Source organism: Pseudomonas sp. 1176_21 (genome assembly GCF_052850635.1).
In genome coordinates this window covers 1-57,671 of the sequence record NZ_VXCV01000011.1, presented here as the reverse complement: position 1 = coordinate 57,671, position 57,671 = coordinate 1, and the positions used below count along the sequence as shown (strand labels likewise).

Genomic DNA, 57,671 nt, shown 5'->3' with positions numbered 1-57,671 from the left:
CCCAGCAGGTCGCCCAGCCAGGTGCCCGCCGGCACCCCCAGCGACAGCGCCAGGGGCGCGCCGATCATGGCCACCGCCATCGCCCGGCCCTGCTGGCTCACGCTGACCATGCGCCGTGCGTACCCGGCGATCACGCCCCACGCCAGGCCGGCCGCCACCCCGCACATGAAGCGCGCCACCAGGGTCAGGGTGTAGTGCTCGGACACCGCCGTCACCGTGTTGAACACCCCGAAGCCGAGCACCGCCAGCATCAGCACCCTGCGTCGGCGCCAGCCCTGGGTCAGGGTCACCAGCGGGATCGCCGCCAGCAGCGAGCCCAGCGCATAGGCCGTGACCAGTTGCCCGGCCATCGCCTCGCTGACCTGCAGGCCGCTGGCGATGTGCCCCAGCAGGCCGGCCGGCAGGGTCTCGGTGAGAATCGCGATGAAGCCGGCCATCGACAACGCCAGCAGGCCGGACAACGGGAACGCCGGTTCGGCCTCCACCCCTGCTGCGGCCTGGGCCGGGCAACTGCTCTGGGACATGGTGCAAACTCCTGAAATAAAAAAGTGACTGCACGGTAATCCTTCCCGCCACTGCGGAAAAAGATGGGTAGAATTCCGCACAATCCGGACACACCTGTCCGCAATCGGAGAACGACCATGGACAGCCTCAGCGGCTTCGTGGTGTTTGTGAAAGTGGCCGAAACCCGCAGTTTCGTGGCCGCCGGCAAGGCCCTGGGGGTCAGCGCCTCGGCGGTGGGCAAGCGCGTGGCGCGGCTGGAGAGCCGGCTGGCGGTACGCCTGTTCCACCGCAGCACCCGCAGCATCACCCTCACTGCCGAGGGCGCGCTGTTTCTGGAGCGCAGCCGGCGCATCCTGGCCGAAATCGAAGCCACCGAAGCCGAGCTGTCCCAGGCCAGCCAGGCCCCGCGCGGCAAGCTGCGGGTGAGCCTGCCCCAGGTCAGCAGCATGATCGTGCCGCTGCTCAGCGACTTCATCGGGCAGTACCCGCAGATCGAACTGGACCTGGACTTCAGCGACCGCATGGTGGATATCGTCGGCGAAGGTTTCGACGTGGTACTGCGGGCCGGCGAACCCTCCGATTCGCGTCTCAATGCCCGCCGCCTGGGCGACTTCCGGCATGTGCTGGTGGGCTCGCCGGCCTACTTCGCCGAGCACGGCACACCGCGCCATCCCCGCGATCTGGCCCGTCACGCCGGGCTGCACTACCGCTTCCTGACCACCGGCAAACTCCAGCGCTGGCCACTGCGCCGCGCCGACAACGGCGCCGACCACGAGGTGCCGGTGTCGATGGTGTGTAACCACCTGGAAACACGCATCTGCTTTGCCATGCGCGGCCACGGTATCGCCTGCCTGCCGGACTTCACCATCACCCAGCAACTGGAACGCGGCGAACTGGTGACGGTACTGGATGAACACCTGGACCACGGCGGTTGTCTGTACCTGTTGTGGCCATCGGGGCGACAGATGTCGCCCAAGCTGCGGGTGTTCATCGACTTCATGGAGCAACGGCTGTTTGCCCCGGTGCCGCCAACCGCTAGAATGCCGACCCAGGAGCCCCACCCAACCATGGATAGCCGGATACCGACATGACCAGCGCTGCCCTTTTTTCGCGGATGGAACGTTAACGTGTTTTCTGCCTGTCGCTACATCAGCCTGCTCTGTCTGCTGCCCGCCCTGGCCCTGGCCGATGAGGTGCGCATCGACCCCCACGCCGACCTGCTGTACCGCCAGGCCCTGCCGTTTCTGGAGCAGGCCGATGCACGCAGCCGTGCCCTGCCACTGACCCCCGAGCCCGGCGACCAGGAGCTGATCGGCGAGGTCGAGGCGCTGGGGCGCATCCTGGAACCGGCGGTGGCGCTGCTGCGCAAGGCGGCCGAACTCGACCACCCGGTGGCGCAGTACCGCCTGGCGCTGTTCTACATCACCTACCTGCCGCAGAACGACATCGCCAGGTCCGCCTGCCCGCTGCTCGAAGCCAGCATTCGCCAGGGCTTCGCCCCGGCCGCCCTGGGCATCACCACCTGGTGCCCGGCCTTCAGCGACAGCGCCGACTACCGCCAGGCGCTGGAACGCATACCGCTGAACAACACCCTGTACGCCCCCTATTACCCGCAGCCGGCGGTGCGCCTGGAATGCAATCGCCAGCAGCCCCAGGGGCTGAACATGCAGTGGGGGCGCCAGCGTGACTTCCAGGCCGAGGTCTACCGCCTGCTAGGCACCATCGACCCGGGCCAGCGCCTGACCTACTACCAGAAGGCCGTCGACATCAATGGCTGCCTGCCGGCGCAGCGACGCCTCACCAGCCAGCGCTGAAGTACGCGGGCACCGCAAGATCGTACAAGGCAAGCGCCCACGGCTCTGGCATCCTGTGCAACCGACCCCAAGCGTGTGTTGTCATGTCCCGTTCTGCCGTTGCCCGCACTGCCTACATCCAAGGCTCGATCGCCTGCCTGCCGCTGTCGCTGGCGGTGGCCCCCTGGGGGCTGCTGGCCGGTTCCATGGCCATCGAGGCCAACCTCACCCCGCTCGAAGGCCAGGGCCTGTCGGCCATCGTGTTCGCCGGCGCCGCGCAACTGGTGGCCATCGGCATGCTCAAGGGCGGCGCCAACCTGTTCTCGATCCTGCTCACCACCCTGCTGCTGACCTCCCAGCACCTGCTGTACGGCCTGTCGATGCGCCCGGTGATCGCCGACCTGCCGCTGCGCTGGCGGCTGGGCCTGGGCTTTCTGCTGACCGACGAATTCTTCGCCCTCACCAGCCAGTACGACCGCCAGCAGTTCAACCGCTGGTACGCGCTGGGTGTGGGCCTGACCTTCTACATTGCCTGGAACCTGTTCACCCTGGCCGGCATCGTGCTGGGGCGCAACATCCCGCACCTGGACCAGCTGGGCCTGGACTTCTCCATCGTCGCCACCTTCGTGGCGCTGATCGCGCCGCTGGTACGCAACCTGGCCACCGTGGTGTGCGTGGCGGTGGCCCTGTTCAGCTCGGTGCTGTTCAGCTACTGGCACTGGGAAACCGCGCTGGTGCTGGCCGGGCTGCTGGGCATGAGCGCAGGCTTCATCTGCCAGAAACTGACCGGAGCACGCACATGATCATGCTGCTGATCGTTGCCATGGGCCTGCTGGTGTTTCTCAACCGCTACGCCTTTCTCGAACCCCGCCTGCCGTTGCGCCTGAGTTCCAATGCGCGGCAGTTCCTGGGGTTTGCCGTGCCGGGCATGCTCACCGCCATCTGCGGGCCGATCGTGTTCATGCCTGACCACCAGCTCGACCTGAGCCTGGCCAACCCCTACCTGCTGGGCGCGATCGTGGCCGTCGTGCTGGTGCTGTGGACCCGCAGCGTGCTGCTCAGCATGTTGCTGAGCATGGGGTTGTTCTTCGTGCTGCGCTGGTGGTTGAACGGCGCCCCATGAAAACCGTGCTGCGTGAACAGACCCGCCTGTGGCAGGCCCAGGCGCTGGGCGACATCGAGATGCTGCATGCGCGCTACGTGCAGCAGCGCTTCGCCCCGCATGTGCACGAAGGCTACGTGATCACCATCATCGAGTCCGGTGCACAGCGCTTCTGGCACCGTGGCAGCGAGCACCTGGCGCCCGAGGGCAGCATGGTGCTGATCAACCCGGACGAGCTGCACACCGGTGCCAAGGCGCATGCCCACGGCTGGCGCTACCGTGGCTACTACCCCGAGCAGGAGCGCATCACCTCGGTGCTGGACGAGCTGGAGCTCAAGCGCGGCGGCCTGCCCATCTTCAAGGCCAGCGTGCTGCACGACCCGCAGCTGGCGCGTGCCTTCAGTGGCTTGCACAGCCTGGCCGAGCATGGCGCCAGTGCGCTGGAGCAGCAGACCGCCTGGCGCGAGGCGGTGTTGCTGCTGGTGCAGCGTCATGCCGGGGCGCGCGAGGCGCGGGCACCGGGGCAGGAGCCGCAGTCGGTGGCCAGGGCCAAGGAGCTGATGGAAAGCCGGCTGGCCTACCCGCCGTCGCTGGAGGAGTTGGCGGTTGCGGTGGGCTTGTCGCCGTTTCATTTTGCCCGGGTGTTTCGCCAGGCTACCGGCCTGCCGCCGCATGCCTGGCTCAAGCAGCGCCGGCTGAGCCGTGCGCGGGAACTGCTCAAGGCTGATTGCCTGCCGTTCAACGTTGCGTTTGCGCTGGGGTATTCGGACCAGAGTCATCTGAACCGGCAATTCAAGCAGGCGTACGGCGTGACGCCGGGGGAGTATCGGCGGGCGTGTTCGGTGTGAGGTGCCGGGCTGCCCCCACGACCTGGAGCCAATGCAGGAGCCGGCCTTGCCGGCGAAGGGATCAGCCCCTCACCCATGCACCCAGCGCCGATGCAGCCCTCGCGCCAGTGCATCCAGCATGAAGCCCAGCACCCCGATCACCAGCACCATCGCCATCAGCTCCGAGTACGCCAGCCGGTCGCGGGTATCCAGAATGAAATACCCCAGCCCCGCACTCACCCCGAGCATCTCGCACGGCACCAGCACGATCCACACTATGCCGATGGCCAGCCGCACGCCGGTCAGCACATGCCCCACCACCCCCGGCAGGATCACCTTGCGCAAGGTCTCCCAGCGCGTGGCGCTCAGGCTGCGGCTCAACTGCAACCAGCGCGGGTCGAGCTGACGCACACCCGCCGCCGTGTTGAGCAAGATCGGCCACAACGCGGCAAACGCCAGCAGGAAGTAGATCGGCGCATCACCCACCCCCATCAGCATCACCACCACCGGCATCCACGACAGCGGCGAGATCATGCGCAGGAACTGGAACGCCGGGGTGGTCGCCGCGTCCAGGCGCCGGTAGCTGCCCACCAGCAAACCCAGCGGCACGCCCACCAGCAACGCCAGCACCAACCCCACCAGAATGCGCTTGAGGCTCACCGCCACATGCTCGTACAGCTCGGCATGCCCCAAAAGCTCCAGCAGGCTGGCAAAGGTGGCCTGCGGCGCAAACCGCAAGGCCAGCCCGTCACCGCCGAACAGCACGATCCCACCCCACCACAGCAACAACAGCACCAGCAGCCCGGCGATACCCAGGGCCGCGTGTTTGACTGGCTTGACCATCAGACCGCGAACTCCTCGCTGCGCTCGAAGCTGTCGGGCAAGCCGAAGGCCTTGAGCCCGCCGACGGCACCGATGGCGTTGCGCACGAAGCGGTCATCCACCAGGTCGCGGGCGGTCTGTTGCGGGTCCAGTGCGGCCAGGAAGCCCTTGTCGCCTTCGATCAGGGTGTCCTTGAGGCGGCGCACCAGTTCCTCGGTGTAGCTGGGGAACGGGTACGGCTGGAAGTCGATGCGCTGCTCGTCCCACTGCGCATGCCGGATCGCCCCGCTCTGCACATACTGTTCGCGGCTGTCGGCAGCCGGCGTGAGCACCCGGCCCAGCACCTCGGGGGCATGCGGGGTGTAGCGGTTGGCACCGCTCTTGGACAGAATCTGCGCCGCCTCGGCGCGGTGGTCGCGGGTCCACAGCTGGGCCTTGACGATGGCGTTGACCACCTTCTGCGACCACTCGGGGCGGTTGTTCAGGTCGTGCTCGTGCATGAACACCACGCAGCATGCATGGTTGCGCCACACGTCCCCGGTAAAGCGCTGCACGCGCCCGACCTTGAGTTCCTCGGCCAGGGCATTGAACGGCTCGGCGACGATGTAGCCGGCAATGCGCTTGCTGGCCAACGCCGGCGGCATGTCCGAAGGCGGCAGCACCACCAGGTTGACCTCGTTGGCCGCCACCGCAGCCGCCGCCGCCCGCGACACCGGCTCCAAGCCGTTATCACGGAACAGTTGCTGCACCACCACGTTGTGAATGGAGTACCAGAACGGGATCGCCACCGTCTTGCCGCCCAGCTGCTTCACCTCGGTGATGTCCGGGGCCACGGTCAGCCCCGAGCCGCCCACGTGGTTCCAGGCCACCACCTTTGCCGGCACCTTGCTGCCGTAACGCGCCCATACGGTCATCGGCGACAGCAGGTGGATCACGTTGACCTGCCCGGAAATGAACGCCTCGATCACCTGCGCCCAACTGCGCAGCAGCACCGGGCGCTCGGCCTTGATGCCCTCGGCCTCGAACAGGCCATTGTTGTGCGCCACCAGCAGCGGCGTGGCGTCGGTGATCGGCAGGTAGCCGATGCGCACCGGCGCATCCGGCTCGGCGGCGGCACGCGCCTGCAGGCTGCTCAGCAGCGGCATCGCACCGGCGGCACTGAGCACCGCGCTGAGTTTGAGAAAATCACGACGAGTGTGGGTGAAGTCGTCCAGGCACATGGGCAGTCTCCGACGGCGTAGGCAAAGAATCGGTTGGGTAAGTGTGGGTGCGGCTCGCCCGCCGAAGGGTCTTGAGAATCTCGATGCGCAACGCGCCCAGTGCCTCGACCTGCTGCTCACGCGGGTGCGCCAGGTCGATGGGCCATTGGCCGAGGGTCCGCGCCGGGTGGTCGCCCAGTAGCAGGATGCGGTCGGACAACAGCAGGGCCTCGTCGATATCGTGGGTGATCAGCACCGCAGCGGTGCCGTGTTCGGCGATCACGCTCAGCAGCAGTTGCTGCATGTCGGCGCGGGTCACTTCGTCCAGCGCGCCAAAGGGCTCGTCCAGCAGCAGTACATGGGGCTGGCGCGCCAGGCAGCGCGCCAGCGCGGTGCGCTGGGCCATGCCGCCGGACAACTGCGCCGGGTAATGCTGGCGTGCATGCTGCAGGCCCACGGCGGCAATCGCATGGTCGATGCGCGCCTCGCGCTCAGCCTTGGCCAAACGCGGCTGGCGAGCGAAATCCAGGCCGAAGGCGACGTTGCTTTCCAGGCTCAGCCAGGGCAGCAGGCTGGGGTCCTGGAACGCCACCGCCACCCGTGGATGCGGGCCGTCCAGCGGCTCGCCGAGCAGGCTCACGCGACCATCGCGCGCCGCCTGCAAGCCGGCCAGTACCCGCAGCAGGCTGGACTTGCCCACCCCGCTGGGGCCCAGGATCGACACCACTTCGCCCGGCGCCAGGTCCAGGTCGAAGCCTTCGAGCAGGGTTTGCCAGCCCTGTTCGCGGGCGTAGCCCAGGCTGATACCGCGGGCCTGCAGTACCACCTTGCTCATGCTGCGCGTGCCTGGCGTTGCAGCTCGGCGCGCAGTTGCACCAGGCTCGGGGTCACGATCGGCACGAACGCCGACTCGCGCCAGCGCCGCGCAAAGCCTGCGCCGTACTCGCTCAGGTAGGCCTTGCCACCGCTGGCCTGCAGCTCCAGTTGCAGCGCCTCGCCAACGATCTCGGCCAGGCTGATGCGTACCTTGAACAGCGACGCCGGGTTGCCCAGGAAGCGCCCGTCGAGCAGGCCGGCCTTGAGCTCGCTCACCACATCGGCCAGCAGCTCGCGCTGCGCCTCGAGGGTTTCAGCCAGCACCGAACGCACCCCCTGCAGGTGCCCCTGCGCTTCCTGCAAGGCGCGCCGCGCCAGGCCGATGGCCATGCCGCACTGCAGGCCCAGGAACGCCGGGCGCACCGCCGGCAGGAACTGCCGGGCATCCTCATGCAGCAGCCAGTCGCGGCCCAGGGCCACCTGATCGAAATCCAGCGCGGCGGTATTGCTCGACTGCAGGCCCATCAGTTGCAGGTCGGGGGAGCGCTGCACCCCCGCGATGCCGTCGGGGATCGCCACCACGAACGGTGCACCGCCTTCGGCGCGGTCGATGGCGGCGGCCACCACGAAGCCGCCCTTGCGCAGGTTGGTGACCCAGTGCAGGCGCCCGTTGAGCGCCCAGCCCTGCTCGCCGCGCGCCGTGGCGCTGACCTGCAGCGACTCGATGCCGGACAGAAACTTCATTGCGTTGGAGAGCCCGGTGGCACCGGCCAGCTCACCGCTGAGCAACGACGGCAGCAGGCGCTCGCGCAGGGCGCTGTTGGGGCTGTGCAGCAGGTATTCGATAAAGGCCCGCTGGCCCCAGAACACGAAGGCGGCGGCCAGCGAACAGCTGGCAACGCTGGCCACGGTTTCCACGGCGTCGGCCACACTGGCGCCGCTGCCGCCCTGACGCGGGTCCACACCCACACCCAGCACCTTGGCTGCGGCCAGTTGCCCCAGCACCTGCTGCGGGTCGCACCGGCCCTGGTCGAGCGCCTCGGCATTGGCCTCCAGCCAGTGCTGCAATACGGGATCAAGCATGTTCTTTCCTCCTTAGAACAGGGCGCCAGCCACACACTGGCGCCACGGGGCTCACTGAGCGACGGCCTGCCAGCGGTACTTGGCCAGCTCGTCATTGAGCGGCGTGCGCGCAAACACGTTGGCGAAATTGCACAGCGTGGCCAGGCTCACCCCCAGGATAACTTCCAGGGCATGGCCTTCGGTGTAACCGGCCTCGCGAAACTCAGCGTAGGTGGCATCGCTCACATTGCCACGGGTGGCAATCACTTCGCGGGCAAACTTCGCCAGGGTTTCGAGCCTGGGCGATGGTAACTCGCCGCGCGCACGCAGGGCCTGCACCACTTCTTCGGGCAGCTTGGCCTTGTTCAGCGCCACCGCCGTATGGCCGGCCACGCAGAAGTCGCAGCCGTGCTGGGTGGCGGCAATCAGCTGCACCACTTCGCGCTCGGCCAGGCTCAGCTCGGCCTTGCCATTGAGCGCCGAAACCGTCACATAGGTTTCCAGCGCGGCCGGCGCGTTGGCCAGCACGCCCAGCAGGTTGGGAATGAAGCCGGAATTCTTCTGCGCGTTCTCCAGGAACGGGCGCGCGGCTTCCGGGGCGCTTTGCACGGTGTGTAGAGTGATGCGTGACATGGCGTGGTCTCCTGCATACTGAAGGTGTTCGCCAAGTCTGTTGGTTATAAGAAAACCGATCCATATTCTACAGTCGCGATTACTTGCTCCAGAGTGTTTCCATTAGATGATTTCTTCCAGCGTTTTGGTCGATTGGTTATTAGAGCGTCTGGAACTGGACGCCAGCCTGTTCCATGTGGGGCGCTACTGCGGTGGCTGGCACGCCAGCACCCAGGGCCTGGCCCGGGCCAGCTTTCACGTGGTGGTGCAGGGCCACTGCTGGCTGCACATCGACGGCCAGCCCGAGCCGCAGCGGCTGGAGGCCGGCGAGGCGGTGTTCCTGCTGCGCGACCTGCCCTATCGCCTGTCCGACAGCGCCGACAGCGACACCGCGCGCTGCCAGCCGCGCATCCCGATGCAGGCGCTCGACAGCCAGGCGGCGGATGGCGTGGGGCTGGTGTGCGGGTTCTTTCACTTCCAGCCGGGGCTGTCGTCGCTGATGGCCGAGTCGCTGGCCGACTGGATCATCCTGCGCACCGGCGACCCGTCGCTGCAGGCGGCGCGGGCGCTGTTCGAGCTGATTCTGGAGGAATGCCAACGCACCCCCGCACCCTCCTCCACCCTGCTGGAGCGCCTGAGCCAGTTGCTGTTCTTGTACGTGCTGCGCCAGCAGGTGAGCGACAACCAGGACCTTGGCGGCCTGGTCGCCCTGGCCCGTCACCCGGCGTTCGCCCCGCTGCTGGAGCAGTTGATCGAACACCCCGAACAGCCCTGGTCGCTGGAGAGCATGGCCGCCTGCACAGGGCTGTCGCGCTCGGCCTTCTTCAAGCGTTTCAACGAGCTGGCCGGCCAGTCGCCGGGCCAGGTGCTGCTGGCGCTGCGCATGCGTCATGCCTGCCAGTTGCTCAAGGCCAACAACACCGTCGAGCAGGTCTGCGCAGCGGTGGGCTACCAGTCCATCGCCGCCTTCACCCGGGCGTTCGGCAAGGCCATCGGCGTGCAGCCCGGCGCCTACCGCCGCCAGCACGAGGGCCGCTGAAACAAAGGCTGTGCGGTAATCGAACAGAACCCGTCGTCGCCCCCTAAAGTCATGCGCCGCGCCTCCGATAGCAGCCTACCCACCGCACAGAGTGGGGGTATTTTTTACTGCCAGGAGTAATGCCCGCATGCTTGCCGACCTCAAGATCCGCACCGGAATGTTCTGGGTGCTGCTGCTGTTCAGCGCCACCCTGCTGTTTTCCACCGTCAGCGCCTGGCGGGCGGCGGTGGGCAGCGACGCGCAGATCAACGAGCTGGACCAGACCGCCCAGCAGTCCGACCGCCTCAACAACGCGCTGCTGATGGCGATTCGCGCCAGTGCCAACGTGTCGTCGGGCTTTATCGAGCAGCAAGGCGGCCACCTCGACAGTGCCAAGGCGCGCCTGGCCATGTCGCAAAAGCTGCTGGGCGACAGCCAGGCGCTGGTCGACGCCTTCGTCACCAACACCCATGAGCCGGCGCAAAAGGCCCTGGCCCAGGACCTGCAGCGCACCTTCGCCGACTACGCCAACGCCGTGGCCGGGCAGCGCGCCGCCACGCTCAAGGGCTCGCTGGACGACTACTTCACCGTCAACGTGGATGCCGGCAACGCCATGCGTGCCCTGCAGGCGCTGCGCCAGCAACTGGTGGCAGCCCTGGCCGAGCGCAGCCGGCAGATCATGGCCGAGTCCGACCAGCGCCTGGCCACGGCCCAGTGGCTGAGCGTGCTGCTGGGGCTGTTGACCCTGGTGCTGGCCGCCGTGTGCTGGGCCTTTATCGTCGCCCGTGTGCTGCGCCCGCTGCGCGAGGCCGGCGTGCATTTTCAGCGCATTGCCGGGGGCGACCTGAGCGTGCCGGTGACGGTGCGCAGCCACAACGAGATCGGCCAGCTGTTCGCCGAACTGGAGCGCATGCAGCACAGCCAGCGCGATACCCTGGGGCAGATCACCGCCTGCGCCACGCAGCTGTCCAGCGCCGCCCAGGCCCTGGACAGCGTGACCGAGCAGAGCACCCAGAGCCTGCGCCAGCAGGACCAGGAGCTGGAACAGGCCGCCACGGCGGTTACCGAGATGACCACGGCGGTCGAGGAAGTGGCGCGCAATGCGGTGTCCACCTCCCAGGCGGCCAGTGCCTCCAATGCCTTGGCCGAACAGAGCCGCCAGCAGGTCGCCGACAACATCGACGGCACCCAGGCCATGGCTCGCGAAGTGGCGATCAGTGGCGAGCGCCTGCAACAGCTGGCGGTGCAGATTCGCGAGATAGGCACGGTGCTGGAGGTGATCCGTTCGGTGTCGGAGCAGACCAACCTGCTGGCGCTCAATGCCGCCATCGAGGCGGCGCGTGCCGGCGAGGCCGGGCGCGGGTTTGCGGTGGTGGCCGATGAGGTCAGGACCCTGGCCTACCGCACGCAGCAATCGACCCAGGAAATCGAGCAGATGATCAACAGCGTGCAACAGGGCACCCAGGCGGCGGTGGACTCGATGCAGGCCAGTACCGGCCGCGCGCAGTCCACGCTGGGCATCACCCAGGCGTCAGGCCAGGTGCTGGAGGGCATCTACACGGCCATCGGCCAGATCAACGAGCGCAACCTGGTGATTGCCAGCGCGGCAGAGGAGCAGGCCCAGGTGGCCCGCGAGGTGGATCGCAACCTGCTGAACATTCGTGAATTGTCGGGCCGCTCGGCGGCGGGCGCCGAGCAGACCCGCGTCGCCAGCCATGCGCTGTCGCAGTTGGCCACGCAACTGACCACGCTGGTCACGCGCTTTATCGTCTGAGGTGCGGCGCCGGTTCGCCGGCAAAGCCGGCGCCTACAGGGCACCGCGCCCCTTCAGAACCACTCCCGACGCTCCTCGAACGCGGCCCGGATCATGGTCACCAGCACCTGCACCAACGCCGCCTGCGCCGCACGCTCATGCACCGCCAGCCACACCGTGCGGCGCATCGGCGCCTCCAGCAACCCCGGCAATGCCAGCAGGCCACGGTCCAGCTGCGCCGCATAATGCGGCAGCAAGCCGATGCACGCGCTGCACTTGATCAACTGGCTGAACAGGTCATAACCCGGCACCCGCGTCACCCCCGCCTCGCGCTCGCTCAACAGGCGGTTCCACGGCGCCAGCGCCGCCACCTGGGCCTCGCCCTGCCACTGCACCAGCATGTAGTCGCGCAGGTCGTCCCGGCACACCGGCCGGTTGCTCTCGCGCGAATAGCGCTTGGCAATGTGCGGGTGATACTCCAGCTGCGCCAGGCGCGTCGGCGCCTCGCCGGCAAACCCCGGCAGCGGCACGCTGCCCGCCTCGTCATCGAGCCACAGCACTACATCGGCCTGCGCCAATCCCTGTGCATCCAGGCCGCTGACGTCCAGGCGGATCCCGGCGTTCTGGCGCACGAAGGCCACCAGGTTGCGCGCCAGAATGTCCTGCATGATCGGTTCGGCCACCGCCAGGCGCACCAGCACCGGCGCATCCAGCGCGGTCATGGCCTGTGGCTTGCTGCTCAGGCTCGACTGCAGCAACGCCTGCAACTGGCGCCCCTCGCGGCTGAGCACCAGGGCATGGCCGCGGTTGACGAACAATGGATACCCCACCCGCGCTTCCAGCTGCGCCAGCTTCTTGCGCAACAGGGTGGACTTGAGGTTGAGGCTGCGCGCAGCCTGCATGAAGCAGCCGCACCGCGCACTGGCCAGAAAACAGCTGAGCATCTGCTCGTCCTGCACCCAGCCCAGCCCGGCCCGCACCTTGGCCAGCGGCTCGGCCGGCGGATAATCGGGCACGTAGTGCGGCATATCGAACATCGGCATCCTCGCCTCCTGCCGGGCCCCGGCCAGGGCCCGCTCTTCCTTGATCGACGCCGCCTAGCGGCTGGCGTCCATGACCTGATTGAGCGCAGCGCCATCGATACTCAGCGTCGCGCTGTTGAACATGCCGTCCACGTAGGCCCGGGCCACCTGTTCCTGGCGCTGGGCCCGCAACAGGTCACGCAGGCTGTCGCGCACCTCGTCCAGGCTGGCCACACGCGGCGGCTGCACCTCGATGAGCTTGACGATGTGAAAGCCCGCCGCACTCTGCAACGGCTCGCTCACCGCCCCTTCCTTGAGCTGCGGCACCGCATCGCGCACCTGCGGCAGCAACTGGCTCAGCGGCTGCAAACCACTGTCGCCGCCACGCTGCGCACTCTCGCGGTCCTGCGAGTTGGCCCTGGCCAGCGCGGCAAAGTCGGCATTGGCAGCCTGGGCCTGCTTGCTCAGGGCCAGCGCCTGCTTGCGCACGCGTGCCACCGACTGCTCGTCCGGCACCGCCAGGAAGATCTGGCTCAGGTGATAGCGCGTGGGCAGTTGCAGGCTGGCCTTGCCGTTCTCGTAGGCCGCCTGCAGTTCAGCCTCGCTGGGGTAGTCGGCCGGTACCTGGCTGACCGAGTTCAGGTAGTCGCGCAGCACGATCTGCTCCACCACCGCATGGGTCTGCGCCTGCACATCGGGACGCTCCGACCAGCCCTGGGCCTGGGCCTGCTGGTACAGCGCCTTTTCCGCCAGGCGCGAGCGAATCCAGCCCTCCAGGGCCTGGCGATTGCCGCTCAGTTCCTCGCGCGCCGGCGCCGGCAGCTTGGCGAACAGCGCCTTGAGCTCCTCGACGCTGACCTGCTGGTCGCCCAGGCGCGCCAGCGCCGGCCCCGCATCGCTCGCCACAGCGGCAACCGCCGGCGCTTTCGCGCTGGCTGCCACCGGGTCATCCCCCGTGCGCAGTGCCAACACCACTGCCACGCCCAGAACGGCCAGCGCGCCCGCGCCGGCCCACAGCGTACGTCGAGTCACGAAGCGCTCACCGCTTCAGCCCCGGCCACCGCCTCGTCCTGCACCTGGGCCACGTTGCGGCTGTAGTCGCGCAGGTACACGATGAACTCCTGCAGCAGGCGGTCCCACAGCACCAGGCTGCCCAGCAGGTGCTTGTGGCTGACGCCGTCGGCCACCATCACGTCCATCTCCATCACCAGGAACTCGCCCTGCACCGACAGCCGCGCGAAGCGGCGCGACACGTTCCAGCGTTCGGCCAGCCCGGCCGGCAGTTCACCCTGGATGCGCAGGGCGCAGCTGTAGGTGAAGTCGAGAAACTCGCCCTCGCGCTCGGCACGGTTGCCAAAGCGCACCGCATAGCCCACGCCCTGGCTGGCACTGAGCAGTTGCACCACGGCATTCTGCTCGCTGCGATTGACTCGGCAACCTGCATCCTGCAACAGGGTGGTCAGAGAGTCGGCGCTGACGGTTTCGATCAGTTGGTTGTCGCTCATGGCTTCGCTTCCTTGTGTCAATTGACTTGCGGTTTGCTGCCGCCCTGCGCGGCATCGAACTGGGTCTGGTACAGCTGATCGCCGTAGGCCTGGGCAAGTTCCTCGAACTTCACCCGGGCGCCCCCGGCAAAGGGTTGGCGCATCTTCATCACATCCGCCACATCGATCTTTTCGTAGGCCGCAAGGATCCCCTTGGCGACCCCGTACATCTGCTGATTCTTTGCCGAACACGCCAGCACCTGCTGCTCGCGCTCGGCCAGGCTGGCGGCCAGGCGCGCACGCTCGGCTTCCTTGGCCTTGGCCATGCCCAGCAGCTCGTCGTAGGCCTGCTTGTACTTGCCCAGTTGCGCGTTGCTGCTGGCCACCAGCGCCTGCGCCTGGCCGTGCAGGGCCTGCTGCTGGCCCAGCAGCTGCTCGGCCTGGCCACGGGCCTGGGCCAGTTGCGCGGTCAGTTGCTGCACCTGGGCCTGGGCCGCATCGCGTTGCTGCTCGGCGCTCTGGCGCGCCGCCGAAGCCTGCGCCTGTTCGCTCTGCAGCGCCTGCAACTGCTGGGTGGTACTGCGCAGCTGGGTGCGCAGGCGCTCTTCCATGCCTTCGGCCGCAGCCACCCCCGCCCAGCTCACGCCCAACGCCACCAGCAGGTACGAACAACAGGCCCGATAGGCTCGCTTGTTCATGCTCTTTCTCCCTGTGCGCGCCTGCTAGAAGCGCGTGTTGACTTCAAGTTGTAGCACATCGATATCGAACGGCGCGCCGTAGACCGCCTCGGTACTCATCCAGCGCGCCGTGGCGTACACGTTCTGGTCCAGGCCGTAGTTGGCACCGAGGATGTAGCCCTTGGCGTTGGTGCCGCCCAGGTGGAACGAGGAATCGTTGAAGCCGTCGGGCAAGGCATCGGGCTGGATGTGCTTGTAGCCGGCGAACAGGTTCCAGTCGCCCTGCTTTTTCAGCTCCAGCGCGTTGCCCAGGGTGAACTGCACCATCCACGCATTGGCACCGCTCTTGATATTGCCGTCGCTGTCGAGGTTGTTGGCCAACTGGCCGGCCGAACGCTTGCGCATCTCGCCTTCGTCGTAGGCCAGGTTGTGGATGTAGTTGGCCTGGCTGCGCAGCTTGAAGTCGTGCGGCAGCTCGGTGTCCCATACCGCGTTCAGGTCCAGCAGGTTGAACTCCGATGCCAGCCCCACGAACTGCGGCTGCGGGGTGGCGGCCGGGTTGGCCGGGTTGGGCGTGATGTCGCGCAGCAGGAACAGCGTGTTGCCCTTCTGCATGAAGGTCGGGCGGCTGCCGTCACTGTCGCAGCCGGGGTCGCCGTTCCACGGCTCGCATGCCCCGGAGCGCTCGCCGGCAATGTCGTCGAAGCGGTAGTAGGCCAGCGCGCCCTTGAGCCGGTTGCTGTCGTTGATCTGCCAGTTGGCGCCCAGCTGCGCGCCGTACAGCCACTTGTTGTCGCTGCTTTCCTTGTCCAGCCCGTTGCTGCTGGCGGTGTCGGCGCTGTACTCCACCGGGAACGCGCCGAGGGTCCCGAACAGGCTCAGGCTGTCGCTCAGCGGCTGGTTGAACAAGGCCGCCACGCCGTCGAAGTTGAGGTCGTTGGAATACAGCATGTCGGTGGACATGAACGGGTTGGCGATACGCCCGCCGGTCAGGGTCACGCGCTCGCTGGCCACCCAGCTCAGGTAGCCCTGGTCGAGCCACAGGTCCTTCTTGCCGAAGCCGCCGCCCAGGGTCTGGGTGGTGGACACCGGGCCGTTGTCGCTGCCGGTGCCGATGCGGATACCCGCCGTCCAGCTCGGCGACAGCACCGCCTTCAGGCCCAGGCGCGCGCGCAGGCGCAGCAGGTTCTCGCGGTCTTCGCGGGTATTGAGCAGCGGCGGCAGGTTGCGCCCGTTGTTGGGGTTGACGTCGTAGGGCCCGTCGGCGTTGAGCTTGGCGAAATCGATGATCTCGTTGCTGTTGTTGCCCGAAAAGTAGCGCGACTCGTCGCGCAGGCGCACGTCGCCATCGAAGCTGATGCGCGAGGCCCAGTCGGGGAAGGTGTTGGGCGCGGCCCAGTTCTCCTGCCTGGCCTGGGCCATCACCTCGGCCTTGACCTCGTCGCGGATCTGGTCGCGCACGATGGCCGGCACATACTGCACGCGCACCTCGCCATTGGCCGCCGGCACCGCCGCCACGCTGGCGCGGGCCTGCACCGCCTCGCTTTCGGCCTGGTCGATCAGGGCCTGGGCCTGGTCCTGCTTGAGCACACCCTGCTGCACCAGCAGGCGGATCAGGTTGATCGTCGCGTTCTGCGACGGCGCCGGGATCTGCGCCACGGCCGGACCGACCGCCGCGGCGACCACCAGGCCGACTGCCAGGGTCAATCGGTTCACTGAGCACATCATGGATTTACCGCTCCTGTTGGTAAGTCGTGCGTCGTAGGGATCGGGCGCCGGGTTCATCCGCGGCGCCCCTGCAAGGCGATGCGCACCGGCAGGGTCAGGCTCGCCGGCGGGCGCTGGGTCATGGCCGGGGCGGCGCGCAATGCGGCCAGCACCTGGGCGTCCACCGCGGCATCGCCGCTGGAGCGCACCAGCTCGACGCGGGTCACCTCGCCGGTTTCGCTGAGCCAAACATCGCCCTGCAGGTTGAAGGTCAGGTTGCGCAGCTCGGGGTTGTCGCGCAGCAGGCGCTGGAAGGCATACGCCAGGAACTGGCCGTAGCTGCCGCTGCCCAGCCCGCCACCGCCGCCGGCCATGCCGCCGCCCTTGCCGGCACCGATGTTGAAAGCGTCCCCGCCCGCCTGTGCATCGCCGTCGATCTGCATCGGGTTGGCCATGTCATCGGCCGGGCTCGGCGGCGCCTCCTCGGCCGGCTTGACCTCCTCGGCCTCGGGCACCGGCTGCGGCTCGACAATCTTCTCTTCCACGGGCGGCTCCGGTTCCTTGGGGGGCTCGGGGGGCGGCGGCGGTGGGGGGGGCGGCAGCGGAATGATCGCGGGGATCTTCGGTGCCTCGCGGCGCACCCCGCTCATGTCGTTGGCCCACTGCCACAGCAACCAGGCCAGGCCCGCGCCCACCAGTGCCACGACGCCCCACTTGAGCAGGCGCCGGCTATCGAACTTCTGGTTCATGGGCATCCTCAACCCTGGTTCGGCTTGCCGGTCACCAGCCCGACCTGGGCCAGCTCCAGCCGACGCAACAGGTCGAGCACCTCGACCACCTTCTGGTACTGCACCGCCGCGTCGCCGCGCACGATGATCGGGAAGTCCGGGCTGCGCGCCTTCTCGCTGCGCAGGCGCTCTTCCAGTTCGGCCAGGGTCACCGGGTAGGCGTCGAGAAACACCTGCCCGGCATCGTTGACCGAGATCGCCTTGGTCTTGGGCTGGGACAGCGACACCGAGGCACTGGCCTTGGGCAGCTGGATCTGGATGCCCGACACCTGCGCGGTGGCGGTGAGGATGAACATCACCAGCACCACCATCAGCACATCCACCAGCGGGGTGACGTTGATGCTGTCGACAGCCGCGTCGTCGTCATCGTCGTGGGAAGCATTCATGGCTGCCATGGCGCTCTCCTCAGGCCGGTACGGACGGGTGGGCAGCGTGGGCAGCACGCCGGTGGCTGGCCTCGCCGGCTTGGCCTTCGCCATGCAGCTCGGCCAGGCGCGTGATGAACTCGTCGACGAACACGCGCATGTCGGCGCTGACCTCCTTGTTGCGGGTGATCAGGCGGTTGTAGCCAAACAGCGCGGGGATCGCGACGAACAGGCCCATGGCGGTGGCCAGCAACGCCGCGGCCATGCCGGGGGCGATGGCGTTGATGTTCACGTCACCGGCCATCGCGGTGCCCAGGAACACCACCATGATCCCCAGCACGGTGCCCAGCAGGCCGATGTAAGGGCCGCCGGCAATCGCGTTGGACAGGCTCGACAGCTTCGAGCCCAGCGCCTGGTTCTCGCGGGTGCGCACCCCGTCCATCGAACAGCGAATGGCCTCGATGGTGGCCGCCGACACCGCCGAGGTGTCGAAGCCCTGGGCGCGGCGGGTACGGATCTCCTTGACCGCCACCAGGTACAGGCGCCACAGCGACGAATGCGTCAGGCGCTCGCCCAGGGTGGTGTCGTCGGCGAACATCTCCAGGCGCGTGCCGATGTTGGCGAACTGCTCGCGAAACAGCCGGTTGGCCTGGCTGACGTGGTTGAGGGTGCGATTCTTGCGCAGCATGATCACCCACGACTGCACCATCATCAGCACCAGCACCGCGATGATGATCCAGGCGTCCAGCGGCACCGCCTTGAGCAGAAAGCCCAGGCTGCCGAAACCAAAACCGGACTGCTCTTCATCCACCCCGTACACCACCAGGCGCGACTCGGCGCCCTGGGCCAGCGCGTCGGCCTGCAGCACCGGCACGGCGCGGGCGATGCGCGACAGGCGCAGCTCGTCAATCGCCCCCACGAACGGCACATAGGCGCCGGCCGGCTGACCCTCGGCCGGCGGCAGGTCGGCGCCGATGGCCAGGGTCGAATTGAACGCCGGCACCGCCGCGGTCAGGCTGGCGACCTGGCGCCCGTCCACCAGCAGGCTGAGCGTACCGCCCTCGCCCACCAGCGCCAGGTGTTGCCACTGGCCGGCATCGAGCACCTGGCCGGCGGCGCTGCGCAGGCCGTTGACCTCGACGAACGGCAGGCCCTGGCTCACACCCAGCAGCAAACGGTTTTCGCCTTCATGACGGGCCAGCAGCAACTGATCGCCCAGCAGTTGGTCCTGGCGTACCCAGGCGCTGAAGGTGAAGGCGGCGCCAGCCGGCAGTTGCAGCGACGGGCTGGGTGCCAGCAGCAGCGGCTGGCCGTTGAACTGGATGGCGCGACCGATGATGCCCTCGATGCTCGCCGCACTGCCCTGGGCCTGGTTGCCGTAGGGGCTGGCGTCACGCGGTGCGGCGCCGTCGAAGTGCATCAGCAGGGTGTAGTCGGCATCGAAGGCCGGTTGCGCATTGGCCGGCTGCGCCTTGGGGTTGCCGTAGTACATCCACAGGTCCTGGCGCTGGCCGCCCTGCACGTCCGGCACGTCGACCCAGATCAGCGCCATGCCCATCAGCGGGTCGAAGCTTTCGATCTGGTGGTTGAGCACGGTCTTGTCGTCGCTGGCCACGAAGCGGATGTCCGCGCCGTTTTCATTGACCCCGTCAAAGCTGAAATTGCCGGTGTGCAGGCGTACCAGCAGTGCCGTGCGGCCCAGCGACTGGGGCAGCGCCGCGCCCTGGGGCGTGGTGTCGACGGAAATCTGCTTGCGGAACTGCCAGTCGTCCTGCCACCAGGCACTGGCGCTGCCCGGCAGGGCAAAGCCCAGGCAAATGAGCAGGGTCAAGATGAGGCGTTGCATGGAATGTCTCCAGGGTCGATGCCGATGGGGTCAGAAGGTTGCCTGTACGCTGAAGTGCAGACGCGAGTGGTTTTTCTCGGTGTTCGCGCCGTCCTTGAGCGGCAGGCCCCAGTCCAGGCTGCCGGACAGCCAGTCGTTGAGGGTGGCGCGGGTGCCCAGGCCGACGCTGGCCAGGCTGAAGTGGTCGTCCTGCTCGGGCAGCGGGTCCTGCAGCGACAGCTGCGCGCCTTCGGCGAACACATAGAAGCGCCAGTCGCTGATGTAGCTGCCCACGTAGCGGCCCAGCGAGGGCGTGCGCAGTTCCTGGGAGAACAGCAGGCCATCGTCGCCGGTGCGTTCGGCGGCCAGGTAGCCGCGCACCGAGGTGGCGCCGCCGGCAGCGAACTGCTCGTTGGACACCAGGGCCCCGGAGGCCAGTTGAAAGCCCAGCTTGGTTGCGCTCTGCCAGTCGCCGGCAAACGTGAACGTGTAGTTCGCATCGCCCTTGAGCGCGGCGAAACTGGAGTCGGCGCGGTAGCGCTTGTAGTCGAAGGCCTCGTCGTCGCTGCCGTAGCCGAACAGCCGGCGTGTGCCGGCCACCAGGCTCAGGCCCAGCCCCAGCTGCGAGGCTTCGGTGTAGCGAAAGCCGTTGTAGGCCAGGGTGATCGGTGCGTACTTGAGCGGCACGGTATCGCGCTCGCCGCCCAGTTCGACCTGCTCGTCGAAGTCCTTGAAGTCGATGCCCACGGAAAACGAGTTGGCCCAGTTGCCGTCCGGCACCAGTGAGTAGATCGCCGACAGCCCGTAGGAATGGCCCTTGCCCAGCACGTTGCTGCCGCCCACGGTGGCCACGCTGCTGTCGGACTTGTAGCCGCTGGCCTGCAGGGTCCAGCGCGGGTTCAGGGGCGCGCTGTATGAACCGGACCACACCTGCGCGTTGTCGGTGTCCTGGGGGGCGGTGAACCAGGTCAGCGACACGCTGTGACCCAGTTGCCAGAGGTTGTTGTAGCCCACGGTGGCCACGCTGCGCAGCTTTCTGGTGTCGGCGCTGTAGTCGTTGTTCAGGCCGATGCTGGCGTGCCAGGGCTGCTTGTCTTCGACCTGCAGGTCGACGTCCAGGGTGCCGGGGCGCTGGCCTTCGCGCACCAGTGGCATCACCTGGCGCCCGGGGCCGCGGTTGAGTGCGGCCAGTTCGCCCTGGACCTTGGCAAAGTCCGGCACCTGGCCCTCGCTCAGGGCCGGCACCTGCTCGCGGATCTCCACGGGCGAGTAATGCCTGGCGCCGACCACTCGTACCCGGCCGACCCTGGTTTCGCTGACCTGCAGGTACACCACGCCGCCTTCGACCTGCTGCTCGGGCAGCTCGACGAACACCGACTGATAGCCCAGCGCCTGATAGCGTTTCTGCAGGGCCTCACGGGCGCCTTCCAGATCCACCAGGGTCTTCTGCGGGCCGAGGTAGGGGTACACCGCCTCCTCGATGGCGCGGGCATCGAGCACCGTGTTGCCGCGCACCACGTACTCGTTGATATCGACGCGACGCTCGGCCTGTTCGGCGCTTGCGTGGTGGGTTCCCAGGGCCAGCAGCATCACTGCGCCGGCTCGCCACCCGTTGAAAAACAAATGCTCCACACCGCCCCCTCGTTCAAGGAAATCCGTCTGGCCCAGGGCCGTGTCTTATGAATGGTTGTCTGCGCCGCCGTGACCGGCGTGGCGGGCCAGCCAGCTGTGCAGCTGGGCCAGGTTGAGGCTGAACTCGGGCATCTGCGCCAGGCCCGCGTTGCACACCTCGTTGACGATCGACTGCAGCAGGCGCGTGGCCTGCTGGCAGGCCAGCAGTGCGTTGAGGTCGTGGCTGAACAGGTTGAAGCTCCACACCCGCGACTTGAGTTCCAGGCCCACGAACCAGCGGAACAGCAGGTTGTAGTTGAGCTGTTCGTAGAGTTGTTTTTCGCTGGGGACCGAATACAGCAGCTGCAACAGCAGCAGGTGCATCAGGGTGTGCGGGGCGATGCTCATCGCGTTGCGCCGGGCCAGGTCGGCCAGCTCCTGCGCGTGGGCGGCCAGCAGTTCCTCGACCCTGGGCTTGAGCATCACCAGCGAATGGCCTGGCGGGATGCAGCTGGAGACTTCCTTGAGCGCGCTTTGCCAGTCGTCCTGGGACACGATCCACACCCAGGGTGCGCCGTAGCGGTACACCGACACCGGTTGCTTGCGCGCGGCTTCGACGATCTTCGCCAGGCGTTGATCGAGTTCCTGCATTCCGACTTTTGCGTAGCGTTCCATGGTTCCCATCGCTCCACTCCCTTCGTCCCTGTGCGGCTGCGCAGTGACTGCACATACCCATGACGGGGGTGGCGCTTTGCTACCGAACTTTTGTCACCAAAGCTTCATGAAGAGAGATGCAGGGCCTGGGCTATCCAGCGCCCTCAGGGTCGTGCGCCGCCTGCGCGGCGCTCGGTTTGAAGAGCGCCACAACTACTTCATCGACTGGCGCCTGCCGGGCCCGCCCCAACCGCCCGCCCCTCACCCCTGCTGCACCCAGACCAACCGAACCGCAAACCCCACCAGCAGCCCACCAAACACCCACTGCTGAACCTTCTGCGCCAGCGCGCGCTGCTCCAGTTGGCGCCCGACCCACCCGCCGGCCAGTGCATACACCCCATCGAACATCATCCCCATCACCACCAGCACCAGCCCCAGCAGCGCGAACTGCTCACCCACCGCCCCCTGTGCGGGGTGGATGAACTGCGGCAACAGCACCGAGCAGAACAGCAAGGCCTTGGGGTTGAGCAGGTTGGTCAGAAAGCCCTGCGCTATCGCCGCCCTCCACGTGCCACGTACCGCTGCACCCCCCGGACCCTGCACTGCACCCGCCACGGGCCTGAACATCTTCACCCCCAGCCACAGCAAGTAGGCCGCCCCGGTGTACTTGACCACCTCGAACGTCCAGGGCAGTACCTTGAACAGCGTCGCCAGCCCGATGGCGGCCAGGGTCACGTGGCACGCCCGGGCAACCGCCAGCCCCAGCACGGTCGCCAGCGCCGCCCGCCGCCCCTGGCGCGCACCGGTCTGCAGCAGCAGGATCATGTCCGGGCCCGGCATCAGGTAGATCATCGTCAGGGCAGTCAGGTAGAGCAGTTTTTCGTCCATTTCAACGACCTCAGGCTGGGGCAACAGAGTGAAAATTCTATGCCGGAAGGTCGAGGCAGGTGCTTGCGTTATGCGCCCGCAACGGGGCTATTATTGGCAGGATGTACCAATTCGATACCTAGCCACAGGCCACTTATGCCAAACCACGACCCAACCTACCCCAAGCTGGACGGTTACGACCAACGCATCCTTGGCGCACTGCAGCGCGACGGGCGCCTCACCAACGTGCAACTGGCTGAAGAGATCGGGCTGTCGGCTTCGCCGTGCCTGCGACGGGTGAGGCTGCTGGAAGAAGCCGGGGTGATCCGCGGCTACCATGCCAGCCTCGAAGCCGAGGCAGTCGGCCTGGGGTTGACGGTGTTCGTGGGGGTGAAGGTCGAGCGGCACCATGAGGTCGAAGCGGAAAACTTCCGCCTGGCCGTGCTGGCCCTGCCCGAGGTGGTCAGCGCCTTTCTGGTGTCGGGCGAGTCGGATTTCCTGTTGCATGTGGTGGCGCCGGATCTGCGCGGCTATGAGCGGTTCCTGACCGACACGCTGCTCAAGCTGCCGGGGATCCGGGATATCCGCAGCAACTTCGCAATCAAGACGATCAAGCCGCAGGGGGCGCTGCCGCTGGGGCACCTGGGGCGGTAAGCGGGTAGCAACGACCGGCCCACCCGCCCCGAACCGAACCTGGCAACCCTACAGCACCAGATTCCCCCGCTCCTCCTCCGTCAACCGCCCCCGCGCCTGCTCATCCAGCGCCCCGGCCCCCAGCACCTGCACCGGGCTCTGCGGGTTGTACTGCGGCCCCAGGCTCGCGCCCTCCTTGCCCGGCACCAGGCGCTCGGTACCAAACCCCAGCACCTGCACGGTGATCACCGACGGCTGACGCTGGCGGGCCGCGGCCTGCTGCTGGCGCACCGCATCTTCGGCGGCCTGGGTCGCCGACGACGCCGCCGCACTCGCCGACGAGATCGCGCCGGTGTTCACCGCCGCCACCACCGGCATGCCCTTGGCATCACCCTGCACCTGGATGTTGGCCGCGTTCACCACCTGCAACGCGGCAATGTTGACGTTGCCCGACACCCGGATGCCCGCCTCCCCCGCATCGATGGTGCCCAGCGGCGCAATCAGGTCGATGTCCCCTGGCGGCACTTCCACCACCGGCGCCAGGGTGGCGATACCCGCACCGGTACTCGGCACCGTGGGCGACAGGCTGCTGTTGCCCCAGGTGTCGTACAGCCGGCGCGGCGGGGTGTAGACCACCGTGGTCTTGGAACCACGCCCGGCGTTGATGTCGCCCTCGGCCGACCAGCCCAGAATCGACCCGCCAAAGGTGGTCATGATGCGGCTCTGCCCCAGCAGGATGCTGCCGCGCGCGTACAGCTGGATATCGCCGTTGCCCTGGGTGATCACCCCGGCGCCGGCCGGCGGCGCCTCGCCCTCCACGCCGAACACCTGCTGGCCACCGGGGGTGAGCATCTGGATCGCGCCCCCCACCTGGGTACGTACCCCGGCCCCGCCGAACATCAGGATGTCGCCGTCGTAGCGGATCGGGTTGCCGGCCACGTCCTGCTCGGGGAACAGCGCCGCGATCGCATTGCGCCCGCGCAGGTAGCTGCCCTGGCGCGGCCCACCCACGGTGTTGTACTCCAGGCCGCCGGCACGCAGCTCGGCAAAGTACACCTGGCGCGCAAACACCGCCTGCTCGGTCGCCGGCAGGCTGGCGAACCGCGCCCGCGCCTGGGCCGCATCGCCCTCGAAGGCGTAGCGCTCGGCCAGCCATTGACGCAACTCCTCGGCGTAGGTCTTGGCCACCTTGCCCGGCTGCGCCGCCAGGCTCTGGTTGCTGTCGGCAAGGTTGGCCGGGTTCAGGTACAGCTCGGCAAAGCGCGCATACCCTGGCCCCTGGGCGCCCACACCGGCCTGCAACACCAGGCTTGCGCCGGGGCGGTTGTCGCCGGTGACGATGGCGCCCAGGCTGGTGATGGCCGCGCGGTCCTCCTGGCGCAGGTCACGCCCGGCACTGACGGTGAGCGTGCCGGGGCCGGCCACGTTCAGGCCACTGAACAGGATGTCGCGCCCAGCCACCACCTGCGAATGATCGGTGGCGTGGTTGTGCACGAACAGGTTGCCGCTGGACAGCGCCAGCGCACCGACGATGTCCGACATCATCGCCGGCACGTAGGTGGTCTCGCCAAGGCCGGTACCGCTGTACACGATGTCGCGCCCCGCCATCATCCACACCGGTGCGGCGCCCTCGTACCAGACGGCCCCATTGCGCGCATTGCCGAAGTTCAGGACCTCGCCCGAGCGCACCCCCACCAGGTCGCCGCTCACGGCGTAGATGCGCGCCGGCTGCAACTGCCCGTAGGCATTGGCGGTGCTGGTGCTGCCAAAGGCGAACAGCGGGAAGCGACCCGCTTCCAGGTCTGCCGCAATCCCGTCTGGCCTCTGGTTGCTGACGCTGTGGCCGTTGTAGCTGCCGATGAAACCCGGGTTGAACGGCGTGGCCAGGGCCGACGGTGCGGCGCCGGACTGGTTGATCGCATAGCCACCGGCGTAGATCGAACCCTGCGCCACCAGCTGCAATTGGGCATTGGCCGAAGGTGCCAGCAGCAATGAGTAGCCACTCGCGCCCTGCAGCCGGTTCTTCTCCCGGTACTGCGCGGAGTTCCCGTAGTACAGGTTGCCGGAGGCCGCCACCGCACGCAGGATCGACGGGTAGACAAAGCGCCCGTCGGTGGGCGAGGTATCCAGGCCGGACAGCGCATCACCGCTGACCGGCTGGGTCAATTCGATCAGCTGGGTGCTGGGGGTCAGGTCACCGCCCGCCGAGAACAGGTCGATGGCAGTGTTGGCCGTCCACAGGCTGAACCAGCTGTTGCCGCCCCCCGCCGCCGTGCCGAACGGCGTGGTGTTGAGCGTGGGCACACGGCCCGGGTCGGCCGCCGCCCCCAGCACCAGGTCGCCCCGGGTGCTCAGTTGCACCGTGGCGTCGCCGGGCACCACCACCAGGCCGCCTTTGGCGCTGGCCAGGGTGGCCTGGAACGGGTCGTAGGCGCGGGTTTCGTGGCTGTCCTGCTGTATCCCGAGCGCGCCGTAGGCACGGTCGATACCGCCCACGGCCGCTGCCGACACCTGCAGGTTGCCGCGCAGGTTGACCAGGGTACCCTGCAGGTCATGGGAGGCCACGCCCAGTACATCGGCGTTGTCGCCACGCCCCAGGGCCGCCTGGGTCGGGTTGACGGCGCCGCCGACCTTCAGGTTCAGGTCGCCGCCACCGCCCAGCGTCAGGCTGCCATCGCGGCCCACGCGGCCGGTGCTACCCACCGCCAGCTGCAGGGCCTGAGTACGTGCGCTGTCGTCCCACTGCGTGCGGTACTGGTCAGCGGTATTGCCGATCACATCGAGGGTGCCGGCCTGCCCGCCCACCGTGACATCGAGGTTGCCCCCGCCCAGGGTGCCGAAGCCGGTGAAGCCGGCCACCACACTGTTGCGCTGGTAGCGCACATAGGTGCCGAAGTTGATCCACCAGGCCGTGGGTATCTGCTCGTCTGCCGCCAGCGCGTTGCCACTGCCCTGGCGCCACAGCCAGTTGCCGACCTGTGCAGTGGGCAACTGGTAGGCCAGGCGGGTCAGGCTGCCATATTCGCGGCTGAGGGAGTTGCCCGTCAGGTTGCCCCCCACCGTCAACAGCAGGTTGCCGCCCTGCTCCGGGTACCAGGCCTGGTACAGGCTCTGCGCGCCGCCATCGACCAGCGCCTCGTAGCCGCCGAGAAACTCCGGCAGCACCTGCCCGTCATTGGCCTGCCCGCGTGCCAGTTGATAGGCGGCGGGCACCGGGGTCGCCGTACCGGCGGTGTACACGCCGAACAGCGTGGTCATCTCCAGGTTGCCGGCGGCGATCAGGTCCAGGTCACCGGTACCGGTACGCAGCACGCTGTAACGCGAGGCGCCGCCGGGCACCGTGTCGTGCTCGGTGTTGCCCGGCGCGGTCATCACGCACCAGGTGGGGAACTCATCGCACAGGGTGGGGTAGCCAATCGCATCGAAGTCGATCAGATCGCCCGGCCTGGCATCTGCGCCAAACCCGTCGATGCCTTCCTGGGTCCAGGCCAGGCCACCGCCGGCGGCCGGTGCCCGGGCGCACCAGGTGGGGAACTCGTCGCACAGCGTGGGGTAGCCGATGGCGTCGAAATCGATCAGGTCACCGGGCCTGGCGTCCACGCCAAAGCCGTCGATGCCTTCCTGGGTCCACACCAGGCCGCCCCCGGCAGCCGGTGCCCGGGCGCACCAGGTGGGGAACTCGTCGCACAGCGTGGGGTAGCCGATGGCATCGAAGTCGATCGGGTCGCCGGGCTTGGCGTCCACACCAAACCCGTCGATGCCTTCCTGGGTCCACACCCAGCCGGCACTGGCGCCTACCGCCAGCATGCCCACGTGGTGGTCGGCCAGGCGCAGGCGCCCGCTGGCGTTCGGGTCGGCCAGGCGCGGGTCGGCCGCCGTGGTATCGGCACCGGCCACCACGCGCAGGTTCCACGACTGCGAACCGGCCGGCAGCATGCTGGCGACCGCCCAGTTGGTGCCCTTGCCCTCGCTGCGCAGCGCCACCGAGCCCACGCCCCCCAGCTTGACATCGGTGCGCGGCGGAATGATCGCGCCGCGTTGCAGCACCAGATTGCCCGCCAGCAGCACCAGGTCATCGGCGCCACCGTTCAGCAGGTGGCCCGGATCGGACGGCAGTGCCACGCCTTTTGGCCAGGTCATGGCCGTGACGGGCGTGTTGACCACCAGCCGCGTGCCGGCGCCCAGTTGCATGCCCGCTTCCAGGCGCAGCGGGGCCTCCAGGCGGGTGCCCGCCGCCAGTGCCTGGCTGCCGTCGGCGTTGTAGAGCGCCGCCGAGAGCACGGTGCCAGCCGGCAGCTCGATCGCGGCCGAAAGGGTTGCACGCACTGGCAGCACAGCGCCCGAGGCCAGCACGCGCGCCTGTATCGGCAGGTCGTAGTTGAGCACCTGGCCGGCCAGAAAACCGGTGCCCTCGTGCAGCTCGACCCCGCCGTTGGGCACCACCACCTGGGCGCCATAGGCCAGGCGCCCTTCCAGCAGCACCCAGCCGCCGTCGTCCTGGGTCTCGGGTGGCGGCGCGAAGCCGTCGTTGATGCTGCCCAGCACCTCCACGTCGCCACCGGCACGCAGGCTCAGGCTGCCGGCCTCGCCCGAGCCGTACACCGCGCCGGTCTTGTGCACGTTGGGGTTGAGGCTGGCATAGCGGTAGCGCGACAGGTCGAGGTCGCCGCTGACCACCAGGTCGCCGTCGGTGATCACTTCAAGCCCCGGGCGCAGGTGGAACTGCTGGGCGTAACCCTTGACCAGGCCGGCGAGCTTGCCGTTGACCAGCGCCGTGTTGGCCAGGGCGCTGTCGATGAACTGCACGCTTTGCGCGTGGCGTGCGTCGAGGTAGGCCTGGTCGATCTGGACATAGGGCTTGCCGCTGACATGCGGGTCGACGCCCTGCGGGGCCGCATGATCGCGCGCCATGGCGAACAGGTCGATGCGCTGCGCACCAAGAATCGACAGCGCCTGCGAGGCGTCGATGGCGATGTCGCCATGGGTCGGGTCGTCGGCCCGCAGCCGCGGCGCATACAGCGCCAGGGTGCCGCGCTCGCGGCCATCGTGCTGGCCGGCGGCGCCGCCGCGGGGTGCGTCGGTGCCATGGCGCAGGTCGATACGCACGCCACGCGCCAGGGTCAGTTTCCCGGCACCGGCATTCAGCTCCACCGTGGCCCGGTTGGGGCTGTCGATGATCTTGCCGTAGCTGTCCACGCGCAGCACGCTGCCATGTGCATCGAGCACCGCGCCCTGGGCCAGGGTCAGGCCATTGCCGGCGGCCAGGCGAATGCTGCCGACACGCTCGCCGCTGGCATCGATCAGGCCGTTGACACGCAGATGGCCGTTGTCCAGCGACACCTGCACCTGGTTGGCGCGCACCCCGTTGCCGATCTGCAGGTCGCCCTGCTTGAACTGGAAGCGCCGGCTGCCATGCACGCCGCCGTTGTTCAGGCGCTGGTTGAGCGTGGCGAAGGCACTGCTCAGGTCACCGGCCAGCCCCTGGGCACGCAGGGTGAAACCCGCACCCGCGTAGGGCACCTGGGTGCCCCCGGCATCGTAGTGGCCGGAGCTTGCGCCCAGGAGGCGGCCTTGCAGGTCGACCTGGCCGGCACTGGCGTCCAGCGCCACCACCTCCAGGCTGCCGGCCTGGTTGTGTTCGGCGTGCAGGTCGATGCTCGAGCCGGCCGCCTGGTGGATGTTGCCGTGCTGGCTGCGCAGGATCACGTCGCCGCCCCAGCTGTACTTGTCCAGGTCGTTGAGGCTGACCTTGCGCCCGGCCAGGTCCAGTTGCGCCGCCTGGCCCAGGCGCAGGTCGCCCTGGCTGTCGAGGGTCAGCTTGCCGCTGGGCAGTGCCACGCGGGTGTCGAGGTCGATGCGCTGCGCGCTGAACGACCATTCGGCGCCCAGCGCCCCGGCCTTGAGCTGCGCGTCGGCGGTGCTCGGCGCCGCCCCCGCGAGCATCTGCAGGGCACCGCCGACGCGCACCTGGTTGACCGAGCCGGCTTCACCGGTCACCAGCGGGGTGCGCACCAGCAGGTTGCCGCCGCTGTAGCGGTAGCCTTCGCCGGTCACATACTCGCCGCGTGACTGATACACCGACAGGCTGCCGCGGTGGTTGGCAGTCAGGCGTTCGCTGGCCAGCAGCGCCACGTCGCTGAAGCCCAGCGCCAGGCGCTCGAACGCCGGCTGGCTGCTGCTCTGCGCCTGCGGGCCATACCCCAGTTCGATGCGCCGGGCTTCGATCTGCAGCCGCCCGCTGCCGGTGCCGGCACCGTTGCCGAGCAGGGCCGGCGCGGCCTGGGTGGCGCCACTCCAGATCAGGTTGCCGGTACGAATGCTGGCCACGTCAGTGGCCGCGCCATGCCCGTAGATCGCCGGGGTGCCCAGCACCAGGTTGCTCAGGCGCGACTTGCCGGTCGCCGGGTCGAGGGTGTCGAGCGCGGTGGTGCCGAAGAAGTTGAGGCTGTCCTGCACGGTCAGCGTCAAGGTTTCCAGGGCTGGCGCGCCACGGCGGGTATCGCCCTGCAGCAGGCGGTCGAGCACCTGCTGGTTGAGGGTCAGGCCGCTGGGCAGGTAGCCCGCCGCAGCGGCAGCGGCCAGGCTTTGCGCACTGCCGACGTTGATCGCGCCCACCGCCAGGGTCAGGTTGCGGGTGCCGAAGCGCACCTGGTCGTCGAGGCTGAAGCGGTTGTTGGTGGCGGCGGCAATGGTGCCTTCGGAATACAGCTCGGTCTGGCCGCTGCACCGCGTCAGGCAGCCGCCGATCAGGATGCTGCCCGGCCCGGTGATCGTCCCGCTGGGCGCTTGCGGCGCCAGCACGTCGACCCAGCCATTGGACACGATCAGCAGGCTGCTGTTGTGCGGGTTGTAGAGGTAGCCGTCGCGGCTGTCGTAGGCGGGTGCGCCCTGCCCGAGCGTATCGATGCTCGCGCCTTGCTCTATGTTGATGGCGCCGGCGATGCGCCCGGTAACCATCAGCACTTCGGCGGCCTTCAGGTGCGCGCCACCCTTGAGCACGATGCTGGTGCCCCTGGCATCACCGAACAGCAGCTGGTTGCCACCCTGCCCGTACACCCGCTGCCCGGCGTGGCCGATGCGCAGGCTGCTGGCACCCAGGGCGTTGAGCTGCGACGCGGCAATGGCGGTTTCGCCGGCACCCGGTGTGGCGGGCGCGTTGTCGCCGTGGATCACCAGGGTGTCGCCGAACAGCACCGTGGCGATGCTGCCGTGGCCCTTGTCCGCCGGTTTGTTCAACAGCACGCCCTGCATGCTGAAGCCGGGCCGCGTGGTGTCGTTATGGCCCAGGTCCAGGGTCAGGCCCTTGGCATCGATGGGCAGCGCGGCACGCGGGATACCCAGGCGTGCGGCATCGTTGAGCAGGAACTGGCTGAAACTGGTTTCGTTGTACTGCGAGTACCGACGCAAGGTGTCGGCACCGGTCAGTATCAGGTGCTGCGACAGGGCATCGCCCAGCCCGCTGCCGGCGATCGAGCGCTTGCCGGTCAGGCCCCACGAGCCATTGCGCAGCGCCGTGGCACCTGCCTGCGACGCGCCGACGCTGGCCTGGCCGTTGACCTCGACACGGTAGGCCCCCGGCAACAGCGCATAACTGGCCGGCAGCAAGGTGTAGGTGCCGGCGGGCAGGCCTGGGATCCCGGCGTCCAGGGTGATCTGCTGGCCCACCAACGGCATCGAACCCGATGGCTCGCCCGCCACCGCTTCGGGCGCCACGCTGGCCTGCACACCGGGCACGATGGCGTACACCGGGTTGTTCGCCAGGCCCGGCAGGCTGAAGCTGCCATCGGGGTTGTTGCGCACCAGCGGGTGATAGCGGGCATCGGTGGAGCCGCCGCGCCCGGAGATGAAGCCGGCGCCGCGCACATCGCCACCGCCGGACAGGTCGATTACCGCACCGGGTTGGACCGCGATGCTGCCACCGCCCAGGGTCACGTTGAGCCAGCCGTTGGGCAGGCTCTGCCCCAGCACCGTGCTGTTCAGCGACTGGCCGGCGAAGTTGTACACCAGGCCATCTACCGTGCCGCCATAAGGCATCACCAGGCCGGCGGCACTGACCGAAGTCAGGCTGCCAGGGCGCAGGGTCACTTCGCGGGTGCTGGCGGTGCCCAGTACCAGGGCGCCGAGGGGCGCGCGCAGCACGCCCTGCTGGTCGATGGTGTCGGCCTGTATCGACAGCGCGCCAAACAGCGAATAGGGCTGGGCAGGCGTGGCCGCGCTGCTGCGCGCAATCTTCACATGCTCGGCCTTGATCACTGCCACGGCATTGGTGCCAGGGTAGATCTGCGCCGCGCTCAGGGTCAGCGTGCCCGGCGCCACCAGCCGCGTGTCGTTACCGCCCAGTGTCTTGAGCAGGCGCAGATCGCCGCTGCTGTTCAGGCTGACCTGATGGAAGCCGCGTCGATCGATGCTCAGCGCTTCACTCACCCCCGTGCCGAACTTCAGGGTATTGCGTACGTCGATCAGCGCCGCATCCACCTGCAGCCTGGCCTGATCGGCTTGCGACGAAAGCGCGATACCGATCTGATTGTTGGTGAGGCCCGGCCCGGCCGGCGGCAGGCTGGTGTACCCGGCCAGACGCACATGCGCAGCCGACAGGCGCACCCGGGTATCGGCGCGAGCCCCTTCGGCCAGCCCCAGTGCACCGGCATACAGGTGCAGGCTGCGCGCCGGTTGCAGCGTCACGTCGTCGGTAAAGCTGATCACGCCGCGGCTGAACAGCGTCAGTGCATCGAACCCGCCCTGCGCCACCTGGGCCACGCTGAGGTGGCCATGGCCATGTTCCAGCTTACCGGCCTGGTTGGCGAAGGCTTCCCCGCGCGGGCTGATACGCAGCTCGCGCTGGCGGATGGCCTCGGCATAGGCCGGGGTGATCGGGTAGGTACCGCTCTCCAGCGCAAGGGTCAGGCTGCCGCCCGCCACGCCAGCGCCACCCGCCGCTGCACGCAACTCGCCGTCCACGTACAGGCCATTGATCGAACTCAGGCTGATGCTGCCGCCCTGGCTGGCCAGCCGAGTCGCGCCAACCCCGGGTACATCGACGCTCATCTGGCTGCCGGACGCATCCAGTACAGCGCCGCGCTCGACCACCACGAACAGGTCGGGGGCCAGCGCGCCACCCAGGTTGGGGTCGAAGGTGCTGCCGATGACGATACTGCCGCCCTGGCGCAGTTCGCCATAGCGCTCGCCACGCGCGTCCACGGCGGTGACGGCACGGGCCGATACGTCGAGCAGCGCCCCGGCGCCGACCCGGATCGCCCGTTGATGTGGCTCGAACCGCACCGCACTGGTCAAGGCCTCCTGCACAACAGTGTCAGCCAGGGTGATCTGCCCGCCGTGTGCCACCAGGCTGCCGTCAACCTGCAGGCCACCGGGGCTGCGCAACGTGATGGACTGCCCGTCATCGACCTGGATACGGCTGCCGCTGGCTACCTGCAGCCAGCGTGACGCCACCTGCTGGGCCAACTGGTCCAACTCGCTGCCCGCCTGCAGCAGCAGGCTGGCACCGGCGCGCTGGGTCAGGACGCCCTTGGCGGCGTTCTCCAGGTACTGCGGTGGCGTCCACAGCTCCAGCGCCTCGGCCGCCGAACGGGCATCGCCACGCAGGCGATACACCGGCCGCGTCACCTGCACCTGGCTGTCGGCCGCCACCTCCAGGCGCTGGTTGCCCACCACCTCGTAGCGGGCAAAGCCCTTGGCGAAGAAATCGCTACCCAGGTTCAGGCTGGCCGCCGGGGTGTCGGCGCCGATGCTCACGTTGTCGCCGCGCAGGGCCAGCGTGCCGGCACCCGTGGTGCCGTACCCGCGCAGCTCGCCGCCCAGCAGCAACTGCCCACCGGCCCCGCCCGAGGTCAGGCTGGCCAGGCTCAGGTCGCCACCGGCACCCCCGCGCCAGCTGCCGTCGGGGGTGCGCGCCGCGCCGCTTTCCACACTCAGCACACTGCCCTGGCCCAGGCGAATGTCGCCGGTGCCACGCAGGGCCAGCGAACCGCCGTCCAGCCAGGCCGACAGGTCGGCGGGCTGGGCATTGACGCCGTCCTGGCGCCGGCCGCTGGCCTCCACGCGAACCCCGTCGGCCACCTCGATACGCGCGGCCAGGCCGGCATTGCCGACCCGCAGGCTGTCCGAGCCGCGTTGCAGGTTGCCCAGCAGCAGGTCGCCGCCGTGGCTGACCAGGTCGGCGTTTATCTGCACCTGTGGCGCCAGCAGGCTCAGGCCGGCGCCGTCGGCCAGGTTCAGCGCCTGCTCCAGGCGGATGCCCTCATACGCGGCCACGTGCAGGCCGCCAAGCTCGCGCAGGCGCTCGGCCTCCAGGCGCAGGACGCCTTCGCGCTCGGCCTCGACCGGGGCGTCGAGGGTCAGTGAGCCGCCCTGCACCTGCGAGCCGATCACCACCTGGTGCAGGTTGCCCGCGCCGGCGTTGAGCACGCTGCCCGTGGCGGTGGGCCGGTAGTCGCCAACGATCAGCTGCGCGCCGCGGGCCTGGCTCAGCTGGCTTTGCCGGTAGCCGTCGAGGCCGGCCTGGGGGGCCTGCAGCTGGTGGTCGCCCTTGAAGGTTTCGCCCAGGATCTCACCGCCCAGCTGCGCATTGGCGGTGCCGACCACCAGCCGCCCGGCATCGCGGCCAACGGTGTAGCCGTTCTCCAGGCGCTCGCGCGGGGCGATCAGCGGGCTGTAGAAGTAGCGGGTCTGGCCCCAGCGTGCGCTGTGCTGCTCGTAGCCCTTGTACACGCCCTGGTACAGCACATCGCCAGGGGCACGCGAGAGGTTGTACAGGCGCCCGTCGGCGCCCTTGAGCCAGGTCTGCTTGAGGTAGCCGGTGGCCACGTCCAGCGTGCCGCCCGAGAGGTTGACCAGCGAGCCGGCCTGGGTCACCAGGTCGCCCCCGGTGAAGCTCACCGTGCCGCCCTGGGCCAGCCACTCGCCCAGCCCGTGGCTGCGCGTGCCGAGGTAGCCGCCCACTTCCAGCAGGCCGCCGGCGGTGTACCAGCGCTCGCCCTCGTAGCCGTTGGTGCCGGCGGCCACGTGCACCAGCTCGCGGATGTCGACCCACACATCGGTGCTGTTGAGCGCGCCGCTGTCGCGGTTGCCCGCCGCGTCGCGCTGCTCGTTGCCCTGGATGTTGACCTTGATGCTGTTGCTGTCCATGGCCAGCTTGACCCCGACAGCGCCCGCCACGTCCAGCACCGCGCCGTCGCGCAGCAGGCTGCGCTGGCCGGCACTCACCGCCACCTGGCCGCCGGTGGCCAGGGTCAGCGAGCCGCCCTGGAAGTCCACCGTGCCGCCACTGACGATCTCGACCCGCGACAGGCTGCGGTCATCGGCCACCGCGCTGAGGTTGTCGAACGCGCCGTTACGCTGGTTGACCTGCCCGCCCAGGTCCTTGCGCACCGCCTCGCGCTGGCTGTCCAGTGCGCTGCCGGGGTTGGCGTCGATGACGATGGCAGTGGTGCTGCCGGCGGCCAGGGTCACGTTGCCGGTGCGGTCGCTGGCCGCGTTGAGCAGGTGGATGGTGCCGCGGTTGTCGATCGAGCTGGTGGCCACGGCCACGCCCTGCTGGCGCACCTGATGCCCGGTCAGGGTGATGTCGCCCTGGCTGGCCTGGATCAGCCCGCTGTTGCTCACCGTGCCGGCCGTGCTGCCGGCCTTCAGCGTGGTGGCCACCTCGTTGCCGCGGGTGGTGGAGTACGGGTTGCCCGCCGTGCCGACGCCCTTGCGGATGTAGAAGGTATCGCCCGCCGCCAGGGTCGCCTGGCCCTTGGCGTTGATCAACTGGCCGGCGTTCTCCACCTCGTGGCCCAGCAGCAGGGTGTAGCCACCGCCCTGGGTGGAGCTGGCCGGGGCGTGGGTCTGGATCAGCGCGCCGCGCTCGACCATGACCTTGCCGGCGGCATCGGTGAAGGTCGGCTGGCTGCCCAGGCTGTCCACGTACAGGCCGCGCTCGGTGAACTGCTGGTCGCTGATGGTGGCGGCGGCCGCCGTCAGGTTGCGCACGTTGATCTGGCTGCTGCCGCTGAACACGATGCCGTTGCGGTTGACGATCATCAGCGTACCGTCGGCCTTGATCGTGCCCTGGATCTGGCTGGGCGCGACGCTGTTGCCGACGCGGTTGAGCAGTGCCCAGTTGGCGTCCTGCTGGAAGGTCAGCTGGGTGTCGCGGCCGACGTTGAAGGTTTCCCAGTTGAGAATCGCCTTGTCGGCGGTCTGCTTGATCGTCACCTGGGTGGTGCCGCCCTTCTGCGTCTGTACCGGAGCCTCGGCGTTGGTGAACAACGGCTTGCCATTGGCATCGAGCAGCGGGTTCAGGCCATTGCCGCCCAGGCCGTTGTGGATGCTCGAGGGCGCCGCCAGCGCGGCGGCGCGGCCGGCCGCCTGGGCAGCCTGTTGCGCGGCGATGGCGGCCACGGTGTTGTTGAGGTTTTGCAGCGAACGCTGCAACTGGGCATTGGCACGCTGCTGCTGGGCCAGCGGCGGTGGCAGCCCCGGCAACTGCACCGCACCGCCCTGCCCGCCCGTACCGCCGGCCTGCGGCGCGCTGCCCTTGGCCGCGAACCAGGCCGAACTGAACGCCGCAGGCGCCGCCTGCACGCTGCCGGCCAGGGCCAGCAGCGCAATCACCTGGGCCAGCGGCTTGAGCCGCAGCAGGGGCATATCGGCCTGACGGTGGGTACGGTGGGAGGGCGAAGCAGCAGTGCCAAGGCGCATTGCAATCAATCCTTTTCTGGTCCATCGCGGTAATGGGATGCCACACGCCGGTGCGGCCGGTGACCTATGACATAGGCGGTTGCACGGGCGGCAGACCGAACCTTTGTCACGCAAAGTTCATGTGATCGGTGGCGTTCTGAAACGCAAAAGCCGGTAACGGCGCGAGCCGTTACCGACGGGGTACAGCGACAGGCGTCGACGCGGCTTAGGCCGGGCGGCCCTGGGTGTTGCACACGCTGAGGTTGTTCACGCCCAGTGCGCCGGACTGGTTGGCGAACTGCAGGCGAACGGCGTTTTTCCAGGCTGGGCTCAACGGGATCAGCTTCTGCGCGATGATGGCCGCATCGTTGTTGGTGGTGGCACCGTAATGACGGTTCAGGAAGGCGACGACGGCGGTGCCGTCTGCGGCGTCCTTGTAGCACTGACCGAAGATCAGGTTGGTGTAGGCAACGATGGAGTAGCCGGTGGCCGGGTTGGCCAGCACCGGGGCCCAGTTCTGCGGAATCGCGCGTGCGGCGGCGGTGGCCGGCGGCGCGGCGTTGGCCAGTGCAGTCTGCACGTTGCCGACGGTTGGCAGCAGGTTGTTGACGCGGGCGACCTTGGCGTTGTTGGTGGCATCCACGTCTTCAGGGCCTACATAGCCGATGGCGTCTTCGGTGCCGTACACCGAGGTCACGATATCGCCGCTCAGGGCAACACCCTGGAACGTGGCAGGCTCTGCACCGACCTGAGCGGTGGTGAAGGTGCTGCTGACGCCGAACTGGGTCGGGCACTGGCTGTTCAGGTGACGGGTGAAGATCTCGGAGGTGCCGCTGCTGCCGCTGCGGTAGAACACCTTGATGGCCTTGTTCGGGTAGCTGGCGTCGATCTGGTTCCAGTTGCTGATCGAACCCGAGAAGATCCCGCACAGCTGGGCGCTGGTCAGGTTCAGGTCGTTGACGGCAGTGCCGTTGGCCAGCTTGAGGTTGTACGGGATGGTGACCGAGGTGGCTGCCGACGGAACCTGGATCAGCGGGCCCCACTTGTTGGCGACGTCGTTGCCGGCGCTGTTGTGGTCCAGGTTGTAGGTGTTGATTTCCGCATCGGAAAGGATCGAGTCGCTGCCTGCGAAATCGACGGTCACACCGGCGGGCTTGTTGATATCGGCGGCACGGTTGAACAGGAAAGCCGACTTGCCTTTACCGCTGCCAACACCGGTGTAGGTGTCGAAACCGGCGCCCAGTACGCCTGGGGTGGTGTACAGGCCTTGTGGCAGGGTGGCACCGCCACCGACAACCGCTGCCATCGATTGAGCCGAAGCCAGTGCGGCAACAGCCAGCGAGGCTGCGATCATAGTGCGCTTAAACATGAAGAAGCTCCTTTCGTCGTGTTCGTACGTTGAGGTGAGTCGCGCTTGCATGTCACGGTGGCGTGGCGCAGCGCCTTGATCCAGAGGGCTTGCTGGCCGATCCACGAGGCTTAGGTTGGCAGTGCGCGGTGACAGTCAGAGGAAAAAACATCGGGAGCTTGGCGGGTAATTTCTCGGGTGTTTCGGGTGGCCTCATCGCGGGTCAAGCCCGCTCCCACACAGGTCAGTGTGGGAGCGGGCTTGACCCGCGATGGCTTCACCACCGATGGGGCGGCCCCTCGAGGTCCCGGATTCCCCGGCAACCCACTCGGGTGTTGCCCACCCCCCCCAAAAAAAATCACTGCACCAGCTGGTTGATCTCGATGATCGGCAGCAGCACCGCCATCACGATCAGCAGCACCACCGCACCCATCACCACGATCATCAGCGGCTCCAGCAATGCGGTCATGCCCATCGCTCGGCGCTCGATGTCCTTGGCCAGGCTCTGCGCCGCGCGGTCGAGCATCGGCGGCAGGTTGCCGGTCTTCTCGCCGCTGGCGATCAGGTGGATCAGCAAGGGCGGGAACACCTTCTCCACCGCCAGCGCCGACGCCAGCCCCACGCCTTCGCGCACCCGCGCCGTGGCCTCGCTCACGCACTGGTCGAGGCGGTCGTTGGCCAGGGTCTGGCGCGCCGCCTCCAGGGCCCGCAGCAACGGCACCCCGGCACTGCCCAGAATCGCCAGGGTCGAGGCGAAGCGCGCGGTGTTCAGGCCCAGCACGAAGCGCCCCAGCAACGGCAGGCGCAGCACCCGGCTGTGCCAGGCCAGGCGTGCCGACGCGCCGCGCAGGTACACACGCCAGCCCCATGCTCCGGCCACCAGCACGATGAAACACAGCCAGCCCCAGGCCCGGATGAAGTCGCTGGCGTTGAGCATCGCCAGGGTCAGCCCCGGCAGGTCCTGGCGCGCCTGGGTGAAGGCGCTGACCACCTGCGGCACCACGTAGCTGAGCAGAAAGATCACGATGCCGACCGACACCAGCCCGACCACGCCGGGGTAGATGAACGCGGTGAGGATCTTGCCGCGCAGGGTGTTGCGGTCTTCGATGTAGTCGGCCAGGCGCTCCATCAGCTGGGCCAGGTCGCCGGACTCCTCCCCCGCCGCGATCAGTGCGCGGTAGATCTCGGGAAAGTCCCGCGGGCGCGCCGCCAGCGCGTCGGCCAGGCGCATGCCGCTGCGCACGTCGCCGCGCACCGCGCCCAGCACCTGGGCGATGTGCTTGCGTTCGGCCTGCTCCAGGGTCGCGCTCAGGGCGCCCTCCAGCGGCAGCCCGGCGGCCAGCAAGCTGGCCAGCTGGCGCGTGGTCCAGGCCAGGTCCGCATCCGACAGCTTGCTGGCGAACAACCCGCCGCCGACACTGGCGGCAGGCTCCGGCTCGACCTGCAAGGCGCTCAGGCCCAGCCCGCGCAATTGCCCGATCACCGCCGCCGGGCTGTCGGCCTCCAGCTGGCCACGGCTGATGCGCCCCTGGGCATCGGCGGCTTCATAACGGTATCGGCTCATCAGGCGTCCCGGGTCACACGCAGGATTTCTTCCACGGCGGTACTGCCGCTGTCGACCCAGCGCTGGCCGTCCTCGCGCATGCTCAGCATGCCGGCCTGGCGCGCTGCGGCGCGCAGGGCCTGTTCGTCGGCGCCCTGGTGGATCAGGCCGCGAATCGGGTCATCGATGCAGAACAGCTCGTGGATCCCGGTACGCCCGCTGTAGCCGGTGTGGTTGCAGCTGGCGCAGCCATGGGGGCGAAACTGGCCGGGGGCATTCGGGTCGGGCTGACGGCAGTGCGGGCACAGCCGCCGTACCAGGCGCTGGGCCAGCACGCCGAGCAGCGCCGAGGCCAGCAGAAAGGGTTCCACGCCCATGTCGAGCAGGCGGTTGACCGCCGACACCGCGTCGTTGGTGTGCAGCGTGGCCAGCACCAGGTGCCCGGTGAGCGAGGCCTGCACCGCGATCTGCGCGGTCTCCAGGTCGCGGATCTCGCCGATCATGATGATGTCCGGGTCCTGGCGCAGGATCGCGCGCAGGGCCACCGCAAAGGTCATGTCGATGCGCGCATTCACCTGGATCTGGCTGATGCCCGGCAGGTCGTATTCCACCGGGTCCTCGACGGTGAGGATGTTGCTGACGCTGGCATCGAGCCGCGCCAGCGCCGCGTACAGGCTGGTGGTCTTGCCGCTGCCGGTGGGCCCGGTGACCAGCACGATGCCGTGGGGCTGGCGAATCAGCACGTCCAGGCGGGCCAGCAGCGCCGGGGCCATGCCCAGGGTTTCCAGTTGCAGACGCCCGGCCTGCTTGTCCAGCAGGCGCATCACCACCCGCTCGCCATGCCCGGTGGGCACGGTGGACACACGGATATCGATGGGCCGGCCAGCCACGCGCAGGGCGATGCGCCCGTCCTGGGGCAGGCGCTTTTCGGCGATGTCCAGCTGCGCCATGATCTTGATCCGCGACACCAGCGCCGCGTGCAGCGCCTTGCGCGGCGAGACCACGTCGCGCAGGGTGCCGTCGACCCGGTAGCGCACCACCGAGTGGGTCTCGAAGGGTTCGATGTGGATGTCGCTTGCCTCGTCGCCGGCAGCCTGGGTCAGCAGCGCGTTGATCATGCGGATCACCGGCGCGCCGTCCTGGGTGTCGAGCAGGTCGGTGATCTCGGGCATGTCCTGCATCAGGCGGTCGAGGTCGACGTCGTTCTCGGCCGCGCCGACCGCCGCTGCGGCGCCGCCGTTGTCGCTGTAGGCGCTGGTCAGCAGGCGGTCGAGCTCGTCTTCGCTGACCTGCTCGGCGGCCTGCTCGCCGAACTGGCGGCGCACCTCGCCCAGCGCCCAGGCCGGGGTCGAGGGGCACAGGCGCAGCGGCGCGGCGTGCTCGCCGGCCAGCAGCACCACGCGCTGGGCCTTGGCCCAGGCGTAAGGCAGGCGGCTCACCGGGCGACCCCGACTTCATCCAGCGGCACGGCGCGGATCGCCGCACGCGGGGTGCCGAAGGCCGCGCCCGCGCGCGGTACGCCCTGCTCGGCGCTGGGCAGCAGCGGCATCTGCGCGTCCGGCAGCGCCCAGGAATGGGCCGGCTTGAGCCCGCCCTGGGCACGGCGGATGAAATCGTAGCGGTTGAGGGTGATGCTGCGCCCCACCTCGGCATCGCGAATGATGTAGGGGCGCAGGAACACCATCAGGTTGGTCTTGCTGGTGGCGCGGCGCTCGTTGCGAAACAGCACGCCCACCCCCGGCAGGCTGGAAAGAAACGGAATGCCGTCGTTGGCCTGGGTGTAGCCGTCCTGCAGCAGGCCGCCGAGCACCATGATCTGGCCGTCGTCGAGCAGGATGCTGGTGTCGATGGCGCGCTTGTTGGTGACCGTGCCGGCGGCACTGGAGGCGCGTTCGTCGACGCTGCTGACCTCCTGGTAGATGTCGAGCTTGACCGTGCCGCCTTCGGAGATCTGCGGGCGCACGTTGAGCTTGAGCCCCACCTCTTCGCGCTGGATGGTCTGGAACGGGTTGTTGCTGGTGCCGCCGCCATCGGTGACGTACTGGCCGCTGACAAAGGGGATGGTCTGGCCGACGAAGATGCTCGCCGCCTCGTTGTCCAGGGTCAGCAGGTTGGGCGTGGACAGCACGTTGCTGCCGCCCTTGCTGGTCAGGGCGCGGGCCAGCACCTTGAGGTCGAGCACCTCGCCGATGCCGGGGATGTTCACCGTGCCGTCCACCACGCCCACGCTCAGGCCGGGGGGCAGCGCGTCAATGCTGTTCCTGGCACCGCGATTGAACCCGGCACCGCCCAGGTTGGCGCCGCCGAACACGCCGTTCTTGCCCAGGTTGCCGGCCTGCCACTGGATGCCGAATTCGTTGGCGTCGTCTTCGCTGACCTCGACGATCAGGCTTTCGATCACCACCTGGGCGCGGCGCTGGTCGAGCAGGTCGATCACCTCGCGCAGGTTGCGGTACAGCGGGTCGGGTGCCGAAATCAGCAGGGTGTTGGTGGTGGCGTCGGCCTGGATGGTCACCCCGCCGGCGGAAAACGCGGTGTTCTGCTCGCTGCCCTGCGAACCGTTGCCATAGGCGTTGCCGGCCTGGCCGAGGCTGGCCCCGTAGGTGGCGGCTGGCGGGGTGGCGCTGGTGGTCTGCGCGGTGTTCGCCGCCGCGCCGCTGCCGTTCTGCTTGCCTGCCAGCAGGCCACCGCCGCTGAGCCTGGCGCGGGCGTCGTCACCGCTGCTGCTGTCGCTCTCGCCGGTGAGCAGCCCGCGCAGGGCCTGGGCCAGCTTGCCGGCCTGGGCGTTGCGCAGGTACACCACGTGCAGGTTGCTGGGGTTGTTCTGTGCGTTGTCGAGCTTGTAGATCAGGTCGCGGGCCAGTTGCGTGCGCTCGGGGCTGCCTGCGCGGATCACCACGCTGTTGGAGCGCGGGTCGCCGATCACGCTGATCTTCTGGGTGGGGTCGTTGCCCTGGGTTTCGAGCAGCTCCGAGACCATGGCCGCGATGTCGCTGGCGATGCCGTTCTGGATCGCCACCACGTCGGTGTCGATGGCGCTGGGGATGTCGATGCTGTCGAGCAGCCGGGCCACACGCTCGAGGTTCTCGGCATAGTCGGTGACCACCACGGTGTTGTTGCCGGGGTAGGCGTTGATCGGGTTGTTGGGCGACACGATGGGGCGCAGCACCGGGATCACGTTGACCGCGTTCTCGTATTGCAGGCGGAAGGTGCGGGTGAGCATGCCGGTGCCGGCATCCTTGCTGTTGATCGGCCCGCCCAGCAGCTTGGCGTCGGCCTCGGGCACCACCTGGCTGACGCCACCCACGTCGACCACGCTGATGCCCTGCATGCGCAGGGCCGCCAGCAGCATGGCGTAGGCACGTGTGGCCGGCACCTCGCCTTCGGACACCAGGGTCAGCTGGCCCTTGACCCGCGGGTCGACCAGAAACTGGCGCCCGGTGGCCCGCGACAGGGCGCGCACCACGGCCTGGATGTCGGCGTCGACGAAGTTCAGCTGCACCGGCTGGTCACCCAGCGGGTTGCCCGGTGCGGCACTGGCGCTGCCATCGCTGTGGGGCCTGGCGCGGTGGGCAGGGGCACGCGGGGCCGGGCGCTGTGGCTCGACCCGCGCCTGCAGGCCGTGGCGTTCCAGGCTGGTCGGCCCGGGCTGCACGTTGGCCAGCGGTCGGCCCAGCTCGCTGCTGGCCAGTGGCTGCGCAGGCTGCTGGCTGCAACCGGCCAGGGCCAGTGCCAGTACCAGGGGAGCCAGGCCGGCCAGTCGGCGCGGCAGTTGGGTGCACATCATGACGATTCCTTAGCGCCTTGCGCCTGGTCCAAGCGAACGATTCCGGAGAACGACGCCGTGGCCGAGGGGTCGGCCAGCGGGTCGCGTTGCAGGCGGCTGTGCACCACCGTCAGGCCCAGTTGTGCGGGGGCCTGCAGCAGCCAGGCGGTGGCGGCCTCGGCGGGGGCCTGGACAAGATCGAGCTGCCAGCCGCCCTCCACCGCCTGAAGCTGGTAATGGCCGCTGAGCCCGGCGTGCTCCAGGCTCTGGCGCAGGGCCGGCGCCTGTTGCGCGGCGCCCGGCAGTGAGGGGGCGTGGGCAAGCAGGCCGTCGAGGGTTTGCGCCTGGCTGCGCAGCCTGGGCGTTTCGGCCTCCCAGTGGGCGATGCGCGCCAGTGCCGGCTGCACCAGCACCAGCCACCACAGCGTGGTGCCCAGCAGCAGTGCGGTCAGGGCCACGGCGCGGCGCTCGCGCGCACTCAGGCCGTGCCACCAGGGGCGCAGGCGGCGCAGGGGGTGCCGTGCCTTACTCAACATTGGCCACCTCCTCGCCCGTGGCGGTCGCCGGGCGCAGGGTCCAGCCGTGGTCGCTGCTGCTGGCCTCGATGCCCTGTGCCGCCAGCTGTGTTTGCCAGGCGTTGTCGGCCGGGGGCCGTGCGGCGCCGGGCAGTGGCTGCAGGTCGAGCACGCCGTCGTGGTAGGTCAGTTGCTCGACTGCGCCGGCCAGAAACGGCATGGCGCTGCCGGCGGCCTGCAGCAGGTGGTTGAAGGGTGCGACCGCGCCATTGTCGCCGGCGGCGAGCTGCTGGCGTACCTGTTGCAGCGGGTTGAGGATCACCTGCAACTGCGGGTAGGCAGCGCGTACCTGCTGGTGCATGTGCTGGCGCAGTTGCTGGCCGGTGTCGGCCAGCCGCGCGGCGTAGAGGTTCAGGCCCAGGGTCCAGATCATGGCGGCGCTGGCGCACAGGGCGAGTGCCCGTGGCCAGCCGTGCTGTGCGGCGCCAGGGGCGCGCAGGCCGCTGTGCAGGCTCGCCACCGGGCATGCGCCGGCCCTTGCCGGGGTCGGGTACAGGCCCCGGGGTTTGAGGCCGGCATTCGACAGCCACTGCGCCAGGCCCTGCAATGCCGCCTGCCCCAGCCATGCCACCGCCACCTTCCCGTCCGCTGCCCGTGGCCCGTGGGCGATATGCACGGCGCGCACATCGCCCAGTATCAGGCCCTGCGCCGCGCACTGCACCGCCGCCCCCAGGCGCGCCGCCGGCAACGGCGGCAGTACCAGCTCGGTGCACAGGCTGTCGTCCGGGTGCAGCCACGCCAGCACCTCGCGGCCGCGCGCCAGGCTCTTGAGCTGCGCCTGCGCCGCCTCGCCCTCGGCCTCGGTCCGGCCCTGGCGGTCCAGTTGCCGATAGCCGACCCGCGCCCCGCCCTCAAGCGCCGCGAGCCGCGGCAATGCCATGTGCAGTTGTGCCTTCATGCGCCCACCCGTGCCCAGACAACCTGTGCCAGGGGCGCCTGCCCGCGCAGCAGCAGCGCCTCCAGGCGCACCTCGCGCGAGCCGCTACGGGCCACGCCGTGCAGGCGGAACCAGTCGCTGGTAATGCCCACCGGCACGCTTTCGAGCACCACGTGGGGCATCTGCAGGCGGTTGACGAAATCCCCGCGGTTGACGAACCAGCGCCCGCCGTCGCGCTCGGCGATCAGCTGGCGCGCCTTGTCTACGCTCAAGCCCGGCACCTGCGCCGCCAGCACCTCGGCGGACGCGGTGTTGCCATTGATCCAGGTGTTGGCCGGCAGCACCGTGGCCACTCGGCGCAGGCGCGCCAGCCCTTCGGCATCCAGCCCCGGCACGGCCAGCTGGTCGAGGCTGCGCAGCATCGGCCGGCGTGCCGGCACCGGGCGCGAAGCGGCACCCGGCGAGGTTGCGCGGCCACTGTCGAAGCCGTGCACCGCCTCGGCCACGGGCGCCTGCCGGCGCGGGTAGCCGTCGATCACCCGCGCCGCGATCGCCTGCGCCACCGGCGCGGCCAGGCCGATCAGTGCACACAGGCGCTCGAAGGTGGCCAGGGCCTGCGCGTCGGGTTGCTCTTCGACCACCAGGTTGCGCAGGTTGAACTTGCCCTGCTCGTCTTCCAGCCGGCCCTGAAACACCGCGCCGTGCTCGCCCACCGGCAGGCCGGCGATGGGGCGCGCCCAGCCCTGGTCGAGGCGTACCAGCGGGTCGACGCGGCGCTGCTCGGCCAGTACCTCACGGCTCCAGGCCAGGCCCGCCTGCAGCACGCCCAGCCCCTGGGCACGCTGCTGCAGGCTTTCCAGCTCACGGGTGAATACGCTCTGGCGGCTGATCATGCCCGCTGCGATCACCGCCACCACGGCGGCTATCAGCAAGGCACTGATGATCGCCATTCCGCGTTGCTGCGCGGACGGTCTCATCACGGCGCCTACAGCTGCCAGGAGCCGATATCGGCGTTCACGCCCTCGCCGTCAGGCTCGCCATCGGCGCCCAGCGAGAACACGTCGATCTCGCCGTTGGCACCGGGGTTGAGGTAGTGGTAGGGGCGGCCCCAGGGGTCGTTGGGCAGGCGCTCCAGGTAGGCGCGCCAGGTGCCGGGCTTGGCCGAGGCGGGTTTTTCCACCAGTACCTTGAGGCCCTGGGCGGCGCTGGGGTAGCTGCCGTTGTCCAGGCGGTAGAGCTTGAGCGCCTGCATCAGCCCGGCGATGTCCTGGCGGGCGGCGGTGGCACGCGCCTGGTCGGGGCGGTCGAGCACCTTGGGCACCACCATCGCTGCCAGGATCCCGAGGATGACCACCACCACCATGATCTCGATCAGGGTGAAGCCGCGTTGGCGACGGGGGGCAGAACGGCGTGGGCAGGTAAGCGACATCTCGGCATTCCTTGGCGGGATTCGGGGGCCGATTGTGGCAAGGGCATATGTCAGTGGTATTGAAAATCCTCGGGAGTTCCGGTCGCCAATCGGTCAGACAGACCCCCTAGGATGCAGCTTTGCCCACACCGAGATGCCCATGCGCAGACGCCGCCCGCAACAGGCCGGTTTTACCCTGATCGAAGTGCTGGTGGCGCTGGCCATCGTGGCCGTGGCGATGGCCGCTGCAGTGCGCGCGGCCGGGCTGATGACCCAGGGCAATGGCCTGCTGCGCGACAAGTCGCTGGCCCTGCTCTCGGCCCAGGCGCGCCTTGCCGAACTGCGCCTGGAAGGCCAGGCAACCCCGGGCCTGCGCCGCTTGGCGTGCGACCAGGGGCGCCTGCGCCTGCGCTGCGAGCAGCAGGTCGACAGCCGCCCCGGTGGGCTGCTGCAGGTGCGCCTGGAGGTGTTCGAGCGTGACCGTGAAGGCCCGCCGCTGGCGCGCCTGGAGAGCTGGCTGGGCCAGGCGCCTAGGGGCGAATGAGGCGCGGCAGCGCGGGGCCTTCGGGCAGTCGCGCGATGCCGATGCGGCTGCGCTCCCCGGCGCGCTCGATCACCAGCGCATCGGCTTCTATGGCCACCAGTTGCACCCCCTGCGCCAGTTGCTCGCCCACCCGCACGGCCTGTGGCGCGCCGCCGTTGAGCGAGACGATGGCCACCGCACCGGCACTGCCGGCCAGCAGCCCGCTGAGGCTGATGTCGACCTGCGCCGGCAGGTTGGCAAACCACTGCCCGGCGGCGGCCGGGGGTGCCGATAGGGTCTGCTCCATGGCAGCCGGCACTGGTTGGGGGGTGGGCGTCCAGAGCAACGTGCCCCAGGTCGCGAGCCCGGCCAGCGCCGCGAGCAGCGCCGCGCCCTGGACCAGTTGCGGGGCAGCCACGGGTTTGAATGCTAGTGCCATGGGGAACGGTCTCCGTGTGGTTCCTGGCCCGAGCATACGCGCCGATTCTCACGCTTTTGTTTCACACGACGATCATCTTCGCCGTGCACGCTGTCACCAGCCAAGGAGGCATCGCCCCATGCAACGCAGCCATCCACAACAGGGCTTTACCCTGATCGAACTGATGGTGGTGCTGGTGATCGTCGGCATCGCCAGCGCCGCCATCAGCCTGAACATCCGCCCCGACCCGGCCAGGGCGCTGCGCGAAGACGCCGAGCGCCTGGCGCAATTGCTGCTGGTGGCCCAGAGCGAGGTGCAGGCCGATGGCCGCGCCCTGCTCTGGCAGGCCGACCGCGACGGCTACCGTTTTGTGCGGGCCGGCGCGGCGCTGGACGGCGACCCGCTGCTGCGCCCGCGCCCCTGGCAGGCCGCGCCGGTGACGGTGCAGCGCACCCCGCAGCGGGCCGTGCGCATCGACCCGGAATGGATCGGCGAGCCGCTGACCCTGCGCCTGGTCAGCGGCCAGCAGCAGATCGAGGTGCGCCGCGATGCCGCCGGCCGCGTCGAGGTGCACCAGCCATGAGGCGCCACCCGCAAGGCGGGTTCACCCTGATCGAGGTGATGGTGGCGATCCTGTTGATGGCCATCGTCAGCCTGGTGGCCTGGCGCGGGCTGGACAGCGTCAGCCGCGCCGACCGCCACGTCAAGGACAGCACCGAACAGGCCCGCGCCCTGCTGCGGGTGTTCAACCAGCTGGAGCGCGACCTGGCGTTGCGTGCCAGCAGCGAACTGGTCGAGCCGGTGCTGGCGGGCATGGACCCGCCCAGCGAAAAACCGCTGCCTGCGGTGCGGGTGCAGGCCAGCGACGGGCGCCCGGCGCGCCTGGAGCTGATTCGCAGCAGCGCCGCCGACGACGGCCTGATGCGCGTGCGCTGGTGGTTGCAGGGTGGCACGCTGTACCGCGCCGCGGCGCCGGCACGCGATCGCTTCCCGCTACCGGCGCCTGCCGGCCGGGTGGCGGTACTGGAGGATGTGGCTGAATTCAACCTGCGGGTGTGGGAGCCGGGCAAGGGCTGGCGGCACCTGACCGGCGAGGCCCGGGACAATCCGCCGGGGCTCGAGATCGAACTGCTGCGCCAGAGCGCGCAGGGCCCGCAGCGTTACCGCCAGGTACTGGGGCCGCTCAACTGAGCAGCACCACGCCACCGGGCAGTTCGGTGCAGCGTGCGCCGTAGGCGTCGCGGATCAGCTGCGCCACCCCTGGCAGTTGCGCCAGGCTGAAGCGCGCCTGCACCTTGCGTCGTCCCAGGCTGGGGTTGAGCAGCACCAGCATGCCGGGGCGGTAGCGGTTGATTTCGTCGATCACCTGGCTCAGCGGCGCGTCATGGAACACCAGCCGCTGCTCGCGCCAGGCCATTACCTGTTCGGCATCGAACGGCTGCGCGCTGCCGGCGCTGCGGGCGTCGTAACGCAGCTGCTGGCCGGCGGGCACGGGCAAGCTGCGGCCCTGCCAGAGAATCTGCACCTGGCCCTGCAGGCAGGTGACGCACACGGCCGAATCGGTGTGGCGCACATTGAAGCGCCCGGCCTGGGCCGACACCCAGGCCTGCCCGGCCTGCACCTGCACCGGGGCCTGGGCCAGCACCTCGACCTCGCCTTCGAGCAGGGCGATCGCTTCGCCGCTGCGGTTGATGCGGGTCTGGGTGTTGAGCTCCAGCGCGATGCCCTGGGTCAGGTCGATGCGACGCTGCTCGCCAACGCCGGTGTGAAAGTCTGCCGCTGGCGTGCCGAGCCCGTCCACCAGGTTGCTGCGCAGCAGCACGAAGGCTGCCGAGGCCGCCAGCGCGCCACCCAGGAACGCGCGGCGCCCCAGGGTACGCAGGGGCACCACGCGCTCGGCCTGGCGCGCCGCCGGCTCCAGCTGCTGCCACAGCTGGCGGGCCTGCTCGAAGGCCTGGGCGTGCGCCGGGCTCTGTGCGCACCACTGGCGCAGGGCGCGTGCGTCGGCGACGGTGGCGCGCCCGGAGGTAAGCAGCAGCAACCAGTCCTGGGCCTGGCTGTGCAGGCTGGGTTCAGCCGAAGTCTGGGGTGTCATGGTCTGAGGGGCCTGCATCAAAATGGCGCTGTGTATTGTTCAAGACGGTTTTCCCGCACCGGGACCGAACCGCTGGAACACTTTTCTTTCCAGCCGCGTGGCGCAGTAACCCAGTGCGGCCTTGAGCTCCTTCTCGACCATGCGCGTGGAGATGCCGAAGCGCTGGGCGATTTCCAGGTGCGAGGCTTCCTCCAGGCGCGCGGCGATGAAGATGCGCCGGCGCCGTGCCGGCAGTTCGTAGAGTGCGCCGAGCAGGCACTGGATTTCCTGCTGGCCGCCGACGATGCGCGCCGGGTCCTGGTCTTCGGCCACCTGCAGCAGGTCTTCGACCTCGGCGCCGGTGAGCAGCCGGGCGTCGGCCTGGCGCCGGTCGGCGGCGATGTTCAGGGCCATGCGGTACAGGTAGGCATTGGGCTTGTGCAGCGCGTGGGTGGCCTGCATGCGGTCGACCCGCAGGTAGGTTTCCTGGAGCACGTCGCAGGCCAGGTCGTCCGAACCCAGGCGGCGTTTGAGGCGCACCTTGAACTCGTCGTAAGAGGTCAGGAACAACGTGACCAGAGGTGTATTCATACTGCCTAGCCTCCATGCGATTAAGGGCAGTCCATGCGTGTATCGGGCAACAGCAGCAGCGTCACCGGTTGCGCCAGCGCCGAGGGCGGTGGCCGCTCCAGGCGCAGGGCGCGCAGGCTTTCGACCAGCGCGCTGTCACGCCGGTGATCGCCGGTGGAGGCCAGCAGGCGGCTCTGGGCCAGCACCCCGCGGGCGTCGATCCATACCTGCACTGCGGCCCGGTAATGGCCTGGGCGTGCCAGCGCGCTGGCACACAGCGCCTGTTCCACGGCGCGTTGCAGCGTGCGCGCATAATTGCCGGCCGCGCCGGCCCCGCCTGTGGCACGCGGGTTCGGCGCGGCTGCCGGCAGTGCCACGCGCTGCACGGTGAAGGCCTCGGCGCCGCTGTAGCGGGCCATCAGCCCGGTGCCTTCGAGCAGCCTGCGCAGGCCGTCGCGGGCGCTGAACGCGCCGTTCAGCGGCATCGAGCGCTGGCGTGCGGTCAGCTCCCGGTCCACCAGCACCGCCATGCCGCTCTGCTGGCCGAAGGCGTGCAGCGCCTCGTCCAGTGGCTGGGCCGGTATGTCGAAACGGATCGGGCCTGCGCCGTGCACCGGCATCGCCAGCACGGCCAACAGCAGCACGGCGATTCTGGCAAGGCAGTGGCGCAAACCGGTGTCTCCCCCGAAAGTCGCCATCGTGGGGCCTGTGTATGAATCTGATGTGACAGCGGTAGGCAAAAAACCTTAACGATGTGGGAAGTCGCCTGGGGCTAGACTGGGGGAAACCGCTTCAGGGAGGGCATGGACATGGGCTGTCGAATCGCGGGGTTGTGGCTGGTTGCCGGTCTGCTGAGTGGCCTGTCGAGTGGCGTGGTGCAGGCGGGACAGGACGAGGGTTGCATCGACGTGCAGGTGGGCCAGGCGCGGGCGCTGGCGTACGACTGCCTGACGCGCCAGTTGCAGAACGGCAACGGGCAGCGCGCGGCGCAGGCCAACCGCAAGGCGATGGAGGTGGATGTGAGCCGGCGCGCGCCGAACCAGCTGGGGTTGTTCAACCAGTCGGCCACGGGGCAGCGCATGGGCAATGCGTTCGGGGTGTCGGTGCGGCCGCAGCGGCCGGGGCCGTGATCGGCGCAGTTGCATTCCTGCAGGCCATGGTTCGTTGCAGCCAATGTAGGAGCCGGCGTTGCCGGCGAAGCGCCGCGCGGGCGGCGCTCGGTTTTGGGAGCACCGGTGGATTCAAGACAGGCACCTTCCAGCCCGAATGAATTTCAAGGCTGATGATTGAAGGGGTGAGCGAGAAAACCAGCCAGCAATGGCGGTGGACGACTAGTGCCAACCGATGCCCTTGCAGCGCTCTCAGGATCGAGCGCCGCAAGCGCGGCGCTTCGCCGGCAAGGCCGGCTCCTACACGGGGCGGTATTGCCAGCCTCGGTGTGTTCGACACCCGATTGCAGTGAATCCACCTGACATCAGACTTGTCGCCCCTACCGCCCCCGCGGCAAGCAGATGCGAAACTGTGCCCCCCCCAACGCCGACTGCCCCACCGTCAGGGTGCCACCCTGCCCCTCGATCACCCGACGGCTGATCGCCAACCCCAGGCCAAACCCGCCCGTGGCACGGTCCCGACTGCGATCCAGGCGGTAGAACGGCTGGAAGATGCGCTCGCGCTCCTCCTGCGGAATGCCAATGCCGTCATCCTCGACGGTCAGCACGCACGCGCCCTTGGCATCCACGCTCAGGCGCAGCAGGATGCGCTGCCCGCAATAACGCATGGCGTTGCGGATCAGGTTCTGCACCGCCCGCGCCGTCAACCGCGGGTCCAGCACAAAGCGCGGCAGATCCGGCTCGGCACGCACCTCCAGGCTCACCCCGCGCCCATCCAGCTCTTCGGCATAGCTGCCCAGGATGCTGTCGACGAACTCGGGCAGCGCCACCTCCACCCGCTCGCCACCCTGGCCATTCTGCAAGCGGTTGTACGACAGCAGCTCAAGCACCAGCGCATCCAGCTCGCGCACGTGCCCCACCAATTCCAGCAGGCGCTTGCGACTGGCCGGGGGCATTTCGTCGTACAGCAGCACCAGGCCGAAATCCAGGCGGGTCAGCGGCGTGCGCAGCTCATGCGACACCGCATTGAGCAACTCGCGCTGCTGGGTCAGCAGGCATTCGATATCCGCCGCCATGGTATCGAACACCTTGGCCAGCGCGCCGATGTTCGAGCGTGGCGAGATCAGCGTGCGCTCCGCCAGGTTGCCTTCGCCCAGGCGCTGCGCCGTGGCCTTGAGCCGCTGCAGGTCACGCCAGTGCGGGCGCACCCAGAACAGCAGGCAGCCCAGCAGCGCCGCACCGATCAGCACGGTGATGCCCCACGACAGCAGGTAGATGTCCGCCGGGTCCGGCGGGTTGCGCAGCACCACCATCCACTCGCTGTCCAGCGGCGCCAGGGCGGTTTCGTAATAGCCCCACTCCCCCAGGCGCACCACGTACTGGCCGGCCTGCAGGTGCGCCTGCTCCTCGGCGTTCAGGTCCAGGTCGGCGCGCCGGCGCAGCTCGATGCTGAGGGGGGCGAAATCGGTGTTCAGCGCCTCGGCCACCTGGGGCCAGCTGTCGCGGTGCTTGAGGTGGAACTGGTTGACGATCAGGCGCTGCACGCCCCGCGCCTGGTCCTGGTTGTAGGCGATGTAGCGGTCATGGAACACATGCAGGATCAGTTCGGGGATCAGGAAGATCGACCCGGCATACGCGACGATGGTCACCAGATACAGGCGTACCAGAATTTTCAGCATGGCCGTGGCCGCTCCTCAGAATTCCCACTCGACTCGGCTGAACAGGTAGCCCTTGCCCCACACCGTCTTGATCTTGCGCGCCTCGCCGGCGCTGTCGTCGAACTTGCGCCGCAGCTTGGAGATGGCCACGTCCACCGAGCGGTCGGTGCCGTTGAACTCGATGCCGCGCAACTGCTGCAGGATGCAGTCGCGGCTGAGCACGCTGCCGGCATTGCGCGCCAGCACCACCAGCAGGTTGAACTCGCCGCTGGACAACTCCACCGTCTGGTCGCGCCACAGCACGGTGCGTTCGGCCAGGTCGATGCGCAGCCCGCCGATCACGATCAGGTCGCTCTCGAGATGCGGCTCGTTGATGCTGCTGCGCCGCAGCAGGGTCCGCACCCGCGCCAGCAGCACGCGCGGCTCGCACGGCTTGCTGACGTAGTCGTCGGCGCCCATCTCCAGGCCCAGCACCTGGTCGTGGCTGTCGTCGCGGGCGGTGAGCATGAGGATCGGCAGCAGCAGCGATTCGGCGCGCAGTTGCCGGCACACCTGCAGGCCGTCCAGGCCCGGCAGCATCAGGTCCAGGATCACCAGGTCGGGTTTGCTGCGCCGCGCCTCTTCCAGCACGTGGTCCCCCCGCGCAATCACGCTGACGCTGAAACCATTGCGTTGCAGGTAGCTGGCGATCAGTTCGCTCAGGGCGCAGTCGTCTTCGACCAGAAGGATAGTGGGCATGGGTAGTTTGAAAGGCCGGGAAAGTCAGGCAGGATATAGCGCTTATTCGCAGGTCGCGAAATTCTTCACACTTTTTCACACTCGCCCTACATAGCTTAACAACTGCCTGTAGCGCGGCTGCCTTAGCATTGCCGGGTCATTTATGGAAGATCCGCATGCCCAGTTCAAGCCCCGTCCGTCTGCGTACCCTGGCGCCCCTGTTGCTGCTGAGCCTGGCCCTGGCCGGCTGCGACAGCAAGCCGCCCGCCGAAGAACAAGCCCCCAAGCCCGCCGTCAGCGTCGAAACCGTGCGCGAGCAACCCCTGGCCATCAGCACCGAGCTGTCGGGGCGCATCCTGGCGCCACGCATCGCCGAGGTGCGCGCGCGGGTGGCAGGGGTGGTGCTCAAGCGGGTGTACCGTGAGGGCAGCGACGTGAAACAGGGCGACGTGCTGTTTCGCATCGACCCGGCACCGTTCAAGGCCGACTACGACAGCGCCCGCGCCAACCTGGCCAAGGCCGAGGCCACGCGCTTTCAGGCGCGCCTGCAGGACCAGCGCTACGCCGAGCTGATTTCGATCGACGCGATCAGCCGCCAGGAGCACGACAACGCCCGCGCCGCCGCCATGCAGGCCGACGCCGAAGTGGCAGCGGCCAAGGCCGCGCTCGAGCGTGCGCGCCTGAACCTGGGCTATGCCACCGTGACCGCGCCGATTTCCGGGCGCGTGGGCCGTGCCCTGGTGACCGAGGGCGCGCTGGTGGGGCAGAACGAATCGACCCCGCTGGCGATCATTCAGCAGCTCGACCCGATCCATGCCGACCTGACCCAGTCGACCCGCGAGATCAACGCCCTGCGCCGTGCCCTGCGTGCCGGCGAGCTCAAGCAGGTGGGCCAGGACCAGGCCCGCGCCACGCTGATCCAGGATGACGGCACGCCTTACCCGCTGGCGGGCAAGCTGCTGTTCTCCGACATCAGCGTGGACCCGAGCACCGGCCAGATCACCCTGCGCAGCGAGTTCCCCAACCCCGACCTGGACCTGCTGCCCGGCAGCTTCATCCGCGTGCGCCTGGAACAGGCGGTGCAGCCCAAGGGCATCAGCGTGCCGCAGCAGGCCATCCTGCGTGACAGCGCGGGCCTGCCGCGGGTGCTGCTGGTGGACGCCGAGCAGCGCGTGAGCGAGCGCGCCGTGGTGCTGGGCAGCGTGCAGCAGGACCGCTGGATCGTCACCGAGGGCCTGGCCCCAGGCGATCGCATCGTCACCGAAGGCCTGCAGCACGTGAAGGTGGGTGACCAGGTGAGCGTGACCCCCGCCACCGACACGGCTGCCCCCATCGCCCAGACCACCGCCCAGTGAGGCCCTGATCCATGCCGCAGTTCTTTATTGACCGCCCGGTGTTCGCCTGGGTGGTCGCGCTGTTCATCCTGCTCGGCGGTGCGCTGGCCATCCCGCAGTTGCCGGTGGCCCAGTACCCCAACGTGGCGCCGCCACAGATCGAGGTGTACGCGGTATACCCCGGTGCCTCGGCGCAGACCATGGACGAGAGCGTGGTCAGCCTGATCGAGCAGGAGCTCAACGGCGCCGATCACCTGCTGTACTTCCAGTCCACCAGCAGCCTGGGCAGCGCCACGGTAACGGCGACCTTCCAGCCGGGCACCAACCCGGAACTGGCCCAGGTCGATGTGCAGAACCGCCTGAAGATCGTCGAGTCGCGCCTGCCGCGGGCGGTGACCCAGCAGGGCCTGCAGGTGGAGAAGATCTCCACCGGGTTCCTGATGCTGGTGACCCTGACCGCCGACGATGACCGCCTAGACGAAACCGCGCTGAGCGACTTTCTGGCGCGCAACGTGATGAACGAGGTGCGCCGCGTACCGGGCGTGGGCAAGGCGCAGCTGTATGGCTCGGAACGCGCCATGCGTATCTGGCTCGACCCGCAGAAGCTGATCGGCTTCAACCTCACCCCCGAGGATGTGAACCTTGCGATTGCCGCGCAGAACGCCCAGGTGGCCCCTGGCAGCATCGGCGACCTGCCCGGCAGCCCGACCCAGGAAATCACTGCCAACGTGCTGATCAAGGGCCAGCTGTCGACGCCCCAGGAGTTCGCCGACATCGTGCTGCGCGCCAATGCGGATGGCTCGCGGGTCACCGTGGGTGATGTGGCGCGGGTCGAGATCGGCGCCCAGGAGTACCAGTACGGCACGCGCCTGAACGGCAAGCCGTCCACCGCTTTCAGCGTGCAGCTGGCGCCCGGTGCCAACGCCATGCAGACCGCAACCCTGGTCAAGGCCAAGATGGACGAGCTGTCGCGCTACTTCCCGCCCGGGGCGGTGTACGACATCCCGTATGACACTTCGCCGTTCGTCAAGGTGTCCATCGAACAGGTGATCAACACCCTGATCGAGGCCATGGTGCTGGTGTTCCTGGTGATGTTCCTGTTCCTGCAGAACATCCGCTACACGCTGATCCCGACCCTGGTGGTGCCGGTGGCACTGATGGGCACCTTCGCGGTGATGCTGACGCTGGGCTTCTCGATCAACGTGCTGACCCTGTTCGGCATGGTGCTGGCCATCGGCATTCTGGTGGACGACGCCATCGTGGTGGTGGAGAACGTCGAGCGGATCATGGCCGAGGAAGGCCTGCCGCCCAAGCAAGCCACGCGCAAGGCCATGCAGCAGATCAGCGGCGCCATCGTCGGCATCACCGTGGTGCTGGTGGCGGTGTTCGTGCCGATGGCGTTCATGCAGGGCTCGGTGGGGGTGATCTACCAGCAGTTCTCGGCGTCGATGGCGGTATCGATCCTGTTCTCGGCGTTCCTTGCCCTGAGCCTGACCCCGGCGTTGTGCGCCACCCTGCTCAAGCCGATCGCCAAGGGCGAACACCACGTCAAGCGCGGTTTCTTCGGCTGGTTCAACCGCAAGTTCGAAGGCATGAGCAACGGCTACCAGCGCTGGGTGATGCACGCGATCCAGCGCAGCGGCCGCTACCTGGTGGTGTATGGCCTGCTGCTGGTGGCGCTGGGCTGGACCTTCAGCCAGCTGCCCTCCTCGTTCCTGCCCACCGAAGACCAGGGCTACACCATCACCGACGTGCAGCTGCCGCCCGGCGCCAGCCGCAACCGTACCGTGCAGGTGGCCGAGCAGATCGAGGCGCACAGCGCAGGCGAACCTGGCGTGGGCAACACCACGGTGATCCTGGGCTTCAGTTTCTCGGGCAGCGGGCAGAACGCGGCGCTGGTGTTCACCACGCTCAAGGACTGGTCCGAGCGCACCGCCAAGGACAGCGCCGAGGCCATCGCCGAGCGCGCCAACATCGCCTTCAGCCAGTTCAAGAACGCGGTGGCCTATGCGGTGCTGCCGCCCTCGGTGGATGGCCTGGGCACCTCGACCGGTTTCGAGTTCCGCCTGCAGGACCGTGCCGGCGTGGGCCATGCCGGGCTTATGGCGGCGCGTGACCAGTTGCTGGCCGAGGCCGCGAAAAGCCCGGTGCTGGCCAACGTGCGCGAGAGCGCCCTGGCCGAAAGCCCGCAGGTGCAGTTGCTGATCGACCGCAAGCAGGCCAACGCGCTGGGCGTGTCGTTCGACGACATCGGCACGGTGCTCAACACGGCCATCGGCTCGACCTACGTCAACGACTTCCCCAACCAGGGCCGCATGCAGCGGGTGGTGGTGCAGGCCGAGGGCGACCAGCGCAGCCAGGTCGAGGACCTGCTCAAGATCCACGTGCGCAACACCAGCGGCAAGATGGTGCCGTTGTCGGCCTTCGCCCAGGCGCAGTGGGTATCGGGGCCGGTGCAACTGACCCGCTACAACGGCTACCCGGCCATTGCCGTGTCGGGCGAGCCGGCACCGGGCTACAGCTCGGGCGCGGCGATGGCTGAGGTGCAGCGCCTGGTCGATGCCCTGCCGCTGGGCTTTGGCCTGGAATGGACCGGGCTGTCGCTGCAGGAGCAGTTGTCCGGGGCGCAGGCACCGATGCTGATGGCGCTGTCGCTGCTGGTGGTGTTCCTGTGCCTGGCGGCACTGTACGAAAGCTGGTCGATCCCCACCTCGGTGCTGCTGGTGGTGCCGCTGGGCGTGCTCGGTGCGGTGCTGGCGGTGACCCTGCGCGACATGCCCAACGATGTGTTCTTCAAGGTCGGCCTGATCACCCTGATCGGCCTGTCGGCGAAGAACGCGATCCTGATCATCGAGTTCGCCAAGAGCCTGGTGGACGAAGGGCATGACCTGGTCGAGGCCACCGTACAGGCCGCGCGCCTGCGCCTGCGGCCCATCGTGATGACCTCGCTGGCGTTCATCCTGGGCGTGGTGCCGCTGGCGATTGCCACCGGCGCCAGCTCGGCGAGTCAGCAGGCCATCGGCACCGGGGTGATCGGCGGCATGCTCAGCGCCACGCTGGCGATCGTGTTCGTGCCGGTGTTCTTCGTGGTGGTGATGCGCGTGACCGGCTGGCGCCGGCGTGACGCCCAGGCCGACCCTGCGGTGGTCGAACAAAGCTGATGGACAGCCGCGCGGCGGTCATGGGATGGTGCTAGCCCGCTTCTGGACTGGAACCTTGCAATGACCGCCGCCGTACTTCCCCCCTGCTCCATTCTTTTGCTGGCCGGCGGCCGTGGCCAGCGCATGGGCGGGCAGGACAAGGGCCTGCTGTCCTGGCAGGGCCGCCCGCTGATCGCGCACGTGCACGCCGTGGTACGTGACCTAAGCGATGACCTGATCCTTTCCTGCAATCGCAACCAGCACGCCTATCGGGCGTTTGCCGACCAGTTGGTGGGCGATGCCGAGCCTGGGTTTCCCGGGCCGCTGGCCGGGGTGCTGGCCGGGCTTGCGGTGGCGCGGCATGCCTGGCTGGTGGTGCTGGCGTGTGATGCACCGCTGATCGAGCGCGGGTTGCTCGAGCAGTTGCTGAGCGTGGCGGTGACCGGGGACTGCGCGGCGATGGTGCGCCAGGGCCAGCAGTGGCAGCCGATGTTCTGCGTGATCCCGGTGCGCCAGCAGGCGAGCTTGCAGGCGGCATGGCAGGCCGGTGAGCGCAGCCTGTTGCGGGCGTTGCTGGAGCATCCGTTGCAGGCGGTGGAGTGTGCAGAGGAGGACCGGCGCCTGAGCAACTTCAATACGCCGCAGTGGTTGGGGCAATAAGGCTTTTTGTGTCGTCTGTGAGGGCCTCTTCGCGGGCCAAGCCCGCTCCTACAGGGGAAGGTGGTGACCTTTAGGCCCGTGTAGCACCTGTGGGAGCTGGCTTGCCAGCGAAGGGGCAGTTCAGGCGCC

46 protein-coding genes and 1 pseudogene (1 of these 47 running past the window's edge) are annotated in these 57,671 nt (G+C 68.6%); 15 read left to right on the top strand and 32 right to left on the bottom strand.

The genetic code is table 11. From position 1 onward, the window contains the following. A protein-coding gene (locus FW760_RS21645) for an MFS transporter (RefSeq protein WP_104573037.1) crosses the window boundary here: on the bottom strand, positions 1–524 show its start. 691 nt of this gene lie to the left of the window's left edge; 524 of the gene's 1,215 nt are visible here — the first part of the coding sequence; its start codon is at positions 522–524; its stop codon lies beyond the left edge, outside the window. A gap of 117 nt (positions 525–641) precedes the next feature. Here FW760_RS21645 and FW760_RS21640 point away from each other — a divergent pair, with 117 nt between their 5' ends. The 5 genes from FW760_RS21640 (at position 642) to FW760_RS21620 (ending at position 4,247) form a co-directional block, all read left to right on the top strand. Continuing rightward, a complete protein-coding gene (locus FW760_RS21640; protein WP_213605791.1) occupies positions 642–1,595 on the top strand; it encodes a LysR family transcriptional regulator in 954 nt (317 codons plus the stop codon). Positions 1,596–1,631: 36 nt separating this feature from the next. Further along, on the top strand, positions 1,632–2,318 hold the full coding sequence (locus FW760_RS21635; RefSeq protein ID WP_043860192.1) for a hypothetical protein: 687 nt from the start codon (positions 1,632–1,634) through the stop codon (positions 2,316–2,318). A gap of 83 nt (positions 2,319–2,401) precedes the next feature. Further along, entirely contained in the window at positions 2,402–3,100 is a 699-nt protein-coding gene (locus FW760_RS21630; protein WP_043860191.1) for an AzlC family ABC transporter permease, read from the top strand. After that, entirely contained in the window at positions 3,097–3,420 is a 324-nt protein-coding gene (locus tag FW760_RS21625; protein ID WP_043860190.1) for an AzlD domain-containing protein, read from the top strand. The genes FW760_RS21630 and FW760_RS21625 overlap by 4 nt, the downstream gene beginning before the upstream one ends. Further along, positions 3,417–4,247 carry an AraC family transcriptional regulator gene (locus FW760_RS21620; protein WP_054916071.1) on the top strand — a complete coding sequence of 277 codons (831 nt, stop codon included), beginning with the start codon at positions 3,417–3,419 and terminating at the stop codon, positions 4,245–4,247. The genes FW760_RS21625 and FW760_RS21620 overlap by 4 nt, the downstream gene beginning before the upstream one ends. 69 nt (positions 4,248–4,316) lie before the next feature. On the opposite strand, the gene FW760_RS21615 is transcribed toward FW760_RS21620, so the two are convergent. Genes FW760_RS21615 through FW760_RS21595 form a run of 5 tightly spaced genes read right to left on the bottom strand, consistent with a single transcriptional unit; the run spans position 4,317 to position 8,758 of the window. Next, positions 4,317–5,069 (bottom strand): ABC transporter permease, encoded by a 753-nt coding sequence (locus FW760_RS21615; RefSeq protein WP_058541148.1) that lies wholly within the window; start codon positions 5,067–5,069, stop codon positions 4,317–4,319. Further along, positions 5,069–6,268, bottom strand: coding sequence for an ABC transporter substrate-binding protein (locus FW760_RS21610; protein ID WP_043860187.1), 1,200 nt, complete (start codon positions 6,266–6,268; stop codon positions 5,069–5,071). The genes FW760_RS21615 and FW760_RS21610 overlap by 1 nt, the downstream gene beginning before the upstream one ends. Beyond that, positions 6,234–7,082 carry an ABC transporter ATP-binding protein gene (locus FW760_RS21605; protein WP_213605792.1) on the bottom strand — a complete coding sequence of 283 codons (849 nt, stop codon included), beginning with the start codon at positions 7,080–7,082 and terminating at the stop codon, positions 6,234–6,236. Before FW760_RS21605 ends, FW760_RS21610 begins: the two co-directional genes overlap by 35 nt. Next, on the bottom strand, positions 7,079–8,146 hold the full coding sequence (locus FW760_RS21600; RefSeq protein WP_100633809.1) for an acyl-CoA dehydrogenase family protein: 1,068 nt from the start codon (positions 8,144–8,146) through the stop codon (positions 7,079–7,081). Before FW760_RS21600 ends, FW760_RS21605 begins: the two co-directional genes overlap by 4 nt. 51 nt (positions 8,147–8,197) lie before the next feature. Further along, the gene (locus FW760_RS21595) at positions 8,198–8,758 is read right to left on the bottom strand and encodes a carboxymuconolactone decarboxylase family protein (protein ID WP_253087101.1); all 561 of its coding nucleotides are present in this window, start codon (positions 8,756–8,758) and stop codon (positions 8,198–8,200) included. A gap of 106 nt (positions 8,759–8,864) precedes the next feature. Here FW760_RS21595 and FW760_RS21590 point away from each other — a divergent pair, with 106 nt between their 5' ends. Both FW760_RS21590 and FW760_RS21585 read left to right on the top strand, forming a co-directional pair. Next, positions 8,865–9,776 (top strand): AraC family transcriptional regulator, encoded by a 912-nt coding sequence (locus FW760_RS21590; RefSeq protein WP_043860183.1) that lies wholly within the window; start codon positions 8,865–8,867, stop codon positions 9,774–9,776. Positions 9,777–9,903: 127 nt separating this feature from the next. Further along, the gene (locus tag FW760_RS21585; protein ID WP_043860182.1) at positions 9,904–11,529 is read left to right on the top strand and encodes a methyl-accepting chemotaxis protein; all 1,626 of its coding nucleotides are present in this window, start codon (positions 9,904–9,906) and stop codon (positions 11,527–11,529) included. 53 nt (positions 11,530–11,582) lie between these two features. Here the strand turns inward: FW760_RS21585 and FW760_RS21580 are convergent, their stop codons facing one another. The 11 genes and pseudogenes from FW760_RS21580 to FW760_RS21530 form a co-directional block, all read right to left on the bottom strand. Further along, a complete protein-coding gene (locus FW760_RS21580; RefSeq protein WP_078480219.1) occupies positions 11,583–12,551 on the bottom strand; it encodes a LysR family transcriptional regulator in 969 nt (322 codons plus the stop codon). A gap of 54 nt (positions 12,552–12,605) precedes the next feature. Further along, on the bottom strand, positions 12,606–13,562 hold the full coding sequence (locus FW760_RS21575; protein ID WP_058541152.1) for a peptidylprolyl isomerase: 957 nt from the start codon (positions 13,560–13,562) through the stop codon (positions 12,606–12,608). After that, positions 13,559–14,035 carry a YbjN domain-containing protein gene (locus FW760_RS21570; RefSeq protein ID WP_043860180.1) on the bottom strand — a complete coding sequence of 159 codons (477 nt, stop codon included), beginning with the start codon at positions 14,033–14,035 and terminating at the stop codon, positions 13,559–13,561. The genes FW760_RS21575 and FW760_RS21570 overlap by 4 nt, the downstream gene beginning before the upstream one ends. 17 nt (positions 14,036–14,052) lie before the next feature. Continuing rightward, entirely contained in the window at positions 14,053–14,712 is a 660-nt protein-coding gene (locus tag FW760_RS21565; protein ID WP_043860179.1) for a hypothetical protein, read from the bottom strand. 24 nt (positions 14,713–14,736) lie between these two features. Further along, positions 14,737–16,419: a putative porin gene (locus FW760_RS21560; RefSeq protein ID WP_446443942.1), complete on the bottom strand. Its 1,683-nt coding sequence runs from the start codon at positions 16,417–16,419 to the stop codon at positions 14,737–14,739. 53 nt (positions 16,420–16,472) lie between these two features. Further along, positions 16,473–17,147, bottom strand: a complete 675-nt coding sequence (locus FW760_RS21555; protein WP_240619904.1) for an energy transducer TonB family protein — start codon at positions 17,145–17,147, stop codon at positions 16,473–16,475. 8 nt (positions 17,148–17,155) lie between these two features. Continuing rightward, positions 17,156–17,581: an ExbD/TolR family protein gene (locus FW760_RS21550; RefSeq protein ID WP_043860333.1), complete on the bottom strand. Its 426-nt coding sequence runs from the start codon at positions 17,579–17,581 to the stop codon at positions 17,156–17,158. Positions 17,582–17,591: 10 nt separating this feature from the next. Then, positions 17,592–19,397: a DUF2341 domain-containing protein gene (locus FW760_RS21545; protein ID WP_446443941.1), complete on the bottom strand. Its 1,806-nt coding sequence runs from the start codon at positions 19,395–19,397 to the stop codon at positions 17,592–17,594. Positions 19,398–19,427: 30 nt separating this feature from the next. Then, positions 19,428–20,966, bottom strand: a complete 1,539-nt coding sequence (locus FW760_RS21540) for a ShlB/FhaC/HecB family hemolysin secretion/activation protein (RefSeq protein WP_088515468.1) — start codon at positions 20,964–20,966, stop codon at positions 19,428–19,430. Positions 20,967–21,053: 87 nt separating this feature from the next. Continuing rightward, positions 21,054–21,368 (bottom strand): annotated as a pseudogene (locus FW760_RS21535) (transposase); the annotation flags it as partial. Positions 21,369–21,902: 534 nt separating this feature from the next. Next, positions 21,903–22,529: a LysE family translocator gene (locus FW760_RS21530; protein ID WP_446443940.1), complete on the bottom strand. Its 627-nt coding sequence runs from the start codon at positions 22,527–22,529 to the stop codon at positions 21,903–21,905. 135 nt (positions 22,530–22,664) lie between these two features. Here FW760_RS21530 and FW760_RS21525 point away from each other — a divergent pair, with 135 nt between their 5' ends. Beyond that, on the top strand, positions 22,665–23,162 hold the full coding sequence (locus FW760_RS21525) for an Lrp/AsnC family transcriptional regulator (RefSeq protein WP_229589298.1): 498 nt from the start codon (positions 22,665–22,667) through the stop codon (positions 23,160–23,162). A 48-nt stretch (positions 23,163–23,210) separates the two neighbouring features. Here the strand turns inward: FW760_RS21525 and FW760_RS21520 are convergent, their stop codons facing one another. From FW760_RS21520 to gspG, 9 genes are all read right to left on the bottom strand, one after another. After that, entirely contained in the window at positions 23,211–35,843 is a 12,633-nt protein-coding gene (locus FW760_RS21520) for a filamentous haemagglutinin family protein (RefSeq protein ID WP_446443939.1), read from the bottom strand. 205 nt (positions 35,844–36,048) lie between these two features. Further along, entirely contained in the window at positions 36,049–37,191 is a 1,143-nt protein-coding gene (locus tag FW760_RS21515) for a substrate-binding domain-containing protein (protein ID WP_043860338.1), read from the bottom strand. Positions 37,192–37,528: 337 nt separating this feature from the next. Then, positions 37,529–38,734: a type II secretion system inner membrane protein GspF gene (gspF, locus tag FW760_RS21510; RefSeq protein ID WP_116054576.1), complete on the bottom strand. Its 1,206-nt coding sequence runs from the start codon at positions 38,732–38,734 to the stop codon at positions 37,529–37,531. Continuing rightward, positions 38,734–40,152 (bottom strand): type II secretion system ATPase GspE, encoded by a 1,419-nt coding sequence (gene gspE, locus FW760_RS21505; RefSeq protein ID WP_043860340.1) that lies wholly within the window; start codon positions 40,150–40,152, stop codon positions 38,734–38,736. Before gspE ends, gspF begins: the two co-directional genes overlap by 1 nt. Continuing rightward, positions 40,149–42,500, bottom strand: a complete 2,352-nt coding sequence (gspD, locus tag FW760_RS21500) for a type II secretion system secretin GspD (RefSeq protein WP_116054579.1) — start codon at positions 42,498–42,500, stop codon at positions 40,149–40,151. Before gspD ends, gspE begins: the two co-directional genes overlap by 4 nt. After that, positions 42,497–43,015 carry a type II secretion system protein GspM gene (gene gspM, locus FW760_RS21495; RefSeq protein WP_116054582.1) on the bottom strand — a complete coding sequence of 173 codons (519 nt, stop codon included), beginning with the start codon at positions 43,013–43,015 and terminating at the stop codon, positions 42,497–42,499. The genes gspD and gspM overlap by 4 nt, the downstream gene beginning before the upstream one ends. Further along, on the bottom strand, positions 43,005–43,952 hold the full coding sequence (gene gspL / locus FW760_RS21490) for a type II secretion system protein GspL (protein ID WP_116054584.1): 948 nt from the start codon (positions 43,950–43,952) through the stop codon (positions 43,005–43,007). Before gspL ends, gspM begins: the two co-directional genes overlap by 11 nt. After that, entirely contained in the window at positions 43,949–44,908 is a 960-nt protein-coding gene (gspK, locus tag FW760_RS21485; protein ID WP_446443938.1) for a type II secretion system minor pseudopilin GspK, read from the bottom strand. Before gspK ends, gspL begins: the two co-directional genes overlap by 4 nt. Positions 44,909–44,916: 8 nt before the next feature. Further along, a complete protein-coding gene (gene gspG / locus FW760_RS21480; protein WP_058541164.1) occupies positions 44,917–45,360 on the bottom strand; it encodes a type II secretion system major pseudopilin GspG in 444 nt (147 codons plus the stop codon). 139 nt (positions 45,361–45,499) lie between these two features. Between gspG and gspI the strand changes: the two genes are divergently transcribed. Further along, positions 45,500–45,883, top strand: coding sequence for a type II secretion system minor pseudopilin GspI (gene gspI / locus FW760_RS21475; RefSeq protein ID WP_078481891.1), 384 nt, complete (start codon positions 45,500–45,502; stop codon positions 45,881–45,883). Here the strand turns inward: gspI and FW760_RS21470 are convergent. After that, a complete protein-coding gene (locus tag FW760_RS21470; RefSeq protein WP_043860347.1) occupies positions 45,870–46,301 on the bottom strand; it encodes a type II secretion system protein N in 432 nt (143 codons plus the stop codon). The two genes, gspI and FW760_RS21470, sit on opposite strands and share 14 nt — an antisense overlap. A 118-nt stretch (positions 46,302–46,419) precedes the next feature. Between FW760_RS21470 and gspH the strand changes: the two genes are divergently transcribed. Together gspH and FW760_RS21460 are read left to right on the top strand one after the other, a co-directional pair. Beyond that, a complete protein-coding gene (gene gspH, locus FW760_RS21465) occupies positions 46,420–46,863 on the top strand; it encodes a type II secretion system minor pseudopilin GspH (RefSeq protein ID WP_043860348.1) in 444 nt (147 codons plus the stop codon). Continuing rightward, the gene (locus FW760_RS21460) at positions 46,860–47,471 is read left to right on the top strand and encodes a PulJ/GspJ family protein (RefSeq protein ID WP_043860349.1); all 612 of its coding nucleotides are present in this window, start codon (positions 46,860–46,862) and stop codon (positions 47,469–47,471) included. Before gspH ends, FW760_RS21460 begins: the two co-directional genes overlap by 4 nt. Here the strand turns inward: FW760_RS21460 and FW760_RS21455 are convergent. From FW760_RS21455 to FW760_RS21445, 3 genes are read right to left on the bottom strand one after another with little or no spacing between them, the layout of a single operon-like run. Then, positions 47,464–48,375, bottom strand: coding sequence for a FecR family protein (locus tag FW760_RS21455; RefSeq protein ID WP_196932333.1), 912 nt, complete (start codon positions 48,373–48,375; stop codon positions 47,464–47,466). The genes FW760_RS21460 and FW760_RS21455 overlap by 8 nt on opposite strands. Positions 48,376–48,414: 39 nt before the next feature. Beyond that, on the bottom strand, positions 48,415–48,945 hold the full coding sequence (locus tag FW760_RS21450) for a sigma-70 family RNA polymerase sigma factor (RefSeq protein ID WP_043860351.1): 531 nt from the start codon (positions 48,943–48,945) through the stop codon (positions 48,415–48,417). A gap of 20 nt (positions 48,946–48,965) precedes the next feature. After that, a complete protein-coding gene (locus FW760_RS21445; RefSeq protein WP_235384135.1) occupies positions 48,966–49,595 on the bottom strand; it encodes an STN domain-containing protein in 630 nt (209 codons plus the stop codon). 138 nt (positions 49,596–49,733) lie between these two features. Between FW760_RS21445 and FW760_RS21440 the strand changes: the two genes are divergently transcribed. After that, the gene (locus FW760_RS21440) at positions 49,734–50,054 is read left to right on the top strand and encodes a hypothetical protein (protein ID WP_054916095.1); all 321 of its coding nucleotides are present in this window, start codon (positions 49,734–49,736) and stop codon (positions 50,052–50,054) included. A 359-nt stretch (positions 50,055–50,413) separates the two neighbouring features. On the opposite strand, the gene FW760_RS21435 is transcribed toward FW760_RS21440, so the two are convergent. Together FW760_RS21435 and FW760_RS21430 are read right to left on the bottom strand one after the other, a co-directional pair. After that, positions 50,414–51,712, bottom strand: a complete 1,299-nt coding sequence (locus tag FW760_RS21435; RefSeq protein WP_054916096.1) for an ATP-binding protein — start codon at positions 51,710–51,712, stop codon at positions 50,414–50,416. Between the two features lie 15 nt (positions 51,713–51,727). Further along, positions 51,728–52,429 (bottom strand): response regulator transcription factor, encoded by a 702-nt coding sequence (locus tag FW760_RS21430; protein ID WP_043859689.1) that lies wholly within the window; start codon positions 52,427–52,429, stop codon positions 51,728–51,730. A gap of 155 nt (positions 52,430–52,584) precedes the next feature. On the opposite strand from FW760_RS21430, the gene FW760_RS21425 reads away from it, so the two are divergent. The 3 genes from FW760_RS21425 to mobA are packed head-to-tail and all read left to right on the top strand — an operon-like array spanning position 52,585 to position 57,542. Continuing rightward, a complete protein-coding gene (locus FW760_RS21425) occupies positions 52,585–53,763 on the top strand; it encodes an efflux RND transporter periplasmic adaptor subunit (RefSeq protein WP_043859688.1) in 1,179 nt (392 codons plus the stop codon). A gap of 11 nt (positions 53,764–53,774) precedes the next feature. Continuing rightward, entirely contained in the window at positions 53,775–56,903 is a 3,129-nt protein-coding gene (locus tag FW760_RS21420; protein WP_058541170.1) for an efflux RND transporter permease subunit, read from the top strand. A gap of 60 nt (positions 56,904–56,963) precedes the next feature. Then, positions 56,964–57,542: a molybdenum cofactor guanylyltransferase MobA gene (gene mobA / locus FW760_RS21415; protein WP_043859686.1), complete on the top strand. Its 579-nt coding sequence runs from the start codon at positions 56,964–56,966 to the stop codon at positions 57,540–57,542. Positions 57,543–57,671: the final 129 nt, after the last annotated feature.

Coding starts and splice junctions, on each gene's coding strand:
- FW760_RS21640 (WP_213605791.1), top strand. CDS start 642: ATGGACAGCCTCAGCGGCTTCGTGGTGTTTGTGAAAGTGGCCGAAACC.
- FW760_RS21630 (WP_043860191.1), top strand. CDS start 2,402: ATGTCCCGTTCTGCCGTTGCCCGCACTGCCTACATCCAAGGCTCGATC.
- FW760_RS21625 (WP_043860190.1), top strand. CDS start 3,097: ATGATCATGCTGCTGATCGTTGCCATGGGCCTGCTGGTGTTTCTCAAC.
- FW760_RS21620 (WP_054916071.1), top strand. CDS start 3,417: ATGAAAACCGTGCTGCGTGAACAGACCCGCCTGTGGCAGGCCCAGGCG.
- FW760_RS21615 (WP_058541148.1), bottom strand. CDS start 5,069: ATGGTCAAGCCAGTCAAACACGCGGCCCTGGGTATCGCCGGGCTGCTG.
- FW760_RS21610 (WP_043860187.1), bottom strand. CDS start 6,268: ATGTGCCTGGACGACTTCACCCACACTCGTCGTGATTTTCTCAAACTC.
- FW760_RS21605 (WP_213605792.1), bottom strand. CDS start 7,082: ATGAGCAAGGTGGTACTGCAGGCCCGCGGTATCAGCCTGGGCTACGCC.
- FW760_RS21600 (WP_100633809.1), bottom strand. CDS start 8,146: ATGCTTGATCCCGTATTGCAGCACTGGCTGGAGGCCAATGCCGAGGCG.
- FW760_RS21595 (WP_253087101.1), bottom strand. CDS start 8,758: ATGTCACGCATCACTCTACACACCGTGCAAAGCGCCCCGGAAGCCGCG.
- FW760_RS21590 (WP_043860183.1), top strand. CDS start 8,865: ATGATTTCTTCCAGCGTTTTGGTCGATTGGTTATTAGAGCGTCTGGAA.
- FW760_RS21585 (WP_043860182.1), top strand. CDS start 9,904: ATGCTTGCCGACCTCAAGATCCGCACCGGAATGTTCTGGGTGCTGCTG.
- FW760_RS21580 (WP_078480219.1), bottom strand. CDS start 12,551: ATGCCGATGTTCGATATGCCGCACTACGTGCCCGATTATCCGCCGGCC.
- FW760_RS21570 (WP_043860180.1), bottom strand. CDS start 14,035: ATGAGCGACAACCAACTGATCGAAACCGTCAGCGCCGACTCTCTGACC.
- FW760_RS21565 (WP_043860179.1), bottom strand. CDS start 14,712: ATGAACAAGCGAGCCTATCGGGCCTGTTGTTCGTACCTGCTGGTGGCG.
- FW760_RS21560 (WP_446443942.1), bottom strand. CDS start 16,419: ATGATGTGCTCAGTGAACCGATTGACCCTGGCAGTCGGCCTGGTGGTC.
- FW760_RS21555 (WP_240619904.1), bottom strand. CDS start 17,147: ATGAACCAGAAGTTCGATAGCCGGCGCCTGCTCAAGTGGGGCGTCGTG.
- FW760_RS21550 (WP_043860333.1), bottom strand. CDS start 17,581: ATGGCAGCCATGAATGCTTCCCACGACGATGACGACGACGCGGCTGTC.
- FW760_RS21545 (WP_446443941.1), bottom strand. CDS start 19,397: ATGCAACGCCTCATCTTGACCCTGCTCATTTGCCTGGGCTTTGCCCTG.
- FW760_RS21540 (WP_088515468.1), bottom strand. CDS start 20,966: ATGCTGCTGGCCCTGGGAACCCACCACGCAAGCGCCGAACAGGCCGAG.
- FW760_RS21530 (WP_446443940.1), bottom strand. CDS start 22,529: ATGGACGAAAAACTGCTCTACCTGACTGCCCTGACGATGATCTACCTG.
- FW760_RS21525 (WP_229589298.1), top strand. CDS start 22,665: ATGCCAAACCACGACCCAACCTACCCCAAGCTGGACGGTTACGACCAA.
- FW760_RS21520 (WP_446443939.1), bottom strand. CDS start 35,843: ATGCGCCTTGGCACTGCTGCTTCGCCCTCCCACCGTACCCACCGTCAG.
- FW760_RS21515 (WP_043860338.1), bottom strand. CDS start 37,191: ATGTTTAAGCGCACTATGATCGCAGCCTCGCTGGCTGTTGCCGCACTG.
- gspF (WP_116054576.1), bottom strand. CDS start 38,734: ATGAGCCGATACCGTTATGAAGCCGCCGATGCCCAGGGGCGCATCAGC.
- gspD (WP_116054579.1), bottom strand. CDS start 42,500: ATGATGTGCACCCAACTGCCGCGCCGACTGGCCGGCCTGGCTCCCCTG.
- gspM (WP_116054582.1), bottom strand. CDS start 43,015: ATGTTGAGTAAGGCACGGCACCCCCTGCGCCGCCTGCGCCCCTGGTGG.
- gspL (WP_116054584.1), bottom strand. CDS start 43,952: ATGAAGGCACAACTGCACATGGCATTGCCGCGGCTCGCGGCGCTTGAG.
- gspK (WP_446443938.1), bottom strand. CDS start 44,908: ATGAGACCGTCCGCGCAGCAACGCGGAATGGCGATCATCAGTGCCTTG.
- gspG (WP_058541164.1), bottom strand. CDS start 45,360: ATGTCGCTTACCTGCCCACGCCGTTCTGCCCCCCGTCGCCAACGCGGC.
- gspI (WP_078481891.1), top strand. CDS start 45,500: ATGCGCAGACGCCGCCCGCAACAGGCCGGTTTTACCCTGATCGAAGTG.
- FW760_RS21470 (WP_043860347.1), bottom strand. CDS start 46,301: ATGGCACTAGCATTCAAACCCGTGGCTGCCCCGCAACTGGTCCAGGGC.
- gspH (WP_043860348.1), top strand. CDS start 46,420: ATGCAACGCAGCCATCCACAACAGGGCTTTACCCTGATCGAACTGATG.
- FW760_RS21460 (WP_043860349.1), top strand. CDS start 46,860: ATGAGGCGCCACCCGCAAGGCGGGTTCACCCTGATCGAGGTGATGGTG.
- FW760_RS21455 (WP_196932333.1), bottom strand. CDS start 48,375: ATGACACCCCAGACTTCGGCTGAACCCAGCCTGCACAGCCAGGCCCAG.
- FW760_RS21450 (WP_043860351.1), bottom strand. CDS start 48,945: ATGAATACACCTCTGGTCACGTTGTTCCTGACCTCTTACGACGAGTTC.
- FW760_RS21440 (WP_054916095.1), top strand. CDS start 49,734: ATGGGCTGTCGAATCGCGGGGTTGTGGCTGGTTGCCGGTCTGCTGAGT.
- FW760_RS21435 (WP_054916096.1), bottom strand. CDS start 51,712: ATGCTGAAAATTCTGGTACGCCTGTATCTGGTGACCATCGTCGCGTAT.
- FW760_RS21430 (WP_043859689.1), bottom strand. CDS start 52,429: ATGCCCACTATCCTTCTGGTCGAAGACGACTGCGCCCTGAGCGAACTG.
- FW760_RS21425 (WP_043859688.1), top strand. CDS start 52,585: ATGCCCAGTTCAAGCCCCGTCCGTCTGCGTACCCTGGCGCCCCTGTTG.
- FW760_RS21420 (WP_058541170.1), top strand. CDS start 53,775: ATGCCGCAGTTCTTTATTGACCGCCCGGTGTTCGCCTGGGTGGTCGCG.
- mobA (WP_043859686.1), top strand. CDS start 56,964: ATGACCGCCGCCGTACTTCCCCCCTGCTCCATTCTTTTGCTGGCCGGC.